The organism is uncultured Rhodoblastus sp. (genome assembly GCF_903903185.1).
Classification (GTDB): Bacteria; Pseudomonadota; Alphaproteobacteria; order Rhizobiales; family Beijerinckiaceae; genus Rhodoblastus.
This window is the reverse complement of record NZ_CAIUXT010000067.1, coordinates 1-45,302: the sequence shown is the minus strand read 5'-3', so window position 1 is coordinate 45,302 and position 45,302 is coordinate 1. Positions and strand designations below refer to the sequence as shown.

Below are 45,302 nucleotides of genomic sequence, written 5' to 3'. Positions count from 1 at the left end.
GCCCAACCGCGTACTCTAAGCCGGCCGGCCATCGTTCTGGATCCGGGCAGCGATATCCCAGCCGCTGTAGAAGCTCTGCGGCAATTTTGGATGCCGATAAGGTTCGCCCCGGGGACGTAGGTTGTTGGGGGCTTGCGCCGAGCGAAGGGTATCCTCGTGCCGCTAACGATCAATCCACGACGCAGGCCCGGCGCCGCCGCCAGCATCGGCGCGACAGCCTGCTCGAAAAGCGCTCTGAGCGGATCGGGGCGACGCCGCCCCCGCGGTTTTTCTTTGTTGATGGAAGGCGAGGGGCGTTGGACGGTGCGCCGGTAACAAAATTGGTTATAATTCCGGTTATAATGTTTTTCGGCCCTGCGTTGAAATCATTGATTTTACTGCGGTAATCTAATGTATGAGCGGTTTCCCTTCACCCGCTCCAATTTGCAACACGTCGTCGATTTTGCTGAAACGCTTGAAACAGCAGGGGTTTCATGCGCATTCCGGCCATGAGGCCGGTTATTTCACTGGTTGGAATCAAGCGGGTTCATGACCTGTCGATCCAAACCGGGACGGATAAAAGTCAGCTTCGGCGTCCGGTCGAAACGCGATCGGGAAATCGTCGTCTCGGCGAGCCGCGTCGAAAATGGGTCGAACCGCGACGGGTTTGCCGGAGACTCCAACTTGCCAATAGGATGGAGCCATCATGAGCCCTGCGACCAATAAATTTTCACCTGAGGTGCGCGCCCGCGCTGTGCGGTTGGTGATGGAACGCGAGGGCGTCCATCTGGCGAAACGCGCGCCGGTTTCCATCTTGGCCCTTCGGTCTGGCGCGCCGCGCCACACCGGCAAAATTCCCCTGGAGCCTTATCCGATCCGATGCGATGGAAACGGATCGGGGCTATAGTTTCTTGTTTTTGCGTGTTTTCTTCACGCGAACCAATATCCACTTCGCTGGAAAACGCTCTAGCCGGGCAAAAAATTGCGTGCGCGTATTTCCCGGGGCGGCAAAGGTCGGTATAAGTCCGATGAGACGAACCTAAACCGGGGCTGAACTGAAATGTCGATGTACAATCTCGCATTCGATAGCGCTATCCGATGACGAAATCCGGCGATTGGTCAAAATTCAGATCTCCCGCGGCGATCGAACGACTGCTTTTTTTCCTGACCTTGCTGGCCGGCGTGGCGACGATCTGGATACCCGCGCGGCTTCCGATGGTTGACCTGCCCCAGCATGCGGCGCTGGTCGCCGAGTGGCGCGAGCTTCTTGAAGGACGCTTCCCCTGGTCGGACCTTGTCCAAACCGATTACAAGATTGCCTATCTTCTCGGCTACGCGTCGCTCCTGCCGCTGACCTATCTGATGAGCGCTTCGGCGGCGATAAAATTATTGCTCACCATCGCCTTTGTCGCTTTCGTTGGCCTGTGCATTCTGCTGCGCCGCGAACTCGGCGCCGATAAAAGGCTGGACTGGCTGTTTTTTTTCGGATTCTTCGGTTTTGCTTGGCATTGGGGCTTTTTTACCTATCTTTGCGCGGCGCCGTTGGTGATTCTTTTTCTTATTCTGGCGCATCGCCAGGCAAACTTAAACAGCGTTAAAAATCAATCGCTCCTCGTGTTTGTCGGATTTTTACTTCTCCTCTCGCACGGATTGCAGTTCCTGTTCGCGGTTGTCATCGGCGGAATTTTTATTTTACTTGATGGCGAGCCTGTTCTCAAAAAAGTAAAATCGTATATTCCTTATTATATTCTTGCGGCCCTGCTGATCGGGTTTTTGTTGATTACCCGGACCGCGGATTCGGCTGTCGAGAAAAAAATCCTGTTTGGCGAATCGCTGTTTTGGCGGCCGATCCATGCGCTGTTCCAGGTCTCGGGCGACCGCAATCGCGAATGGTACCGGATCATTCCCTCGTTCGTCGCTTTCGCCATGCCGCTTGCGCTTCGCCTTCGGCCAGGGTCGGCGCAGGCCTGGGCGCCTTTTGCGGTCTGCCTCGCCATTCTGCTTTTCGTGCCCTATTACATTCTCGACACCTATTATGTTTATCAGCGTTTCGGACTGTTCTTGCTCCCCTTCTGGGCGCTGGCCTTCAAGGCGGAAAGTCCGGAGCGCGCGCCGAACCGATGGTCCCAAGTTCGTTTCGTGGTCCTGGCGATATCGGCGCTTGCGGCCATCGCCCTGCATGGCCAGCGGCAGTGGACCATCAGCCGGCACGCCGCCGGGTTCGAGACCCTTCTTGCGTCGGCGGAGCCGAACCGGCGGGCGCTGTCGCTCGTCTTCCATCAATGGGAAGACTATGCGCCAATGCCGGCGTTGATGCATTACCCGAGTTGGTACGCGGCTGAAAAGGGCGGATTTGTCGATTTCAACTTCGCCTATTTTCAGACGGCGATCGTTAAATATCGCCCGGGTCAGACCCCCGCCTTCAGTAAGTCTTACGGTTACATTCCGCCTATGGAGGAACTGACCGGCTATCTCCCGCTTTACGACTACATATTCATCCGCGGAACATCGGAAGACGTGAAGCTGGTGCTTGAAAACAGCGGCCGGTGCCAGTTCAGGTTGCGCGCCGAGGACGGGCCTTGGCGACTCCTCGAAAAAGTCCACTGCGCCGAATAGGCCTGAAACGGCGAAGCGGACCGGTCGGGGCGTTTCTGCTCGCCTTTCGCGCGGCGAGCACAGGGTCAAGGGCCGGTGCGAAAAATGGTTCCGCTGCTGAAAATGGCTGAAATGCTTGCTTTGGCTTGTCGGCTCGGGCAAAAGGATGCCCTGACGATTAATTTGAGGTCAATCGCATCCTTTTGTGACGGTTCGTCACAAAAATTGGATGAGAGGGAACAGACGGAGAAGCGGAACGATGAAGACAAGGCGGGTCGAAATGGTAGGTGTTTCCTTTTATACAAATCATCTTCCTGGTGAAGATTTTCGTTGTTTTACCTCTATTGGTTTTGCGCCCGGGGCGCCTGCGAAGCGAGAATGCCAATAATGCCTGACGTTCTCGAACAATCGCCTGTGCGCGCGTTTCCCGGTTCAATCGATATTGTGGTTCCTTGCCACAACGAGGCGGAAGCCCTCCCCTTGTCGACTCCGACGGTCATTGACCTGATGCGGTCTTTGATAGCCAGGAACGGGGCGAATGATTGTCGTCTCCGCCTCGTGCTGGTCGATGACGGCAGTCGAGATCGCACCTGGGAGGTGATCAAGGATCAGGCGCGCCAATTCCCCGAGGTGACGGGCATAAAGCTCGCGCGCAATTTCGGCCACCAGAACGCGCTCTTGGGCGGCTTGAGCCGCGCCAACGCCGAGGTGGTGATTTCGCTCGACGCGGATCTGCAGGACGACCCGAAGGCGATGGAGGCGATGATCGAAAAATATCGCCACGGCGCCGAAATCGTGTTTGGCGTCCGCGAGGAGCGCGCGACCGACACTGTGTTCAAACGCTCGACCGCCGTCGGTTTCTATCGGATCATGAATGCGCTCGGCATTAATCTCGTTCATAATCATGCCGACTATCGTTTGATGTCGCGGAAGGCGCTTCGCGTTCTTCTTGAGTATAATGAGGTCAATCTATTTTTGCGCGGTGTTGTCGCCAGCATGGGGTTCAAGACAGCGATCGTAGAATATGCAAGGTCAAGCAGGGTCGCCGGATCGACATCCTATAATATCGCAAAAATGTTAGGATTAGCTCTCACAGGTCTATTGTCGTTCTCCTCGTTACCCTTGCGCATGATTGCGGTTGCTGGCTTTTTCGCAAGCCTTCTGTCGCTTTTTATCGCCTTGTGGGTCTTGTTCTCCGCGTTGTTCGAACGCCAATACATTGTGCCTGGATGGGCGTCGTTGCTGCTTCCGATCAGCCTGTTTGGCAGTCTGCAACTCCTTTCCGCAGGCATCATCGGCGAATATATCGGCCGCATTTACCTGGAAGTGAAGCGGCGGCCACGCTTCATCCTCGACGACGTCGTCGACGGGAGGCGCCTCGATGGGTCGGTCGCCTTCAGGGACGAGGACGTCGTCGCCGACGCGGACTGAAGGTCCGGCAGCCCAGATAAGGTCCTGGTTTCGGCCAAAGAAGCTTACCGTTCGACGTCCTGGCGTTTGACGTGGCGGCCAGATTATTGACGGCTTGCGCCATCGGCCTTTTCAAGGGCCGATGGCGTTGCGCGCCAAAGCACGGCGGTTGGCTCGACCGGGCTGTGCCCGAACCCGGCGTTCTGGCGAGGCATTGTCTCGACCGCCGCATCCCGACCAGGAGAAGTCGATCAGGGAGATCGCCGCTTGGCGAGTCAATCGCCACATGCTTCACGTTAAGGCTACTGGCAATCAAGAACCGACGCCGCGCGGATCAAACTCAAGAGCCTATGCCCGCAGTTCAAGTTACGCACACAGCTATCTGCTTGTTTTTACGAGATTTCATCACGCAAGCCGGGTTCCGCTTCGCTGGAAAACGCTCTGGCGTCATTTTATTGGCGAAATAATTGAGTAAACAGAGCCTTTGGACATGCAGTCCCCAGCCTTTCGTCACTGGACAGCCGCGATTGTTGTGGTAATTTTAGCTTGACGGTAGCCGATCCGACGAATTTCCCGTCGGGCGCTCGTCGGGTCCCCTTCGATACGAAAGGAACAAATCACAACGACAGCCGATGTCCGGTCGCCGCTCACCCCCATGAGGCTCGGTGGCCAAACGATTTTTGATTGGCCGGTTTAGAAAAAGGGCCCAACGGTCTGGCCGTGGAAAGGGGACCATTTTGGAAAAATTATTTAATCAAGATAATGATTTAAAGGGTTTCGTCGGGCCGTCGTCCTTGATTTGCGCGACGGCTGAGCGCACCCATGGTTCCGCCCCCGGGCAGGAGCCTTTGCCATACGCCGAGCATTTGCGCGAGCAGAGCGACTATTGGCGCGGCGCCCTCGCCGACGCGCCCGCGGTCCTGGATCTTCCCACCGATCGTCCCCGTCCCGCCCACCAGAGCCTTGCCGGGGCTTTTGTTGCGCTGGAGCTCGACGAGGGTCTCACGGCGAAGCTGGAAACGCTGGGGCGACGTCATGGGGCATGCCTGTTCATGATCTTGCTGGCGGGATGGGGCGCGCTGCTGGCGCGGTTGTCGGGGCAGGACGCGGTGGTCATCGGGACGCGCGCGGCTTGCATCGGTCGGCGCGAGGTTGAGCCTGCGCCGAGCGCTTTCTTCAACAGTCTGGCGTTGCGGCTCGACCTGTCGGGCGGACAGACGATTGGAGCGCTGATCGAGCGGGTCAAGGCCCGGGTGCTTGAGGCCGAATATCATCGGGATCTGCCGTTCGAAAAAATGGCGGAGGCGCTGGGTGTTCCGCGCAGCCTGGCCCATACGCCGGTATTTCAGGCGATGTTCGACTGGCGCCCCTTCAACGAGGCTGGTCTCGGGTTCGATATGCCGGTTCGGCCGCGCGCCGACGGATCGCCCTGCATCGCAAAATTCGATGTGACGCTCAGCCTGGCCGAGTGCGGGGCGCGCGTCGTCGGGGGGCTGGAATACGCCACGGCGCTGTTCGACCGCGAGACCATGGAGCGTCACGCCGGCTATCTGCGCCGGTTGCTTGAGGCGATGACCGAGGGCGACGATCAAGTCATCGACAGGCTGCCGCTGCTAGGGGAGGCCGAGCGTCATCGGCAGCTGGTGGAGTGGAACGCCACCGGGGAGGAATATCCGTCCGACAAATGCATGCATGAACTGTTCGAGGCGCAGGCGGCCAGAATGCCGGAGGCGGTCGCGCTCGTGTTCCAGGACGAGCAGCTGACCTATGGCGCGTTGAACGCCAGCGCCAATCGCCTCGCGCGTCACCTGCAAACCCTGGGAGTCGGGCCCGGCGACCTCGTGGCGCTCTGCCTTGAGCGCGGCCTGGACATGGTGATGGGGCTGCTGGCCATCCACAAGGCTGGCGGCGCCTATGTGCCGCTCGATCCGAGCTTTCCGGCCGAGCGGCTGGCCCTCATGCTGGAAGACGCGGCGCCGAAGGCGGCGCTGACCCATGGGCCGGCGCGCGCGGCGCTGCGGGAGGCCCTGGCCGGTCTGACGATAAAGCCTTCGATCCTCGACATCGAGGCGGAGGCGTTTTTATGGGCCGGCGCCCCGGACAGCGACGTCGATCCGGCCAGCATCGGCCTCACCGTCCGCCACCTGGCCTATGTCATCTTCACCTCCGGTTCGACCGGCCGGCCCAAAGGCGTGATGGTCGAACATCGGGGATTGGTGAATTGCCTGTGCTCAATGCGCAGGCTGACGGGATTCCGGTCCAGCGACCGTATGCTGGCCTTGACCACGATCGGGTTCGACATCGCCGCCCTGGAGCTGTTCATGCCGCTCATCGGCGGCGCTCCGGCAATCGTCGCGGATCGCGCCACCGCATCGGACCCCGGTCTGATGGAGGAACTCATCAGGCGCCAGAAGCTCACGCTCATGCAGGCCACGCCATCGACATGGCGCATGCTGGTCGAGGCGGGTTGGACCGGCGCGGCGGGTTTGAAGGCCCTGTGCGGCGGCGAACCGCTGCCTGCCGCCCTCGCGGCCGACGTCGCCGCGCGCGCCGGTTCGCTGATGAATGTTTACGGACCGACCGAAACCACGATCTGGTCGGTCGTGTCGCCCGTCGGCGGCTCGCCTTCCGCGCAAGTTTCCGTCCCGATCGGCCGGCCCATGGCGAACACCCGAATCTATTTGCTCGACGCGCATCTGCAGCCGGTTCCTACAGGGAGTTCGGGGGAGATTTACATCGGCGGCGACGGGGTGGCGCGGGGTTACCTGAACCGTCCGGACTTGACCGGGGAACGGTTCCTGCCCAGTCCTTTCGTTGAGGGAGACCGGCTTTACAGGACAGGCGACCTCGCCCGGTACAGGTGCGACGGGAATATCGAGTTTCTGGGCCGCAACGACTTCCAGGTCAAGATTCGCGGCTTCCGTATCGAACTTGGGGAGATCGAGGCGCGGCTGGCGGAACACGAGGGCATTCGCGAGGCGGCGGTGCTGGCGCGGGAGATCCTTCCCGGAGAAAAGCGTCTGGTCGCCTATTACACGGCCGCGCGGGAGGACTTCGAAGCGGGGCGCCTGCGCGATTATCTGAGCGCCCGTCTGCCCGAATACATGGTTCCGTCGGCCTATGTCCATCTCGACGCCATGCCGCTGACGCCAAACGGCAAGCTCGACCGCAAGGCGCTGCCGGAGCCCGACGCCGAGGCCTATATCGCCCGCGGCTATGAGTCGCCGGAAGGAGCGACCGAAGAGATGCTGGCGCGGATTTGGGCCAGGGCGCTGGGGATCGCGCGCGTCGGTCGCCATGACAATTTCTTCGAACTCGGCGGCCACTCTTTGCTGGCCATCAAGGTGGTGACGCAGATCAAGAAGGCTTCCGGCGAGCAAGTTGCGTTGAGGACCCTGTTCTTCGCGCCGACCGTCGCCGAACTGGCGCGCGAAATCCAGAAGGGCGATCGGACACGCCGATCCAATTCCTTGCTGCCGCTTTTCGTCAACGGCTCGGAGGCGCCCCTTTTCATGGTCCACTGGGTAGAGCGCGAACTGGCGCGCCATCTTGGCCGCCGGCGCCCAATCTATGGCCTCTCGTACGGTCTGGCCGGGGTCCATGGCGAGGACGACGACACGGCGCCGGAAGGGGTCGAGGCGGTCGCTTCGCATTACATAGAAGAGATGCGTTCCGTCCAACCTCAGGGCCCCTACCGGATCGTCGGCCATTCCGCCGGCGGTCTGATCGCCTATGAAATGGCGCAACAACTCCATCGCGCGGGGGAATCGGTCGTTTTTCTCGGCCTTCTTGGCACTTATGCGCCGATCTGGCGGCAACGACGGCATTTATTGCCGTTGCCCCGCATGCTGCTCAATCTTGTCAAGACGCCTCCCAATCTGCTGCTGTACTTTTATACGACCCGGATAGAGCGATCGTTAAGGACATTCCTGTTCCGCCGTCCGGCGACCAGAAAGTTCATGTCGGCGCCCTCCGTTCAGAAACTCAAGCTGCATCATATCATTGCCCCCCCTTACGAGCCGGAACCTTATCCGGGACTGGTACATTTGTTTGTCGAGACGACGCCGCCCATGACGGTCGGCCGGGCGGCCCCGCCGCCTCCCGAAACGGGATGGAAAGATCTGGCTTTGGGCGGTCTCGAAATTCACTACCTGCCCGGCGATCACATGGATATGGTCAAGGATCCCCTCGCGGGCGTCGCGGCCGAAGCCATCGAGAGGGCGTTGCTGGCCGCGGGGGATCCCGTCGTTGCGCCGACGAACAAGGTTTGAGGACGAAAAAGCATTTCGATGTCGTCGGCGCTTCGACGGCAGGGCTCGGCGTCTCGTTGCCGGGCGAGGCTCGCTGGAAGCCGATAGCTTCCGATACTTCGGGAAATGGCGACGTATGAACAGCCATGAATTATGCCGGTTGTTCAGCGCGCCAGTCCAGGCGGCGGTGGCCACGCCTTCGATGTATGACGATCCCCTGACAGGCTCGGAGTCGATGGGTGTGGCGGACTGGGCCCCGAACCGCCGGCGCGAATTTGCCGCCGGACGGGCGGCGGCGCGCCTTGCGCTGTCGTCGCTCGGCGGACCCGTCGCCTCACTTCCACGAGGACCCGACAGAACTCCGGTCTGGCCGCCCGGGATTGTCGGCAGCATCAGCCATTGCGAGGGATTTTGCGCCGCTGTGGCGGCGCGCGACGTCGACGTCCTGTCGCTCGGCTTCGACGTCGAAACGACCGAGCCCCTGCCGGACGACCTCCATCTTTTGGCCTTCAGCCCTGATGAATGGTCCGAAATCGTGGTGCGGTCCGGGCAAGCGCGGGTCGATTTCGCGAAGGTCGGTTTCAGCGCCAAGGAGGCGTTCTACAAATGCTACTATCCGCTGGAGAAAAGGTTTCTCGACTTTCAGGACGTCGTCATCCGCTTCGTCGGGCCTGTTGGGGACGACCCGTCCGGGGGAGCGTTTTCGTTCGCGTTCGTCGATGAAGCCTTCCCCGGCGCCCATCTGGCCGGGAAGGTGGTAGGCCGCTGGCTCACCGACGGGAAGTTTATCTGCGCCGGCGTGACTTTGGCGCGGTCTGCCGGCGATCGGCCGGCACAGCCATGAAAAAACCGAAACTTCGCCCTAAAGCATTTTTCGATCCGATGGCACGGAAAAGGGGCTCTCGTTTCCTGGTTTTGATACCATCGGCCCTTTTCAAGGGCCGATGGTGTTATTGGCTCCGTAAAGGCTGGGTCGGCTGGCGTCTCCCAGGAATTGGTGCAGCAATGAACAGGTTTTTTGCAAGAAATCTGCGCGCGATGGTCCTGATTTTGGCCCCGCTTTTTCTGCAATTCCCGGCAATGGGGTCGGAGACGATCGTTCCGGCGGGCTGCGACGCCCCGCCTTCTTCGAGCGACGGTCGAAGCTTCTACATCGACCCCGTTCACGGGAGCATGGCCAATGACGGCTCCGCGCAAAGGCCTTGGAGCCGTTTTGCCGACGTTGTCGCCCAGTCCAGCCATCTGATCTCGAGCCGGGCCTATTCGAAAAATCCGGCGGGCGCGCTTGACCTGCTGCCGGTGAATCCGGAAGGTCCGGTCAAGCCGGGCGATACGCTGGTGTTGATGAGCGGCGATCATGGCGAGGTCGATCTCAGCCAATATCAGAACGAAAAATTCATCTTCGTCGTCGCGGGGGAGAACCAGACGCCCATCATCCGGGCCATGCGGGTGTTGTCATCGACGCACTGGGTTTTCAAGGGGATCAAGTTCCAGGACGCACGTCGTGAGAACTCCCCGTTCGGCTTGACGGTGCTGCTTTCGGCAAAGGAGGCGTTCCTTGGACCCGGCGGCAATATCGTCTTCCAGTCCAATTCCTTTTCGACGCAGGACAACGCATCGAACTGGACCAGCGCCGACTGGGTCAACAAGCCTTATGCGCTTACGTTCCAGACCAATATTCGCTGCACAACCCTGGTCGGAAATCATTTCTACAATGTTCGCAATGCCGTCCAGATGGGCGGCAACGACGGCCTCGCCATGGATAATCTGCTGGAGGACTTTGGCAACGACGCCTTCGATATCACGGCGAGCAACCTGACCATCCGCCATAACACCATCAGATCCGGCCATCATGGTTCGGACGAGCCTCTCCATGCGGACGGCATCCAGGGATGGACTTATAAGAATGTAACCAACAGGAATGTGGTCATTGACTCGAATGTCGTGATCAACCTAAACCGGGCGAACGACAATTACATGCAAGGAATATCAATTTTCGATGGTTCATGGGATGGCGTATATATAACAAATAATGTCGTTATTACAAATACGTGGCATGGTATTACCCTCTATGGCGTCAAGAATGCGAAAATCATCAATAACACCGTTCTGCCCGCCAGGCCGCAAAATGCCATGACATGGATCAATGTCCATGCCGGCAAAGACAATACTCCGGCAACCAATGTCGTGGTCCGCAATAATATCGCGGGCGGAATCATGGCCGCCGGCTCCAATATCACCGTCGATCATAATATCGCTTTGGGAGGAATTTCGATTTCCAAGTCGCCGAGAGGCGATTCGCCCTTCGATGGCGTTGCGGCGTCACTCAACCTCGACAAGGTTCCGCCGAATGCGCTTTTCAAGGATTTCGACATGTCCGTGCCGTCTTTTGACCTGCGCCTCTCGCCGAACAGTCTTGCGCGAAAGACCGGCTCGGAAGAGGATGCTCCGGCCATCGACGTGGAAGGGCGGCCTCGAATTCCGCCGATGGACATTGGCGCCTATGCGCGCTGACAAAGTTCGCAACCATACGCGGCGTTCCCGACTCGCGCGGAGCTTCATCGGGTCGCAAAACTGTGCGAAACCATTCTCTCCGGGCGAACGTCGACCGATCCGACATCCCCTGGGCGGGCCTCCGGTTTTGCCTGCCTGGAGTTTGCTTGGGCGACGACTTGCCGCTCAGCCGGATTCGTCCTTGCGTCTGTTTCCGAAGCCGTCTAAAACATTGATTAACAAATAGAGATCGTCAAGGGTGCGCTCCAAGGCAACGCGTCATCGCCACCGGGGAAACGCCGCCAACCATCCATGTGACGGGCCACCGCGCGTGAAATAACGGAGCGCCGAAATTGGATCAAGAAATTTCGAATGACCGCCCCTTGGAGCATGAATCGACCTTAAAGGAATTACCATCGACGACGCGCCAGGCTCAAACCTTATCCTCACGCTGGCTCGACCTGAAGGGACATCCTTCGGGATTTGACTATATTCGGGTTATTTTGGCCGCGTCCGTGCTTTTTTGGCATTCCTATCAAATTTCTTATGGAAAACCTGCGGCGTTGGCGTTTTGGAAAACCCCGCCGGGGTTCCTGGTCGAAGCAATCCTGCCGATGTTTTTCTGCCTGAGCGGGTTTCTGGTATCGGGAAGTCTGGAAAGAAGTGGAAATTTACGCAAATTTCTTACGTTGCGTATTATCAGGATCTACCCAGCTTTGTGTGTCGAAGTATTCATGTCTGCGTTGATCCTGGGGCCTATCGTCACCTCAGTTACTTTGCATGAATATTTCACGTCAAAAGAATTTTTTAAATACATGCTAAACACAATTGGCTGGATACATTATTTTCTTCCTGGCGTATTCCTTGAAAACCCCTTTCCCGGCGTCGTCAACGCATCGCTGTGGACTGTGCCTTTTGAATTGGAGTGCTATATCGTTCTCCCGTTTTTGGTCCTGATCGGCTTCATGCGTTCGCGCCTGATCTCGGTGTCGATGTTCGCCGCCTACACGCTCGCGGTTTTCGGGCTGCTTTATTTCCTTGGCGAGGAGGGGACGCCCGCCGGGGGGCTTAACGGTCGGGTGCTTGTGCTCTGCTTTGTGGCGGGGACGGTGATTTTCCGGCTGCGCGCCTTGCTTCCTTACAGCGGCAAGCTGGCGCTGGTTGCGGGCGTTCTCGCGCTCTTCATGCTAAGGTACAACGCCACCGTATGTTTTGCCCCGCTTCTCGTCGCATACACGACGGTCTATCTCGGGATGCTGGATCCAAAGCGGACGATGGTCATAAAAAATGGCGATTATTCCTATGGATTATATTTGTATGCCGGTCCGATCCAGCAAACGGTGGCCTATATGTTCGGTTCGGCAAATGGCTGGGCTCTGAATGTTGCGGTAGCGCTTCCCGTTACCATAATGTTTGCCTTGTTTTCGTGGCATTACGTCGAGAAGCCGTTCCTGGCCGTCAAGCGCTATGTCTTGAGTTGAAGCCTGACCAAAAGCCGGCTCCTGTCGGCTGGTTCTTTGCCCGACAAACAGGCCCGTTGGCGCATCGTTCTGACGTTCCGTTTCGGCAAGCCTTTGACAGGCTGCTGAAAACTCCCTCGATCGCCCACGTCCTTCCAGACGCACCTGACGGCGCTCCTCAGATGAGGGCTACTCCATTGATTTCATTGATCCCCTGATGCTGAGGAGCGCTGCGAAGCAGCGCGTCTCGAAGCACGAGGGGATCAATGCGCGGCTTTTTCAGCGGCTTGTTAAATCCTTTCGTATCTGGAAGATTCCACGACGCCATCAAAAAGGGCCCCGGGCTTGACGGTTCCAGCGCGCTTAGAGCTTTCCCCGCTTCACTTGAAGCGGGGAAAGCTATAGATTTCTTTGAAAACGCGTATCCTTTTCGCAAAACCGGCGTCCACTATTGCGGGATATGCTCCAGGTCATGGGTTCGAGTCCCATTGCGCTCGCGATGGCGCCATCCGAGGCCATTCCCGCAGTTCCAATGACCCGCGCCGCCAGATCGTTGCGGCATGGCGGCCCGAAGAAAACCTGCGCGGAGGGTCGCGCAGGCGGACAGGTCGGATCGGCGCCAAAATTCAGGCGGCGTCGACGAGAACGATCTCGCTGTCGGCCAGCGCCGTCACCTTGAGCCATTCGACGTCGCTTATGGCCGCGCCGTCGCGGGCGCCGACGCGCAATCCGTCGATTTCGACTTCGCCGGTCGCGGGAACGAGATAGCCGAATCGATCCTTGCCCAGTCGGTAATCGGCGCTTTCGCCGGCTTTCAGCGTCGCGGCGACGACCCGCGCGTCGGCGCGGATCGGCAAGGCGTCGTCATCATTGGGCCGACCCGACGCAAGGGTGACGAACACGCCGGCCCGCTCGCCCTTGGGAAAGGGCCGCGCGCCCCAGGAAGGCTCGCCCCCGGCCTGCGTCGGCTGGATCCAGATCTGGAAGATCCGGGTCGCCTCCGCCTCCAGATTATATTCGGAATGGGTAATGCCGGCGCCCGCCGACATCACCTGAACGTCGCCGGCCTCGGTGCGGCCCTTGTTGCCGAGGCTGTCCTGATGGGTGATCGCGCCTGTGCGCACATAGGTCACGATTTCCATATTGCGGTGCGGATGCGCGGGGAAGCCGGTTTTCGGCTGGATCGTGTCGTCGTTCCATACCCGCAGCGATCCCCAGTTCATGCGGGCGGGGTCGTGGTAATTGGCGAAGGAAAAATGATGCTTGGCGTCGAGCCAGCCGTGATTCTCGCCGCCAAGGCTGTCGAAGGACCGCAGTTCGATCATCGTTGGTCTCCTTTGGACGCCGGCGCCGCAGAATCGCGGCTCGGCCTCGTCTCATGACGCCAATATAGGGATGGTGGTCTTTTCGGATTAGCGGGATAAAATCGAAAGCTTCATTCGATGGACTTGAAATGTCAGATCCCGGCGTCCCGACTTTCGATCAGCTGAAAATCTTTCTCGCGGTGGTCGAAAGCGGCAGTTTCGCCGGCGCCGGCCGCAAGCTCAACCGCGCCGTCTCGGTCATCAGCTATGGCGTCGCCAATCTCGAGGCGCAGCTCGGCATTGAACTGTTCGACCGCGAGACCACGCGGCGCCCGCGCCTGACAGAAGCGGGACATGCGGTGCTGGCCGAAGCACGGACCGTGGCGCAGGGGGTCGATGGATTGCGCGCCAGGGTCAAGGGCATGCGCGACGGGCTGGAGGCCGAAGTCCATCTGGCCGTGGACGTGATGCTTCCCGCGGCAAGGCTGGGCGAGGTGTTGCGAAGCTTCAGCGAGCAGTTCCCGACCGTCTCGTTGCGGCTGTCGGTCGAGGGGCTCGGCGCGGTGATGGGGCTGGTGATGGATCGTCGCGCCGCGCTCGGAATCAGCGGACCGCTTCCGGCCGAAAAAGAGGAAATAGAGCGCATTGCGGCCGGGGCCGTGACGATGATCCCGGTGGCGGCGCCCGGCCACCCGCTCGCCCGCTCGGGGGATCTGGCGCCCGGCGCCGGCCGCGACCATGTCCAACTGGTGCTGACCGACCGCTCCGAACTGACGCAAGGCCGTGATTTCGGCGTCGTCGGGCGGCGAACCTGGCGCCTCGCCGATCTCGGCGCCAAACACGCCCTGCTGCGCGAGGGCATCGGCTGGGGCAATATGCCGCTCTGCATGGTGGAGGCCGACCTTGCATCGGGCGCCCTCGTTCGCCTCGTCATGCCGGATCGGCCCGCCATCGCCTATCGCCTGTGGGCGATATATCGCCGCGACCGGCCGCCCGGCCCGGCGGCGTCCTGGCTGCTGCGGCAATTCGTCGAGCGCGGCGCGGGAGATGCGGCGGTCGCAGGATCGACCGACATTTGACGCGATTCCTGTCCCCCTCTTTTCACGCAACCCGGTTTCGGACTGGCGATGGATCGCCTTCCCGGAGCTTTGGCGGAAACGCATCTCAGCGAAGGATGCCGTTCCGATCAAAGACCATGTTTAAGTCGATTCGTCCGGCGTGAACGCGCCGCATCGCCGGTTTCCGACATGGAACGAACCGTAAGAGGCAGACCCGGCGGTGGGCGCCGGGTCTGCTGGCGGGGCGCGGGAGGGACGCCTCTTTCGCCGGCCTGGCCCCCCAAAACGCGCAGGGCCAGGCCGGTTAGCCTATCGCACGCAGATTTCTCCGGTGACGCTGTCGAGCCTGTCGTCCGGGCCGGCGAAACCGCCCATGATCTGGGCGCCATTGGCTGGAACGCAACGTTCCGGGACTTGCGACGCCGACATGGCGCGGAATTCGCGCGGCGAGACGGTTTTGTGATCCGATTTCGCCATGGCCGGAAGGCCGGAGGCCGCGAGCAGGATCGCGGCGGTCAGGGAACGCGTGGCGTCGCGGAAACGACGGGCGCTATTGGCAGACGGAAGTTTCGACATGGTATGTTCCTTGGGTCTCGATATTCGGTTGCAGGGGACGCCGCGCATCCGTTGCGGCGCCAGTCGCGGAAAAAGGAGCTTGCCGCCCCATCTCCTCGGCCATGACCTAACCATGCCTCAACTGGACTTTGTCTCAAATGTCATATATACATCGTTTTAGGACATAGCGCGGAGGGTGGCATGCGACGCATCGGTCTGGTGGTTTATCCCGGTTTTCAGGTGATGACCTTGTCCATTGCGACGGTTTTCGAAATGGCCAATCGCATGGCCGGCGCCAGATGTTACGAGGTCGTGGTCGCGTCCGAACATGGCGGCCCGGTCGCCGCGTCGATCGGCGTTTCCGTCGCAACTTCGCCGCTGGGCGAGGTCGATTACGATACGATCATCGTCAGCGGGATGGCGGACATCGGCCCATCTTCGCAAGCGCTGACCGATTTTCTGCGCAAGGCGGAACGCGGCGCGGCGCGGCGGGTGGTGGCGGCGTGCACCGGGGCTTACGTCCTCGCCGAGGCGGGGCTTCTCGATGGCCGGCGCGCGACGACCCATTGGTATTATGCGCGCGAATTGCAGCGGCGCTATCCGAAGGTCAAAGTCGAGGAGGACCGGATTTTCATCGAGGACCGAAACGTCTGGACCTCGGCCGGCATGACGGCAGCCATCGATCTGGCGCTTGCTTTGGTAGAAAGCGATCTCGGCGACGAGGTCGCGCGATCGGTCGCCAAGGCCATGGTGGTATACCACCGCCGCGCCGGCGGCCAGTCGCAGCATTCGTCGCTGCTGGAGCTGGAGCCGAAATCGGACCGCATCCAGTCGGTGTTAACCTACGCCAAACGCCATCTCGATTCGCCTCTGACGGTCGAACAACTGGCCGAGGTCGCCCATTTGAGCGCCCGGCAGTTCAGTCGCGCCTTTTGCGCCGAGACCGGCCAGTCTCCGGCCAAGGCGATCGAAAATCTCCGGGTTGAGGCGGCCAGGCTGGCGATCGAAGCGGGGCGCCACAGCCTTGATGAAGTCGCGCGGATGACCGGGTTTGGCGACCGGGAGCGCATGCGGCGCGCCTTTTTGCGCACGGTCGGCCAGCCGCCGCAAGTCTTGAGGCGCCATGTGCACCTCGCCAGGGCGCCGGTCCCGGAGCGACGCCGTGCCTGAAACCGACGCGCCCTCCCGGCCGGCCGCGCGCCGCGCCGGCGAAAAAATCGCGGCCTCGACCCGCGACGGCGCCGGTTTTGCGTCAACGACGGATGATCAATCCGCGCTGGCGATATGGCGAAGCTCGCCTTAGAGTCGGTTTCCTCCCGCGCTCCGCGCATCTGACGATTCGGCATCAGGACGCATGAAACCGGAAAGCGCATCAGGCCCCGCGCACACGCGCGCGTTTATCGTGTTTCTTGCCGCTGCATTGGCGGTCGCGACCGGCCTCTGGTCGCTGCTGGCGCCGACGGCCGATCTGCGCGTCGAGGCATTGCGGGTGGACGATATCCCGGTCACAATTTTTCGTCCTTCGAGCGCGCCTCCCGGCCCGGTGATCGTCATCGCCCATGGTTTCGCCGGTTCGCAGCAATTGATGCAGCCGGCCGCCGTGACGCTCGCCCATTCCGGCTACACCGCCGTCACCTTCGACTTCGCCGGCCATGGCCGAAATGCGCGGCCGCTTGCCGGCGGCGTCAAGGATCACGAGGAGAGCGCGCGCGTCCTCGGTTCGGAAATCGACCGGATGATCCGGTTCGCCTCGACCTTGCCCGGCGCGGGGCTGGAAAAGCCGAGGCTCGGCCTGGTCGGTCATTCGATGGCGGCGATCCTGATCGTCAACGGCGCGATCCACAATGACGCGGTCGCCGGCGTGGTGGCCTTTTCCAATTTCGGCAGCGGGGCGACGGCGAGCGAACCGAACAACCTGCTGGTGATCGACGGCGCATGGGAGGCCTCCGCGCTGAAAAACGACGGCTTGCGGATCGTCGGTCTGGCGTCGGGCGAGCCGCCTCGGGAACGGTTCACCTATGGCGAAATGGCGCGCGGGACCGCGCGCCGGCTGGTTTACGCCGAAGGCGCCGAACATATCGGCGTCATCTACAGCCGTGAGGGCCTCACAGAAATGCGCGACTGGATGAACGCCGTTTTCGAGCGGACGGAAAGCGGCGCCATCGACGCGCGGGGGAAGGCGCTCGGCCTGCTGTTTCTCGGCGTTCTCGGGCTAGCGCCGCCGCTGTCGCGTCTGCTGCCGAGAGTGTCGCCGGTTCCCTCGGGCGCCGGGCTGGGCTGGAGGCGGCAATGGCCGATCGCCGTGGCGCCGGCCCTGCTGACCCCGTTGATGCTCTGGAAGGCGCCGACGGATTTCCTGCCGATTCTGCTTGGCGACTATCTCGCCGTCCACTTCGCCCTTTATGGCGCGCTGACCTTTTTTTGCCTGTGGCTGTCGAATTTTTCTGGCAAATCGGGCCAGCGCCCGTCGGCGGATTGGCGGGGGACCCCTTGGCGCGGGCTCCTCCTGGCGGCCTTGCCGGTCGTCGCCTATTACGGCCTGGGGTTTGGGCTGCCGATCGATGCGTTCGTGACGTCGATCGCGCCGTCCTCGCTGCGCTGGCTGTTGATCCCCGCGATGTTTTGCAGCGTCGTCGTCTATTTCCTGGCCGACGAATGGCTGACCCGCGGACCGGCGGCGGCGACGGGCGGATACGTCTTTTCGAAACTCTGCGTCGTCGTTTCGCTGGCCATCGCCGTCGCTCTCAATCCGCCAAAACTGTTTTTCCTCGTCATCATCGTTCCGGTCATCTGCCTGTTCTTCATGGTGTTCGGCTGGATCAGCCGCTGGACCTACGGACGAACCGGCGATCCGCGCGTCGCCGCGCTGGCCAATGCCGCCGCGCTGGCGTGGTCGATCTGCGCGACCTTCCCGGTGGTCTCGTGAAACACGCGTTTTTGATCGGTGCGGCCGATCTCGCCAGCCTTCCAGCGGCGCCACGGGCGAAGCGAGAGATCGAGCAGGGTGGCGGCTCATCGTCAGCGCATTTACCGGTGACATTGCTTACGGGTCGTCGAAATTGCTCGTCCGCCGGGATGGGCGTGCAGCGAAGTCCCGCCGACGCCCGCTGGGCTAAATCGCCGGCGAGGACTCAGCGGTTTTGGCCGAAGGAAGGCGTTTACTTTCGGGCCGCTTGCAGCGAAAGCAGTTGATGGAAGGATTCCGCGAAAAGCAGGTTCTTGTATCGCGCTTCCTGCAGAGCCTTCGGGTATGCGACGGCAAGTTTCGAGGCGCGCTTCCAGTCATAAACATCGCACAGAGGGATTTGCCATTTGAAATCGTAGAATTTCGAGGAATTCGGTATGGCGACGACCGGCCTGTTCGCAAGTATGGCCCAATAGGCGCCGTGATAGGAGTTGGTGACGACGAGTTCGCTTTCCTTGATGAACTGGATAATCTGCTCAATGGGCTGGTAATTGTCGATCGTCGGGAATTCCGCAAAGAAATTTTCGACTGCCCGGTTTTCCCTTGACTCCCCGCCATGAAGGACAATGCCGACGGGGCGCGTCGGCGTCACGTCGCTGTCGAAGGCTCGATGAAGGCAACTTACGCAGGGCAGCCAGCGATAGGCGGCCTGATCGTCGCGCACGCCCAACAGCGCAAAACGATTGGCGTTGAGCCGCAGAGGTTGTTTGATCTTGCTCCAAAGCTTGAGCTCAGGATTATTATGCCCGGCGCCCCACAGAACGATATTACTTTCATTGGATGATAATATATAGTCAAGCGCCGGGGCAAAATCTTCGTTTTCCAGAAGCCCGCCGCCGCCCAGCACGATGGTCGATTGGGCCAGTTCCATATTGAACTGCCGGCGAATTTCGGCGTCCCGCTGGTTATGAGGATGCCAGTCATACATGTCATATTTTGGCGTCGCCTGTAAAAATGGAATATGCCTCATCGGAGCGCACATTTGATCGCCGGTGTTTTTTGTATTCGAGCAAAAAACACTGATGATTTTTTGCCCTTCCACTTCCTGTAATGTGTGCAGCCTTTCAAAAATCAGCTCACTGGAAATCTCGATATCGACAAATGTCTCTTCGCGCAAGAACGCGGGATCGACCGCGAAGTTGAAAAGGATGGCCTCGTTGCCAAAAGACGCGGCGTTTTTGTTCAGAATTGTCAGGGACCAAGTGTGCCGCCCCTTGCCGAGGCCGGATACGACAAAAAACTCTTTGGTGACCGATCGGCCGGATGGCTGGAAAAGGTCGATCTCGCAATCCTGGTCGTCAATTTGCAGCAATAGGATGCCGCTATAATTGTGAAGCACCGGATTGAAACCGAAGACAGCGCCGTCGAACACGCCCGAGATGCGCGATGCGGGTATGGTGGCGCGAATGCCGATCTGAGAACTGACGGTGTCGAAATACGGATCCCAATGTTCGTCGAATTCGACAATAACTGGAAGGTGGGAGGGATTGGCTCCGCTTTCCGTCCAGTTGCGAATCGCGGCGACCGCGAACAGTGCCGGGTCTGCGTCGGCAGTCATGCGGGCGATTTTCAACGGCACTCCGAAATCACGAATTTTTGAATCTCAAGACGGCGATACAAGGTTTGATAAGCGTTTCAAAACAAACTGTCTATCCCGATTTGAAGAGCCTCGACTCCAGAATATTGCCCTATCCTTCAGCGCAGAGCTTCAACTATGCGCTCCAAATCCTCGCGCAGGGACTCGACTTCAGGTTGGGCTGCAAGATTACTAATAACTGACGGCGGAAACTGCCTGAGCAAGTCAGATTTAGTTTTAAACAGACGCGTAAAAATAGCTGCGGCGTGAAGTCGATGTGGCCTTTGTGGAAAATTTGCCATCGAAGTTATCCATTCGATACGCTCCGTAGGTAGAAGATCACGTATCTCCCATTGGATATCTTGTAGTAGAGCGACTTTTTCTTTCGGAACAGCCAAAAAATCAGAAACATGACCTTCTTGAATTGCAGTTAGGTCATTCCTCGGCGCCAGTATGTTGTTTCCAATCAAAAACAGTTCATAATCCAATTTCAAAAGAAACTCTTTACACATCCTTGCTCCACCGGGACGCCCCTCGATCTCAATCGATTCAAAAACAACAGGAGGGCGATATTTCGCCAAGAGCCCGACCGCCCCCTCAAACACCGCGAATTCGTGCCCCTCAACGTCAATTTTGATCGCCAGAGGGCTCTTGATGAAATCTTCAAGCTCCAGGGAATAGATTATCGTATCCAATTTAAAACAAACGGCGGTTGCGTTTCCAGGCGCGTCCTCAACGTGACCCCATGCCTCGCTTCCAGTATATTTTATCATTCCATCGTATTTGCTTGCGGCGGCCCCGATCACTCGCATATTGGTGAATTTGTTTGCCAACACTAAATGATGAAGGCGCAAACAATTTTCTGGCACCATCTCGATAGCTATCACCTTGCTGCCCGTGCGCGCGACCGGAGCGGAGATAGTTCCTATATTTGCGCCAATATCCACCAACGTGCCCTCGCCGCGCAGCAAATCAATAAGAAGTAACGCCAGTAAATCCGATTGGCCGACGTGTTTAATCCATTTTTCATAGTGGCCTAAATCCTTGGAAAACACCAGCGAGTAACCGTCGCCACCCCTCGGGTCGCGCATATGAATCAACTCCAAATTACTCGGAAGCGCCGGGATCTCCAGTTGATTTTCCATTCAATGCTCCACAAACACGTAACTATCTAATATTCTATCGTATATTTAGCCAATTGTCGCGCATGGCCACGAGTCCCACAAATACATAAGCTGGCTGGCCGTTTCATGCAAGCTCGACTCATGCTTCCGCCAGCTCCCGCACCGCAGCGGCGAGTCATCGTCTTTCGATGGTTCACTCTCTTTGTGTCGACTCCGATCCCGCCCGATTTCATCGGCAAGCGGCAAGGTCTCCCGTCAGGCCGAGAACCGATTGGCCCGGATGTTCGGGCGGGTCCGCAATTTCCGCCCCGCGCTTTTGCGCGACGAGGTCGCGCACGACGCCATAAAACTCCGCGACCGCTGTTTTCGGCAGGAAGGGCGCGACATAGGCTTCGGCGGCGGCGTAATATTCCGCTTCGCTCAGCACCCGGGCGCCAACGCGATATTTCGCCTCGCCCTGGCGCGGGCGCAAATCCGACAGCACCCGGATCAGCAATTTGGCCAGCGCGCGACGATCGCCGCATGGGTAGATATTGCCGAATTCGCCGGCCACCTCGGGAAGGGCGCCGGCGTCGGAACAGACCACCACACAGCCGCTCGCCAATCCCTCGATCACCGGAACGCCAAAACCTTCGTGATGGGAGGGCGCCGCCAGCACATGGGCTTGCGCGAAGGCCCGCCTGATTTCGGTCTCGTCGAGTTCGCCGAGGAAATGGACGCAGTCCTGCAGACCGGCGTCTTCGATTTCCCGCCGCAGCAAACGGACATAGGCGGGATCCGAGAATTTCATCGCGCCGACGACATGGAGCCTCCAGGCCGGAAGCTCGACATGAGACAGAATCTCGAGCGCCTTCACCAGATCGAGAATGCCCTTCTGCGCCACCAGACGACCGACACAGAGCAGGACAACCGGACCGTCCGGGTCCTTTTCGACGCGCCATCCTCCGGTTGCCGGAACGGACGGCGCGATCACCCGGGTGCGCGATAAATCGACGCCATAGGCTTTGGCCTGTTCGAGGGTGAAACGGCTGTTGCAGACGACAAAATCGGCGAAGGCCAGATTCCAGCCCTGCGCTTCCGACCTTTCGCATAATTGGCGCTTGTCGCCCGGCTCGAACAGCCAGGAAGAGGTGACATTGTGATAGCTGACCAGCTTCGCCGCGCGCGTCTCGCAGAGCACGACGTCGAACAGATCGTGGTAAATGCCGAATTCCACCACGACGATGTCGGCGTTGCGGAAATCGGGCGATTGGATGATGTCGCCGGCGTTTCGAACAATCTCGACGTTGAGCGTGGGATAGTCGCTCGCATAGCAAAACACCTTGTAGTCGAACAGATCCCGATGGGCGGCGGCGAACTGGACGCGATCGTGCAAGGTGTTGGAAATGGCGTCGCGGCGCAAGAAAATGCTGTTGACGAAAGCGATGGAAATTTTGCCGGTCGGCGTCTTTGGTTGCTCCGTCACGTCACGTCCTGCCTGCAATTGCCCGGGCGCGGTTCGTCCGTCGCCGGTTTCGCCCGCCGCCCGGCTCAAGGATTGAAAACGTCGACAAAAGCGCCGAACAACGGCTGCTCGCCAAGGCCGAGGCCGGTATTCTTGCCGATCGCGATGTCGCAGGATTCGCCGACGATCAGGCCCTTGCAGCGTTCAAGGGAGAACAGGTCGACGGCGTTGAGCAGCGGGCCGCGGCGTAGAACCACCAGCCCCGCCCAATCGTGACAGACGACTTCCACCGCCGCGCGCTGCGGGTTGGAGAAGACGCAAATTCCGCGATTGATCAGCACGTCGCCATTGTCGCCGCGCTCGATGTCGGCCTCGGGCAGATGGAAGCGACGGACGGCTTCGTTCTGCACGCGGACGCGCGGATAATCCGTGTAGACGCCGCTGATCACGCATTGCGTGCCGCGCGAACGGCCATTCTTCTCGCCGATCACGTGAATCTCCAGCGGCGCCCAGATCTGGCGGAGGTCGCAGGTCTCGAGCGGATCGAGCCGCAACGCGACATAGCCCGGCGACGGGCGGTAAAGATCGACCGTTATGCTGCGCCCCAGCAGACTGCACTCGACCAGGCCCGAAGCCGGTCCGGCTTCGAACATTAAGACCGCCGAAACGATGGCGTCCCGACAGACGTCGCGCTGGAAGCTCATCACGTCGCCGTTGCTGAACGGGCTGAAGGACGCGTTGGCGTCAGGGCCGAATTCTGCTTGCAGATCGAACGCCCGCGTCAGACAACGAAAAGCCCCGTGCGCATCGACGAGGGCGCAAAGCCGGAGGCGCGCCTCGCCGCCCGGCGGCGCCGCCCTGGGGGACAGGACGAGCATGCCGCTCGCCGGCGCGGCGGCGGAAACAGGCGATTGTGTCGCATTCAATGGGTTTTCCAAACGATCGTCGCCCTCTTCGCCTGACGCGTTCCGGTTCTCGCGGGTTTCCATCGCTCATCCCCATTTCTGCGCGGCGGCGGAGGATAAGGCCGCGCCGGGGTCAACGCGCGGCGGCCCGAAACGCTGGCTCGGCGAAACCGCGCGGGTGGCCACGATGGAATGGAGCGAAGCCGCCGGGATTTCGTTGGCCGGGGCGTCGCGTTCGAGTTCCTTGACGACGAAACCGCGCTTGGCCAGAAACCGGATACGAGCTTGCGCCGGAACGCCGTTGACCAGACAGGCGAGCACGCCCGTGGGACGCACCAGTCGCGCCAGTTCCGCCAGCGCCGCGCTTTGCAGATATTCGTGGTCTGGCAGCGGTTTGAAGACGATCACCAGATCGAAATCCTCGTCGCGCAACCCGATCATGTCGAGCGCGCGCTTGGGGATGCTGGAATCGGCCCAGCCGCCGCGATTGGGGAGATCCGCGCGCGCGACGTGAACCGCGCCGGGGAACAGACTGGCGACCAGATCGAAAGGCTCGGATGAGCCGATGGCGAGGACTCTCCGCTCGCCCTCGACGCCATTGCGAAACAGCGCCTCGCGGGCGAGCAGGCCGATCCAGATCGGCGCCGCAGGAAAAAACCATTCGTCGCGGGCCCAGCTCCTCAGCGGGCTGCGGAACCAGAAATCCGCCAGCTCCCATGGACGCGACAGCGGGAACCCGTTCGGCGTCGGGGTCCGCTTGTCTTGCAGACGACCGTGCTGTTTCGCGGCCAAAATCCTGCGATACAGGGCGACCGATTGCTCGGCCATGATGGCTGCGGTGAATTTCTCCTCATATCGCGCCCGGCCATTGGCTCCGAGCCGGCGGCGCCATTGCGCGTCTGAGCCGAGCGTGATGACCGCATCGGCGAAAGCGTCCGCGTCGCCGGGCGGCGTCAGCAGGCCGGTCTCGCCATCGGCGACGACTTCCTTCATGCCGCCGGCGCGCGCGGCGATCACCGGCAGGCCGTGCATCATCGCTTCGAGCAGCACGAGACCGAAGGATTCATAGCGCGACGGCATCACCACCAGATCGCACTGGCTGTAAAATTCGTCGAGGAATTCCTTCTCGGTCCTGCCGAAGAAGTTTACCCGGTCGAGCCAGGGCTGTGCGGCGTTCTTGCGCCGGAAGCCGTCGATCGTCGATTCGCCGTCGATGGTTTCGGTATGGTCCTGGCCGACAAACCAGAATTCGGTTTCCGGCAGGCTGGCGAAAATCCTGGGCATGGCCGCGAGCACAACGTCGATGCCTTTGCGGGTTTCGAGGCGGCCGACGAACAGGATGCGCAACCGGTCCCCCGGCGCCTCCGCCCGGAAAACCGGCTTGCCGCCGCCCCCCGCATTGGACAGGCGGTCGCGAAGACCATGGGGCACGACGCCGAGCGTGTCGAATGTGATGTTGTAATGCGACTGGATCGTCGAAACGACGTCGAGGCTGTTGGCGTAAATGGCGTCGGAAAACAGGAAGAGTTCGCGCTCCAGCCGCATGATCGGCAGGATGACGCTCGCCATTCGCTCATGATCGACCAGCCAGTTCGGATGGTTGACGGCGGCGACGAGCATGGGCGTGTGCAGCGAGGTGACGATCGCCGCCTCGGTCGCCAGATGCCGGAGCAAAGCGATGCCTTCGGCGTCCCAGCCCGGCGCCTGGATGACATCGACCGACGCGGTTTCCTGGATCAGCCCGACCTCGGCGGCGGCCGCGGCCGCTTTCGACCATATTTCGCCGGGTATGTCGGCGTCGCGTCCATCATGGCCGAGCGGGACGATCCGGTGGACCCAGACCCCTTCCTCGAGATCGACGCGATTTTCGTCGGCGCCCGAGGTCACGACGTGGACTTCATGACCAAGCTGCGCCAGTCCGGACGCCAGTTCCGCGGTGAAACGGCCGACGCCATCGACGTAACCGGGCGGATAGACCTGGCTCAGCAATACAATCGTCAGCGCATCGCCTTTGACGCCCTCGATGGGAAAGGGCAGGAAAGGCGCGGGTTCGGCGAAAAAGGCGGCCGGGCGGTGCGACGGCTTGCCGCTCAGGGCGCGCGTCAGGCCATCGCGAATCCCCTGTTCGGCTTCTTCTTCGAAACTTTGGCGCGTTTCGGCTTTCAGCAGTCCGGCGCCAATGCACCATTCGACGTCGTCGCGATGCCAGGTGACAAATTTTTGCGTCTCGGCGAGCGCCTTGGCGTAGCCCTCGGCCGGCGCCCCGTGCAGGAAAGAAAAATAGCACTGGTTCTTGATGATCTGATAGCGATTATGGAGCACCTTGCGCGTGTTGCGCATGTGGCTCGATGCGAATTTATGGAGGACGCGGGCGTCTTCGACGAAGATGATGCGGTAACCGCGATCGACCACACGCAGGCACACATCGGTTTCATCGAGGTAATAGGCGAACTCTTCGTCGAAACCGCCCATTTCCACGAGCAGATCGCGGCGAAAGCTGGAATTGGTGCCTAGCAGCGAGCAATATTCGACCGCGCCCGGACAATTATTGTAGGGCGTGGGGTTCATCGTCAGGTCGATTCGCGAGGCGGCGAACCGATTGCTGACAATATATCTGGTTTGATAGGCGTGGCCTGTGGCGTCGTGGACCCATCCGCCGACGCCGCCGACGTCGGCGGCGGTGTATCCCTTGACGATATTCTCAAGCCATATCGGCTCCGGGATCGCGTCGTCGTCGATAAAGGCGACGATATCGCCCGCCGCGGCGGCGATGCCGATATTTCGCGACATCGACAGATTCGACTTGGGGCACCAGGCCGCCTTGATGTGCCCCTTCCAGGCGTCGATCACTTCCGAAGTGCGGTCGAGGGAAGGGCCGTTGACGACGACGATTTCAAAATCGCGGTAACGCTGAAGGGCGAAGCTCTCCAAAGTGCGCTGCAGGTCGTCGGCGCGGTTCAATGTGCAGATGACGACGGAGACTTTCATTGACTGTCATCCCGCCCGGCGCCTGCATGATCGGGATTGGACAGCCTTACGGCGTTGCGGATGGCGGAATGGGCCGAAGCAATGGCGCCGAGGACGGTTGAATCGATATCTCGACGTTCGGCGCAGAGCGTTTCAACCTGCTTCAACCGCTGCTCAAGCGCCGCCACCAGGGTTTCAAGGGACTCCAGCCGACGAATAATGCTGTCTTCGCTCAATACCTATCTCCACCCTTTTTTCTTGCAACGGCGCCGCAGGTCTCGCATGCGGATCAACTGGATATTTGCCTGCGGATCGCGCCGATGGCCAGTTCGAGCAGATCGTCGAGATCTTCGGCCGCCGTCGATAAAGCTTCCGGGCTGATCGCCCGCTGAATATGCTCGGGACTCCATTGCAACGGCTTGCTTTCCTTGGCAAGCGCCAGGATGAGCGCGCGCAGGATGCGTCGGACGTAAAAAAACTCGGCGGTCCGCGCGATCGTCTTCTCGTCGGCGAAACCCAGATCCGCGATCGAGCAGGCTTTGCGCAACGCGGTTGTGAAGGAGTCGACGGAGTCGTAAAGCATGTTGATGAAGATCTGCCCGGTTTCCGGATAATAGACGGCGGCGCGTCCCTCAAGCCAGCGGTCGCGGACATCGACCGCCTCGAACAGCAGCACCGGTTGAATGCCGCAGACATCGACGACGGCGCGCGCGAAGCTCCCCGGACGCGCGGCGTCTTCGCCATCGTCGGCAAGCGGGCGCGCGGCTTTTGGCGGGACGAATTCGGCGCGGCGCACGAGCCCTGTGAGTTCGAAAGTCAACATCTGCGCCTCGTTGTCGAACTCATGTTCGCGCTCCTGTTGCGCGAGTTCGCGCACCCATTGCGGTCGGTTCGCCATGACGAGGCGGGCGAAGTCGCTGGCGCGCACATTGGCCTGGGTACTGGAGCGGTATTTGAGGAATTGCCGGTACATTTCCGGGAGAACATCGAAATTCAACGGCAATTCGACGATGACGGTGAGGTGACGCGATCCAAAGGTCACGCCGTAACGCGGGGCTTCGTAAAACCAGGCCGAGCCGCGCTGCACGTCGTAAAGTTCTCCCTTCCAGCTGAGCGCGACCAGCGCGGTGGTCGGATGGATGGCGCCGTCGCTCGATTTGTTCTCCCAGGACCTTTCGGGATGGGCCGGGTCGTGGATGAAATGGATCTTTATGCCGCGTTCCGCCGCGACGGCCTCATGCCGGGCGTAAGCGTCCAGGCGGCCGGCGAGGGGACGGAACTCCGCAATGTCGCCAAACCACTGGAGACCCGGTTCGATCAAGGTTCTGACATCGTCGGGCGTGCGGAAATAGCGCAGGAACAGCGAATCCGGAACCCAGAATTTGTCGACTTTCGGCTCGCCATCGTATGGATTTTCGCACGTATCCTGATCGGGTCTCATCCCGAGCAGGACGACCTCGGTCCAATCGAATTCAAGCTTTTCTCCGGCAGCGACCGCTTGCGAGGAAACGTCCATGACTTCCACTTTGCGGCCGATCGCCGAAACGTCATGGCCTTTGTCGGCGTCGCGCCGAATCCGGCCATAGACGCCATCGCGATTGCCGAGGGTGACTTCAAAGGCGCGCCCCTGCGTGCAGGACCGGAAGCGAACGCCAAGATGATTGGAGGGCAGCGAGGCGACTTTGGCGCCAATGCCAAAATTCCGGTCGAGACCCTTCAACTTGCCGATCGACGACGAAAGGTCGCACATCGCGTAAAGGGAGCCCGGATCCATGCCGGGGCCGGTATTCCAGATACGAAGCTTGCGGACGCCATCGACCTCGACCGCGCCGATCCGAACGACCTTGTCGCCCTCGGCGATCGCCGCCGCGTCTATGGCGTTCTGGTAGATTTCGCGGAGCATCATGACCTTCGGGCAGCGATCGATAATGCTCGCGACCAGAAACTCCTCGTCATCGACCACCAGCTTCGATACGCCCGACATCGGCCCACACCCCAACAGCGATCGTCCCGACATTTTGCTGTCGGGAACGACTCGTTATGCCGTCGGCCTCTGCTTCCGACGCGTCGGAAGCCATAGTCCGGCAGCAAGGACAGGCGTCCATCGACGCCCTGACGGCGCCCGCCGGCGCCGCTCCATTCGCAGACAATACCACCGGTCCTTTTCAAGGGCCGACAGTATTATCTCCCAAAAGCGAAATTTGAAAATCCGATCGTCACCCTAACGTGAAAACGCAACAGAATCAAGAAAGTCGAGCCTGCTTCCCGATGAGTTCCGCAGGATAATCCCGCGCCGGTCGAGACCACCGGTCACTGTCCCCTGACGCAGGCCCGCCGAGGCGCCGGTTACCGCGTGCGCCTGACGCAGGGCCGATGACGCGCGACCGCGGCGCCAGAACTCGCGGCGATATTGAACGTTCCCCTATCTGCCGGCGCGAGTGCGCGCAAGTCCAAAAAATGCCGCCATCGGGCGCAACGGCCCAGCGGCGAACTTAAACATAACGGATAAGTCCGAGACGGGTGACAAGCCGTGCCGCCGCAGTGTAGGATCGGTCATGGCGAATGTGGCCTCGTGGAAACGGCGCGGTTTGGAGTAGACAGGTCAACCCTGCGCTGTATCAGATGTTCATTCGCCATCGGGCAACTTGCCGCGCCTGACCGGGATTGCCGACTGATCAAACAAGATCAGCCGCTTGCAAGATCAAGCCGGGGCAGGCGCCACGAGTGGTCTACGAGTCCGACGCGGGGGTTTCGTGTCGTTTTGAAGCGCGATGGCCGACTTTGCTGCTGCGAACTGGCCTGAAGGTTTAACCCGATGATGTTTGCTCCTGCGTCCGCTGCGGCGCCGCGAGCGACAACGGACGAGCGGTGACGGAATGACGCAATTAGTCGAACTGCTTGAAGATATGCGCCGCCGCCGCGAGGAAATCCTGGCGGGAGGCGGAACCGACAAGTTGGAGCAGCGCCACGCCAAGGGATTGATGACGGCGCGCGACCGGCTCGACGCGCTGTTCGAGCAGAACACGTTCCAGGAAATCGGCGCGCATGTCCGCCACTCCGCCCGCCATTTCGGCATGGAAAAAAAGGTTCTCCCCGCCGATGGCGTCGTCGGCGGCACAGGCTATGTCGATGGCCGGCCGGTCGCCGCGTTCAGCCAGGACTTCACGGTCGCCGGCGGCTCGCTCGGCAAGATGCACGCCAAGAAGATCGTGATGGTGATGCAGCAGGCCGGAAAATTCGGCGTGCCGATCGTCGCCTTCAAGGATTCCGCCGGCGCGCGGATTCAGGAAGGCGTCGACGCTCTGTCGGGCTATGGCGACGTGTTCTATCAGAATGTGCTGTTCTCGGGCGTCGTGCCGCAGATCGCTGTGGTGTGCGGTCCCTGCGCGGGCGGCGCGGCTTATTCTCCGGCGCTGATGGACTTCATCGTCATGACGGAGAAGAACGCGCACATGTTCATCACCGGGCCGGAAGTCATCAAGGCGGTGACCGGGAAAGCTGTGACGATGGACGAAGTGGGCGGCGCCCACATGCATGCGGCCGTCTCGGGGAACGTTCATTTTCTCGCCGCGGACGACGCCGCCGCGGTCGATATCGTCAAACAGCTTCTCTCCTACCTGCCGTCCAACAATTCCCAGGATCCGCCCCACCGGCCGGTTACGGAGCTTTCGATCGACGAGGACGAGGGCATAAGGGATCTCGTTCCCGACGATCCGCAAAGCCCGATGGACGTGCGCGGCATCATCGCGCGCATCGTCGATCCGGGCCAGTTCCTTGAGGTGCACCGCTCGTTCGCCGAGAATCTCATCGTCGGTTTCGCGCGGATCGAGGGCTTTGTGGTCGGGCTCATCGCCAACCAGCCGGCGGTCAGGGCCGGCGCGCTGGACATGGACGCTTCCGACAAGGGCGCTCGTTTCATCCGTTTCTGCAACGCCTTCAATATCCCGCTCGTCACGCTGGTGGATGTGCCCGGCTTCATGCCCGGCATCGAACAGGAGCGCGGCGGCATCATCCGCCACGGCGCCAAGCTGTTGTTCGCCTACGCCTCTTCGACCGTGCCGAAAGTGACGGTCATTCTGCGCAAGGCCTATGGCGGATCCTACCTCGCGATGTGCAGCCAGGAACTGGGCGCCGATTTCGTCTATGCCTGGCCCACCGCCGAGATCGCCGTCATGGGCGCCGGGGGCGCGATCAATATTCTTTACACCAAGGAGCTGAAGGAGGCGCCGGACCGCAAGGCCAAGGCGGCCGAACTCACCGCCGCCTATCGCGCGGAATTCGCCTCGCCGTATATTTCGGCCGCCAACGGCTACATCACCGACGTGATCGATCCGGCGGTGACGCGCTCGACCATCGCCCTGTCGCTCGCCAAGGCGCTGTCGAAACGGGAAACGCGGCCGCCGAAGAAGCACGGCAATATTCCGCTTTAGAACTCTTCGTGTCTTGACGCCAACCGCGTTCCACTTCGCTTGAAAAAGCTTTCATCAGACGGCATGGGGAGGACGAGCGATGACCTTCAATACGCTGACGACGATCTTCGCCGTGCTTGCCGGCGGGGCATTGCTGTGGTGGGGCATTCTCAAGCTCGGAAAATTCTTGCAGTGGGTCGAGCGGTCGGAGATCGAACGGCAGGCGGCCGAAGCCGCGGCGAAAAAAAGCAGCAAGGCGCCGGCGCCCAAACTCGCGCTCGCATCGCTCCACGGCGCCATTCCCGCCGCCCACCTCGCGGCCATCGCGGCGGCCGTCGGCGCCATCGGAGGCGTCCACGCCATTGTCCATATATCCCTGGCGGGAACCGCGAACTGGGCGTCCGAGGGACGCCGGTTGCAGCAGACGTCGCATCGACCGCATTGATTTAGATTTCTTCGAACAGGAGCGACCCCGTGCATAGGAAGTTCAGGATCACTGTCGATGGCCATGCCTACGACGTTGTTGTCGAGGAGATCGCTTCCGACGCGCCGCATGGGGCGCCGGTCGCGCACCAACCGGCGGCCGTCGCCGTCGCAGCGGCGGCGCCTTCGGCGCCTGCCGCCGCGCTGCGCCCGGTCGCGGGCGCGGGCGCCGAGGTCGCGCCGCTCGCCGGCGTCGTCATCTCGATCGACGTGGCCGTCGGCCAGACGATCGATGTCGGCGCCAAGATCGCGACGATCGAAGCGATGAAGATGAAGACGGAGGTCTTCGCCAAGGGCGCGGGCCGCGTGGCGTCGATCGCGGTCGGGCCGGGCGATGCGGTGGACACCGGCGGCGTCCTTCTTACCCTCGGCTAAGGCGTGTTCGCGGAACTTCGGTTCACCGCACGCGCGTTAAAAGTTTTTACGCGTCTTTTTCAAGCGAACCGGAATCCGCTTCGCGCGAAAACGCTCCAACGGAGTCGCCAGCATGACGATGCCTGACACAGTCTACGGCGCGGTCCTGATCAGCTTCATCGACTTCTTCCTGTCGATGCTGATCATCTCCGGGATCGGAGTTGTCCTTGCGCTTTTCCCGCTGCTGAACCGGCTGGGCCGGATCGACGACGCCACCTTGCGCAAGAGCCAACACTGAGCTGACGCCGCAGCGGGAGTACGCGCCTTGGACGAAATACTGGCATTTACACGCGCGTTGATGGATCAGACCGGCCTCGCCCATTTCTGGTGGGGCAATCTGGTGATGATCGTGATCGGCTGCGTCGCGATCTATCTGGCGATCTCCAAGCGTTACGAACCGCTGCTGCTGGTCGGAATCGGCTTCTCCTGCATTATCTCCAATGTGCCGGGTTCGGACCTGATTCTGCCGGGCGGCCTGTTTTATTACGCCTATCAGGGCGTCGCCCTGCTCATCGTGCCGCCGCTGATCTTTTTCGGCGTCGGCGCCATGACCGATTTCGCGCCGATGATCGCCAATCCGAAACTGGTCATTCTGGGCGCCGCCGCGCATCTCGGCATTTTCGTCGCGCTGATCGGCGCGAAACTGCTCGGCTTCACCTTGAGCGAGTCCGGCGCGATCGGCATCATCGGCGGCGCCGACGGGCCGATGGCGATTTTCGTGACGATGAAACTCGCGCCCCATCTCCTGCCGCAGGTCTCCGTCGCGGCCTATTCCTACATGGCGCTGATGCCGTTGATCCAGCCGCCGGTGATGAAGCTGCTGACGACGCGCAAGGAGCGGCTGATCCGCATGAAACAGTCCCGCCAGGTGACGCGACTCGAAAAAATCGTGTTTCCGATCGTCATCGGCATCATCGTCAACCTGTTCTTCCCGCCCGTGGCGCCGCTCATCACCATGCTGATGCTCGGCAACCTGTTCCGCGAATCGCTGGTCGTCGATCGTCTCGCCAAGACGGCGGCCAACGACCTGATGAACGTCATCATCATCATCCTGACGGTGGCCATCGGCTCGACCATGTCGGCCGACCGGTTCCTGACCGTCGATACGCTGTTGATCGTCCTGCTCGGCCTCGTCGCCTTTGTCTTCGGCACCGCCTCCGGCGTCGTCGGCGCCAAGGTCATGAACCTGTTCCTGAAAGAGAAGATCAATCCGCTGCTGGGTTCGGCGGGCATCGCTTCGGTGCCGATCGCCGCGCGCGTCAGCCATATCGTGGCGCTCAGCGAGGACAAGGAAAACTATCTGATCTACCACGCCATGGGACCCAATCTCGCCGGCGTGTTCGGCACGGCCATTTCGGGCGGAATCATGCTCGCGCTGATCGGAGTCAAATGAGGCGGAAGATGGCTCGACTCCCCCGTCGGGCTTGATCCGCCTCCAGCTTGCGCGGCGGTAGACGGCGGCCTCGACCAGGCTAGGCGGGGGGCCCGTGATTTTAACGCTCTGGCGCGTTATCTCCGGCTTGAGTCCGACCTTCCGCATTGGCGCGCCGCCGCTTCCGGCAAAACCGATGGCGCCCCGCGCCCCATGCAACCCGACGGCCGCGAAGCGCTTTCGGCGCTGCGGGCGGACCGGGTTGCGTCACGCCGCAAACAAAAAGCGCCTGAGCCAGCGGCGGCGGTTCGGCGCTTGTCGCCCAAACCGAAAAATTTTCTGCGTTTGGCGACGCGAGAGGGATCGTCCCGACGCAAAAATGGTTTACAACTGAATCGTCGAAACGCCGGAGCAGAGCCTGCATCCGGCGATTGCATAATCTTCCGGGGGAAATGCCATGGACCTGCTGATTGTCGTAGGTGCGCTCTGCTTTTTGATGTTCGTCGCCTACCGCGGCTTTTCGGTCATTCTGTTCGCGCCCGTCGCGGCGCTGGGCGCCGTGCTCCTCACCGATCCCGCCGCCGTGCCGGCCGCCTTCACCAGCCTGTTCATGGACAAGATGGTCGGCTTCGCCAAGCTCTATTTCCCGGTCTTCCTGCTGGGCGCGGTGTTCGGCAAGGTCATCGAGCTTTCCGGCTTTTCCAAATCCATCGTCGCCGCGGTGATCGGCGTCGTCGGGTCGCAACGGGCCATGCTCGCCATCGTGCTGGTCTGCGCCGTGCTGACCTACGGCGGCGTGTCGCTGTTCGTCGTGGTTTTCGCCGCCTATCCTTTCGCGGCGGAAATGTTTCGCGCCGGCAATATTCCCAAGCGGCTGATTCCCGGCACCATCGCGCTGGGCGCCTTTTCCTTCACCATGGATTCGCTGCCTTTCAGCCCGCAGATCCAGAACATCATCCCGACCACCTATTTCAAGACCACCAATGGCGCCGCGCCGATTCTCGGCGTGCTCGGTTCGATCTTCATCCTCATCATCGGCATGAGCTATCTCGAATGGCGCCGCCGTCAGGCTGCCGTCTCCGGCGAGGGCTATGGCGAAAACCATATCAACGAACCGGCGCCGGTCGACGTCACCCATCTTCCACCCGCCGCCATCGCCTTTCTTCCGCTCATCGTCGTGTTCGTGGTCAACCTGATCCTGGGCGGCTTTCCGGGCCTGTTCACCGGCGTGATCGACGCCTCCTACGGGACCAATTATGATCTGAAACTCGCGATGGATCATGTCATCGCCACGCCGATCACGCCGATCCGCGCGGTCTGGGCGGTCGAAGGCGCGCTGCTGGCCGGCATTCTGACGGTCTTCATCTTCGCCTTCGGCAAATTGAGTTCTACCTTCGCGGAAGGCAGCAAGGCGGCGGTCGGCGGCGCGCTGCTGGCGGCAATGAACACGGCTTCCGAATATGGCTTCGGCGCCGTCATCGCGGCCTTGCCGGGATTTCTCGCCATCAAGGAAGCCTTGCGGGCCATCCCCAATCCGCTGGTCAACGAGGCCATCACCGTCACGACGCTCGCCGGCATCACCGGTTCGGCTTCGGGCGGCATGTCGATCGCGCTGGCCGCGATGTCCGAGCAATTCATCACGGCGGCCAAGGCGGCGGGCATTCCGATGGAAGTGCTGCACCGCGTCGCCTCGATGGCCTCGGGCGGCATGGACACCTTGCCGCACAATGGCGCGGTCATCACCCTGCTGGCGGTGACCGGCCTGACCCACAAGCTTTCCTACCGGGACATTTTCGCGGTGACCATCATCAAGACCACGGCGGTGTTCTTCATCATCGCGGTCTATTACACCACCGGACTGGTGTGAACGAAAACAGCGCGTCGCCGGCCCCGCCCTCGGTTTCGGCCGGCGGCGGGGCCGGCTTTTTTTTGGACCCCGCCGGCGTTCTTCTCAAACCCCGCCGGGGGCCGTTTTCTTCGTTGGCGGAAAGGCCGCCGCCCAGGCGGCGTGGTCGGCCTCGTTCCTCTGCTCATAGGCCTGGGCGAAATCGGCGATCGCCTCGTCGAAGGCGCTGCTGTCGCCCATATAGCCGGAGATCAGCGCCGGATCGCCGGTGCGGGCATGGGCGCGGGCCAATGTCCGTCCGCATAGCCGCGCATAATCGGCCAGGGCATGCGTCCCGGCAATGTCGGCGATTCCGGCGAGCCGTCGGTTTTTCAGGATGCGGACGTAAAATTCGCGGCCGGTTTCGTCGGATTGCGTCCAGCCGAGGAAAATATCGCTCGCCGCCTGTAACATGCGCTGGCCCTCGACCACGCGGCGGCCCTGATGGCCATCAAAGGCGAGCTTTTCGTCGAGCGCCTCCAGCACCGAACGGTTGGCCTCCTTGACTTGCAGGAACATCGGCTCCTCGTCGCCGCTCATGAACAGGCCGACGTAGCAATAAGTGCCGATCGAACCGACGCCGACGGCCTTGAACGCGAAATCCTTGAGCTCATAACGGTCGTAAAGCACGGCGACTTCGGGCGCCATGGTGGCGCGATATCGGGCGAAGCCCTGCTGCACATCGAACCCCCTGGCGGCGTCGGAGCCGGCGGCGAAATGAAAAATGCGCGGCGCCTTGTCATGGATGACGGGAGCGCCGGATTCGGCCAGCCTCGGGAAATTATCGTCCTTGTCGAGCCCCTGGCCGCGCGCCCGCGCCATGATCTCCAACATTTTCTTGCGCATCGCCGCATTGCGGAATTTTTTGGTTTCCTGCTCCAGATCGATCCGGCTGTGCCAGACTTCGAGCGGCGTGAGATAGGTAGCCGCCTCCATCCGCTTGCGATAGGCGCGCACCGTGGCGGCGGCGAGTTCGTGGCGATGCGATTTCGATGCGCCTTGCGCGGCGGCGGCCACCGCGATGCTGGTCGCCAGCCGCTTGACGTCGACGGTGAAGTCGACATTCGCCAGCGTCTCATCGAAATCGTTGATGTTGAAAAGAATATTGTCTTCCGGCGTGACAAAGGCGCCGAAATTCATCAAATGGCAATCGCCGCAGGCCTGGACCCGCGCGCCGACCATCGGCTGCCATTGCAGGTCATGCGCCATCACCGCCGCCGCGCCGCGCAGATAGCCGAACGGGTCCTCGGCCATCGCTTGCCGCCGCGTCTCCAGGAGCGCCGGCAGCCGCGTCGCGTTCTGCGCTTCGACAATGGCGTTGGCGTCGCGATCCATCGGCCCGACCAGATGCCCATGGGCGGCGCGCGGCGACAGTTTGCGCAAGCCCTTGCCCTGTTGCAACCGGTCGGCGCGCGAGGCGAGGAAAGCGGTCATGGCAGGCTCCTGGAGCATATTCCCAAAAAATTGGAGACTTTTTGGACAAGAATATGCGGTGACAAAAATGAGCTGGGCGTCAAGAAACAACGCAAGGATCGTCTTATGCAAGGTCTTGTCTATGCGAACAAGCCGGGGAGGGGACTCAAACCATAATTCGCCGCCAGTTTTTCGCGCAGTATTCGCGCCGTGGTCACGGCGGCGGGGCCGTCGCCGTGGAGGCAGATGCTGTGAATGGGCGTGGGCAGGATTTTGCCGTGGCGCGAGACGATTCCGCCCGCCGCCAGCATGGCTTCGACATGGGCGAGACAGCGCTGCGCGTCATCCAACACGGCTCCGGGAAACGCGCGCGGGGTCAGCGTCGCGTCGTCCTCATAGGTCCGGTCGGCGAAAATTTCCGCCGCGACCGCGAGCCCCGCCGCCGCGCCGGCCTCGGCAAGCAGCGACAAGGCTGGCGCAAGCAGGATCAGTCCTGTGTCAAAGGCTTTGATCGCACCGACAATGGTCGCGGCGAGGGCGCGGTCACGGCAGGCGTCGTTGCTGAGCGCGCCATGCGGCTTGACATGGGAAAGGCGGGCGCCTTGTTCGCGCGCGAAAGCATCGAGCGCGCCGATCTGGTAAAGCACATAGGCGTAAATCTCGTCGGACGAACAGCGCAGCGAGCGGCGCCCGAAACCCTGCAGGTCGGGATAGGCCGGATGGGCCCCGACACTGACGCCGGCGGCGAGCGCCGCCGCGACGGTCTGGCGCATCGTCACCGGATCGCCGGCGTGAAAACCGCAGGCGAGGCTCGCCGATTGCACCAGCGGCAGCAGGCTCGCGTCGTCGCCCATGCGCCAGGCGCCATAGCTCTCGCCGAGATCGGCGTTGAGATTGAGTTTTTTGGCGGAGGAGGTCATGGGCTACCGTTCATGGCTTCGCAAAAACAGCGCCGTCATTGCGAGGAGCGAAGCGACGAAGCAATCCAGTAGCCTCAGGGACTGTAATTGCCTGACGGGCTGAAAAGAACGGCCTCATTTCCCCGAAATCGCGCCGCTGATCAGATTCTCGCTCCATAATTTGCCGCAGTCCCAACTCTCGCCATCCGGCGCGACGGCGGCGCGCCATCGCGCGAAATTTTCGCGCAGATCCTGTCGCGCCTGCGTCGCCTGCCGGTGATCGACCGGCGTGAAACCCATCATTTCGCCGGGGGCGAAATGCGCCAGCCGCCCGAGATCGGCGCCGATGACGCAACCGATCTTGGCATAGCCGCCGGAAGTCTGGCAATCGGCGCGCAACACGATCGGCTGGCCGTCGCCGGGAACCTGAATCGCTCCCGGCGTCGCGCCGTCGGAGACGATATTGGCGCCGGCGGGACCATGGGCGAGGCGCGGCCCTGAAAGCCGCATTCCCATGCGGTCGCTGTCGGCGCCGACGCGCCAGTCCGAAGCTTCGAAAAGCGCCAGCGACCGGAGCGCGAAATTTTGAACCTGCGGGCCGGGGATGAAACGGATTTTTCCTTGCGCGTGGCTGAACGGCGGGGCGGAAAGACCGGCGCCGTCGCCTTGCGCGCAGGCAAGAGCGTCGCCATGTTCGAGCGTGCGGCCGCCCAATCCGCCAAAGCCGCCGCGCAGAAAGGTCGAACGCGCGCCGAGAATTTCCGGAACATCGAGGCCGCCGGAAAAGCCGAGATAGGCGGGGCTGCGCGACAGGCGCAACGCCACCACATCGCCGTCGCGCAAAACCAGACCGCGCCAGCCGGCGATTTTTTCCTCCGCACCGTCGGCGCGCGTCAATACGCCGCTCAGGTCGCCGGCAAGGCCGAGCCGCAGCGGACCCTGCTCGACGCGCAGGGTCGGCGCGGCGAGCAGCAGTTCCAGCCCGGCGGCATTTTCCGGCGCGCCCGCCAGCGCATTGGCGGCGGCGAGGAAGAAAGGATCGAGCGCGCCGCTGAGCGGAACGCCGAGCGCCCGGAAATTCCGGCGTCCGAAATCCTGCACGGCGACGCCGGCGCCGGCGCGTTCGACCCTCAGTCGCGCCATGAGCCAGCCTCGGTCAACAGGCGCGCGTCGAAACCGCCGCCGCTCCATTCGCGTTCAAGCCTTAGGAAAGCAGCGCGGTCGATTTCGCGCCAGCGCACAAGGTCGCCCGCCGCCAGCAGCGCCGGCCGCGCCGTCCGGCCGGGATCGAACAGGGGCGCCGGGGTGCGGCCGATCAGCCGCCAGCCGCCGGGACTGGCGAAAGGATAGGCGGCGCACATCCCGTCGGCCACGGCCAGCGAGCGCGCCGGCACGTTTTTGCGCGGCGTTTCGAGTCGCGGCGCCGATAGCCCTTCGGGCAGGCCGCCGAGATAGGCGAAGCCGGGCTGGAAACCGAGCATGTAGACTTCAAAAACCAGCGTCGAAAATTGCGCCATATAGGCGTCCGGCGTCAGGCCGCGCCATTGCGCCGTCTCCGCGAGATCGGGCGCGAAATCGGCGTCGCGGCAGAACGGAATTTCAAACAGCGCGCCGGGTTTTTCCTCCGGCCGGGACTCGCGCGACAGATTTGCAAGATATTCGGCAAGAGCCGCGAAAGCGATGCGGTCGGGATCGTACCAGACCGTCGCCGAGGCGAAGGCGGGCGCCCATTCCTCGATGGCTTCCGGGCGCGGGCCGGCCTCAAGCGCCGCACAAAAATGTTTTACCCGCGCATGGGTTTGCGCGTCGATCCGGTCGCCGAACACCACGGTCAGCGCGGCGTCGCCGAGCGCCTGAACCTTCACATCGGCGTTGCGGAGGTGCGACATCTGGAAGCGGCCCCGGAAAAAACCATTCTCAAGCGACAAGAATCCACGGCTCACGTCGAGCGATCGCCGGGTATCAAAATCGGCGCCCCGGCCCGACGGCACGGGATCGCCAACGGCCTTGAACAAATAACTTACATTATTTTGCTGTTTTTTTCCGCCAGTCATGGCCCAATGGCGATCCGCGCGCCGGAAACGCATAAACAGGCGAGGCCTGGCCGCCGCGCGTGAAAAAAAACCTGGAGGAAAGAATGAAAGCGCATTTTCTGGCGACGGCCCTGCTTGCCGCCGCGACCCTGACCGCTGCCGCCGCCGGGAAGGAAACGGTGACCGAATCGGTCAAGATCGATGCGCCGCCGGCCAAGGTCTGGGCGCGGATCGGCCATTTCGGCGATCTTTCCTGGCATCCCGCGATCAAGAAATCCGAGGCTTCGAACGGCGAAGCGCAGGATTCGCAGCGCCGCCTCGATCTCGGCGGTCCGGCGCTGTGGGAGGCGCTGATCAGCCACAGCGACGCCGAGCGCAAATATACCTATCGCATCCTCGACAACGCCGAAAACCAGAAACTTCTGCCGGTTTCCCATTATGTCGCGACCATTGAGGTCAAGCCATCCGGACAGGGCAGCGAGGTGGTCTGGGTCGGAACTTTCGAGCCGGCCGCCGGCGCCACCGCCGAAGCCGCGAAAAAGGCCATCGCCGGGGTCTATCGCGGCGGCCTCGACAATCTGGCCAAGGCGCTTGCAACCAACTGATGGATTTCGGCGTCAGCAAACCTGAGCGCCCGAAACCGGCTCACCCGAGCGAAAAATGGGCGGCGACGGCGCGACAGGCTCTGCTTTACGCGCTGCCGCTGGCCTTTGTCGCTCTCATCGCCGGGCAATGGCTTGACGCCGATTTCGTCATGTTGCGCGACAGCGAGCAGCAGCAGTCGGCGCAAATGGCCGATGAACTTGGCGCGACCGGCGCGAGCGCGGTCGCGGAAATCAGCGCGGTCGCCTGGGCGGATATCGCGCGGGCCGAAGCCGACCAGCCGCATTCCGCGTCGCGGCTCTGGCAGGTGGTCTATGGCTACAACCTCAATCTGCTGATCCTGCAACGCAAGGGCGAGCGCACGGTTTTTCCGCCCGAAGACCCTCTCGCCATGCCGAAAATGTGGGAGGAGAAATTGCGCGCCCTGTCGGATGTAGCGGACCTGTTGCGCGACGGCGACCAGTTGAACGGCTGGTTCCCCCATATTTCCGGCGAATATTATTTCGAATGCCGCCGCTCTGGCGCGGGCGCGACGCGCGTTGAAAATTGCATCGCGCTGAGCAGCAAGCAGATTTTCCCGGCGCTTTTCGTCGCCCTCGACGTCAAGGCCAACCGGATGCCGAACGGATCGTTTCGCCTGCGCGATCCATTCGACCGCGTGGTCTGGCGCCACGGCGCATCGACGGCGAGCCACCAGGCGTTCATGCTCAGCGGCGCCTTGCATAATTGGGTGGTGGAAATCGCCGGCGCGCCCGCGCCGCGACGCGGCGCGCTGGGGCGGCTGGCCCTGGCGGCGCCGCTGGCGCTGTTCTGGCTGTTGCTGGTCTTTCAGGCGCGTCGCGCACAAAACGCGCTGCGGGCGGAAATTTCCGCGCGCGCCGACCTCGCCACCCGGCTGTCGCACGATTTGCGCACGCCACTGGCCAACCTGAAGCTTTACGCCGAACTGATTTCGCGCAAGGCGGGCGGGCCGGAAGTCGATCGCTATTGTGCGGTGCTGATGGAAGAAATCGACCGGCTCGACGTGCTCGCCGGCGAGACGATTTTTAAAAACGACGCCTTTTCGCGGCTTGAGCCCAAGAAATCCGCCGCCGATCCGGGCCGCCTCGCCAAAAGCATTCTGGCGCGCTATCAAAACCTGCTGGCGGCCTCCGGTTCGCACTGCGAACTCGAATGCGCCGTCGATAAATCTCTTTGTTTCGACGCCAATGCTTTCGAGCGTATCCTGATCAACCTCATCGACAATGCGCGCAAATATGCGCCCGGACGCATTTGCGTGACGATCGGCTGGGAAGACGGAATGCTGTCGATGGCGGTGCGCGATTTTGGCGGCGGCGCGCCGTCGCCGTCGCAGGGCGGCTCCCATGGTTTGGGACTGGCGATCGTCGGGGAATTGACGCGGGCCAATGGCGGCGGCTTTTCCCTGAGCGGCGCCGATCCCGGCCTTTGCGCGCGGGCGACGATCCGCGCCGAAGCTGAGGGGAAGGGGCGTTGAGGATTCTGATCGCTGAAGACGACGTCAACCTGCGCGCCGGCCTGGTCGATCTGCTGACGCTGGAGGGTTTCGTCTGTATCGTCGCCGAGGACGGCGAGGCGGCGTGGAGCGCCTTTGTCGAACAGGCGCCGGCGCTGTGCCTGCTCGACGTGATGATGCCGCGACTCGACGGGCTCGACCTGTGCCGCCGCATCCGCGCCCGGGATTCGCTCGTTCCCATCCTGCTGCTTTCCGCGCGCGGCGCGGAAATCGAACGCGTCATCGGCCTCGAAATCGGCGCCGACGACTATATCTCCAAGCCGTTTTCCGCGCGGGAACTGGTGGCGCGGATCAAGGCCGGCCTGCGCCGGGCCAAGGCGGCGCAGCCGGCGGAAAAGGCGGGTCCCGCCGAGGAGGCCGGGCGCTTCCGCATGGGCGACCTCGACATCGATCCGGCGGCGTTGCGCGCCCGGCGGTTTGGGCAAAAGGGCGACGGCCAGACCATCGATCTGGCGCCGCGCGAACTCGCCATCCTTCAGGCCTTGCGCGAGCGCAAGGGCAAGGCGGTAACGCGCGACGAATTGTTCGATCTCGCCTGGGGCCGCGATTACATGCCCAACAGCCGCGCGCTCGACCAATATGTCTCGGTGCTGCGGCGCAAGATCGAGATCGACCCGGCGCGTCCGCGCATCGTCACCACCGTCCATGGCGTCGGCTACCGCTATGACGAAGAAAATGGAACCTGACAGAAATCTTGCATAATTCTCGCCTTCGACTGACGCAATTTTTGCCACGGCGACGTAGAACACTTATGGTGGTGGCGAGCGGCGCGGCGGCTTTCGTTGCATCGCCCGCGTCGCCGCGCGAATTAAATTTACCTTACGGGAGATCGAGCATGACCTGGACCGCGCCTGAAGCCTGCGAAGTTTGCGTCGGAATGGAAGTCACGAGCTATATGTCCGCCGAAATCTGAGCCGGCGCGACAAACACCGGGATCGAAGCCGGGCCGCTTTCCTTGCCGAAAGCGGCCCGTTTTTTATTTGGCGAAGCTTTTGAACCCCGGCCCCTCATGGTGAGAAAGACTCCGTCAGGGGTCGCAAGACGCCTGACGGAGGCTGTCTCGAACCATGGGCAGCCTGCGAAATCTTTCGAGCGGCGCGGCTTGAACGCCCGGGTCACGATGCCCTCGCCCTTCGAGACGCCTGCCGAAGCAGGCTCCTCAGGGTGAGGGGAATATTGTTTAATTTAAGAGTGTTATGAAGGTTTTTCGTTACGTGGCGAAGCGGCCTTCACCCTGGGCTGAGCCCATATGCGGGGTCCTTCACCCGCCATATTTTTCGCGCAAGACATTCTTCTGCACCTTGCCCATGGCGTTGCGCGGCAGGTCCTGGACGAAGAAAATGGTCTTCGGCCATTTGAATTTCGCCAGCCGGTCGGTCAATGCGGCGCGGATAGCGGCCTCGTCGATCGCGGCGCCGGTTTCGCGCACGATGATGGCGGCGACCGATTCGCCGAAATCGGCGTCGGGGACGCCAATCACGGCGCTTTCGACGACGCCGTCGATTGCGTCGATCTCGGTCTCGATTTCCTTCGGATAGATGTTGAGGCCGCCGGAAATAATCAGGTCCTTGCCGCGTCCGACGATGCGCACATAGCCATTTTCGTCGATCTGGCCGAGATCGCCGGTGATGAAGAAACCATCGGAGCGAAATTCGCTCGCGGTTTTCTCCGGCATCAGCCAATAGCCCGGAAAGACATTGGGGCCTTTCACCTCGATCATGCCGATGGTTTCCCGCGGCAGCAGGGCGCCGGTTTGCGGGTCGGCGATGCGCAACGCGACGCCGGGCAGGGCGGGGCCGACGGTTCCGGCGATGCGCGCGCCGTCATAGGGGTTCGACGTGTTCATCATCGTCTCGGTCATGCCGTAGCGCTCGAGAATGGCGTGGCCGGTGCGCTCGAACCAGGCGCGATGGGCCTCGGCGAGCAGAGGCGCGGAGCCGGAGACGAACAGCCGCATCGCCGCGCAGGCTTCCCGCGTCAGTCCGGGCTCGGCGAGCAGGCGGCTGTAAAAGGTCGGAACCCCCATCATCACCGTGCCGCGCAGAAAACCGTCGCGCTTTTCCTGCATCGCGGCGAGAACGTCCGCCGCGTCGAATTTGGGCTGGAAGTTCATCGAGGCGCCGGACAGCAGCACGCAATGGGTCGCCACGAACAGGCCATGGGCGTGATAGACCGGCAAGGCGTGGATCAGCACGTCATGCGAAGTGAATTTCCAGCAATCGACCAGCGTGAGCGCATTGGCGGCGAGATTGTCGTGCGACAGCATGGCGCCTTTCGAGCGCCCTGTGGTGCCGGAAGTATAGAGGATGGCGGCCAGATCGTCGGCGCCGCGCGCAAATGTGTCGAAATTTTGCGGGCTGTAGAAGGCGAGTTCGAAAACCTCGCCGCATTCCTGTCCCTCCCGGCCGGCGCCATGGGTCGCGAGGCGGACCCCGGACCCGGCGGCGGCCCCGGAGAGGGCGTCGCGCCGCTCCGGGTCGCAGATCAGGATTTTTGGCCGCGCGTCGGAGAGGAAATAGCCAACCTCATGCGGCGTATAGGCGGTGTTGAGCGGCAGGAACACGGCACCGGCGCGCAGACAGGCGAGGTAGAGCAACACAAAGGCCGGCGATTTCTCCATCTGGACGGCGACCCGGTCGCCCGGTTCGACGCCGAGCGCCGTCAAAGCATGGGCATATCGCGCGCTGGCCGACAGCATCTGCCGATAGCGGATCGACAGGCCTTCCGGCGTCTGGATGAAAATCCTGTCCGGAGCGGCGATTTTCGCCACGATGAGATCGAACAGATGATTCAAACCTGGACCCCGACAAACCCTTCGAGTATCGACAAACCATTCGAGTATAAAGACTTTTCGGCGTCCGACTCCATCTTTCCGCGAGCGGGGAGAGCGAACCGGTCCTGCTGAACCCATGGCCGCGCCGCCTTTAAAATAAATGCACTTTGGCGCCTACTTCCTTGATCCGCGTCAAGGTTTGGACGCGGAATGGGATTAAGCTGCACTCCTTGCGCATGGACAGGCTCTCGAAAACGGAGTGAAGGCGATGCTCGCGTCGGAAATCATGACCCGTGAAGTCAAGACGATCGGCCCCGACGCGACCATCGACGAGGCCATCGCGATTTTGCTGGCGGCGCGTGTTTCCGGCATGCCGGTGGTTGACGCCACGGGGCGGCTGGTCGGCGTGGTCAGCGAGGGCGATTTCCTGCATCGCGCCGAAATCGGCGCCGCCAAGCGCAAGCCGCGCTGGATCGAATTCCTGCTCGGTCCCGGCGAGATCGCCGAATCCTACGTGCTGAGCCATGGCCGCAAGGTGCGGGAAGTGATGACCCGCGACGTGGTGTCGGTCGAGGCGTCGACGCCGCTGACCGAACTCGGCGAGATCATGGAGAAGCGCCGGATCAAGCGCCTGCCGGTGGTCAGCGGCGAACATCTGGTCGGCATCATCACCCGCTCCGATCTGTTGCGCGCGCTGTCGGCGGCCTTCGCCGCCCGGCCGGCCCCGACTTCGGCCGAATGCACCGACGCCGCCATCCTGGGCCGGCTGCTGGCGGAATTGAACACGCAAGGGTTCGCCTCGCCGCGCACGCTCGACGTCACCGTGGACCAGGGCGTGGTCACCTTGAGAGGCGAGATATTCGACGAGCGGCAGCGCCAGGCACTGATCGTCGCCGCCGAAAATATCGGCGGCGTCAGCAAGGTCGTCGATGAACTGGTGTGGATCGAGCCTTTTTCCGGCATGACCATCGGCAAGACCGGTTAGAATAGTTCGAGCCTGTCCGGTTAACGCGGACGCCCCTCGCGATATTTGGGCTTGGGGAAGAGCGAGACAGACACCGCCAGATCGACCGGAATCGGCTCGAACGCGTCATTCAAGCTCTGCTCGCAATGGCCTGTGCAACGTCGTCAGCGGACATTCCCGGCTTCGGTCGAACGCGTATTCATGACCCATTGGAGACCTTCGCCTGCCGTTGAGCGACGCTCTCTGGACGCCACGAAACGGCAACATTCGCCACTTTGGCGGAGACCGTTTTGTCGCCGAATTTCGACCCGAAGGCCGAAGTCTCGTCCTCTAAAGTCGACGCCGCGACCGGACGTCCGCAGCCGCCGCCGCTCAGGCGACCGCCGCCGGGCTCGGTCTTGTCTGGCGGCGGCCAAGAAAGCCGACGCCCGCGAG

34 protein-coding genes are annotated in these 45,302 nt (G+C 61.7%); 19 read left to right on the top strand and 15 right to left on the bottom strand.

The annotated features are described in order from the left end of the window. Positions 1–1,077 precede the first annotated feature (1,077 nt). From QZY01_RS05925 to QZY01_RS05900, 6 genes are all read left to right on the top strand, one after another. The gene (locus QZY01_RS05925) at positions 1,078–2,595 is read left to right on the top strand and encodes a hypothetical protein (protein WP_294534566.1); all 1,518 of its coding nucleotides are present in this window, start codon (positions 1,078–1,080) and stop codon (positions 2,593–2,595) included. 366 nt (positions 2,596–2,961) lie between these two features. After that, a complete protein-coding gene (locus QZY01_RS05920) occupies positions 2,962–4,005 on the top strand; it encodes a glycosyltransferase (RefSeq protein ID WP_294534563.1) in 1,044 nt (347 codons plus the stop codon). Positions 4,006–4,832: 827 nt separating this feature from the next. Further along, on the top strand, positions 4,833–8,255 hold the full coding sequence (locus tag QZY01_RS05915) for a non-ribosomal peptide synthetase (RefSeq protein WP_294534560.1): 3,423 nt from the start codon (positions 4,833–4,835) through the stop codon (positions 8,253–8,255). Positions 8,256–8,370: 115 nt separating this feature from the next. After that, positions 8,371–9,078 (top strand): 4'-phosphopantetheinyl transferase superfamily protein, encoded by a 708-nt coding sequence (locus QZY01_RS05910; protein WP_294534558.1) that lies wholly within the window; start codon positions 8,371–8,373, stop codon positions 9,076–9,078. A 161-nt stretch (positions 9,079–9,239) separates the two neighbouring features. Then, a complete protein-coding gene (locus tag QZY01_RS05905) occupies positions 9,240–10,748 on the top strand; it encodes a right-handed parallel beta-helix repeat-containing protein (protein ID WP_294534555.1) in 1,509 nt (502 codons plus the stop codon). A gap of 332 nt (positions 10,749–11,080) precedes the next feature. Beyond that, a complete protein-coding gene (locus tag QZY01_RS05900) occupies positions 11,081–12,208 on the top strand; it encodes an acyltransferase (RefSeq protein WP_294534552.1) in 1,128 nt (375 codons plus the stop codon). 605 nt (positions 12,209–12,813) lie between these two features. On the opposite strand, the gene QZY01_RS05895 is transcribed toward QZY01_RS05900, so the two are convergent. Beyond that, on the bottom strand, positions 12,814–13,512 hold the full coding sequence (locus QZY01_RS05895; RefSeq protein WP_294534549.1) for a pirin family protein: 699 nt from the start codon (positions 13,510–13,512) through the stop codon (positions 12,814–12,816). Positions 13,513–13,640: 128 nt separating this feature from the next. Here QZY01_RS05895 and QZY01_RS05890 point away from each other — a divergent pair, with 128 nt between their 5' ends. Next, positions 13,641–14,570 carry a LysR family transcriptional regulator gene (locus tag QZY01_RS05890; protein ID WP_294534546.1) on the top strand — a complete coding sequence of 310 codons (930 nt, stop codon included), beginning with the start codon at positions 13,641–13,643 and terminating at the stop codon, positions 14,568–14,570. 288 nt (positions 14,571–14,858) lie between these two features. On the opposite strand, the gene QZY01_RS05885 is transcribed toward QZY01_RS05890, so the two are convergent. Beyond that, positions 14,859–15,125: a hypothetical protein gene (locus QZY01_RS05885; RefSeq protein WP_294534544.1), complete on the bottom strand. Its 267-nt coding sequence runs from the start codon at positions 15,123–15,125 to the stop codon at positions 14,859–14,861. A 180-nt stretch (positions 15,126–15,305) separates the two neighbouring features. Here QZY01_RS05885 and QZY01_RS05880 point away from each other — a divergent pair, with 180 nt between their 5' ends. Further along, positions 15,306–16,274: a GlxA family transcriptional regulator gene (locus tag QZY01_RS05880; RefSeq protein WP_294534541.1), complete on the top strand. Its 969-nt coding sequence runs from the start codon at positions 15,306–15,308 to the stop codon at positions 16,272–16,274. 184 nt (positions 16,275–16,458) lie between these two features. Continuing rightward, positions 16,459–18,030, top strand: coding sequence for an alpha/beta fold hydrolase (locus QZY01_RS05875; RefSeq protein ID WP_294534538.1), 1,572 nt, complete (start codon positions 16,459–16,461; stop codon positions 18,028–18,030). A gap of 232 nt (positions 18,031–18,262) precedes the next feature. On the opposite strand, the gene QZY01_RS05870 is transcribed toward QZY01_RS05875, so the two are convergent. The 7 genes from QZY01_RS05870 to QZY01_RS05840 all read right to left on the bottom strand — a co-directional run bounded on the left by QZY01_RS05870 (position 18,263) and on the right by QZY01_RS05840 (position 28,069). Then, positions 18,263–19,627, bottom strand: a complete 1,365-nt coding sequence (locus QZY01_RS05870) for a polysaccharide pyruvyl transferase family protein (protein ID WP_294534535.1) — start codon at positions 19,625–19,627, stop codon at positions 18,263–18,265. Between the two features lie 137 nt (positions 19,628–19,764). Beyond that, the gene (locus QZY01_RS05865; RefSeq protein WP_294534533.1) at positions 19,765–20,790 is read right to left on the bottom strand and encodes an FkbM family methyltransferase; all 1,026 of its coding nucleotides are present in this window, start codon (positions 20,788–20,790) and stop codon (positions 19,765–19,767) included. A gap of 208 nt (positions 20,791–20,998) precedes the next feature. Beyond that, entirely contained in the window at positions 20,999–22,234 is a 1,236-nt protein-coding gene (locus QZY01_RS05860) for a glycosyltransferase family 4 protein (RefSeq protein WP_294534530.1), read from the bottom strand. A 65-nt stretch (positions 22,235–22,299) separates the two neighbouring features. Beyond that, complete coding sequence (locus QZY01_RS05855) at positions 22,300–23,139, bottom strand: hypothetical protein (protein WP_294534527.1); 840 nt, start codon at positions 23,137–23,139, stop codon at positions 22,300–22,302. Between the two features lie 66 nt (positions 23,140–23,205). Beyond that, positions 23,206–26,106: a glycosyltransferase gene (locus tag QZY01_RS05850; RefSeq protein WP_294534524.1), complete on the bottom strand. Its 2,901-nt coding sequence runs from the start codon at positions 26,104–26,106 to the stop codon at positions 23,206–23,208. After that, on the bottom strand, positions 26,103–26,321 hold the full coding sequence (locus tag QZY01_RS05845) for a hypothetical protein (protein ID WP_294534522.1): 219 nt from the start codon (positions 26,319–26,321) through the stop codon (positions 26,103–26,105). The genes QZY01_RS05850 and QZY01_RS05845 overlap by 4 nt, the downstream gene beginning before the upstream one ends. 53 nt (positions 26,322–26,374) lie before the next feature. Further along, complete coding sequence (locus tag QZY01_RS05840) at positions 26,375–28,069, bottom strand: ATP-binding protein (RefSeq protein ID WP_294534519.1); 1,695 nt, start codon at positions 28,067–28,069, stop codon at positions 26,375–26,377. An 892-nt stretch (positions 28,070–28,961) separates the two neighbouring features. Between QZY01_RS05840 and QZY01_RS05835 the strand changes: the two genes are divergently transcribed. The 6 genes from QZY01_RS05835 to QZY01_RS05810 all read left to right on the top strand — a co-directional run bounded on the left by QZY01_RS05835 (position 28,962) and on the right by QZY01_RS05810 (position 34,630). After that, a complete protein-coding gene (locus tag QZY01_RS05835) occupies positions 28,962–30,515 on the top strand; it encodes a carboxyl transferase domain-containing protein (protein WP_294534517.1) in 1,554 nt (517 codons plus the stop codon). A gap of 79 nt (positions 30,516–30,594) precedes the next feature. Further along, positions 30,595–30,939 carry a hypothetical protein gene (locus QZY01_RS05830; protein ID WP_294534515.1) on the top strand — a complete coding sequence of 115 codons (345 nt, stop codon included), beginning with the start codon at positions 30,595–30,597 and terminating at the stop codon, positions 30,937–30,939. A 29-nt stretch (positions 30,940–30,968) separates the two neighbouring features. Further along, positions 30,969–31,352, top strand: coding sequence for a biotin/lipoyl-containing protein (locus QZY01_RS05825; protein ID WP_294534512.1), 384 nt, complete (start codon positions 30,969–30,971; stop codon positions 31,350–31,352). Positions 31,353–31,464: 112 nt separating this feature from the next. Beyond that, positions 31,465–31,629: a hypothetical protein gene (locus QZY01_RS05820; protein WP_294534510.1), complete on the top strand. Its 165-nt coding sequence runs from the start codon at positions 31,465–31,467 to the stop codon at positions 31,627–31,629. 27 nt (positions 31,630–31,656) lie between these two features. Next, positions 31,657–32,784, top strand: coding sequence for a sodium ion-translocating decarboxylase subunit beta (locus QZY01_RS05815; RefSeq protein WP_294534508.1), 1,128 nt, complete (start codon positions 31,657–31,659; stop codon positions 32,782–32,784). Between the two features lie 436 nt (positions 32,785–33,220). After that, the gene (locus tag QZY01_RS05810; RefSeq protein ID WP_294534505.1) at positions 33,221–34,630 is read left to right on the top strand and encodes a GntP family permease; all 1,410 of its coding nucleotides are present in this window, start codon (positions 33,221–33,223) and stop codon (positions 34,628–34,630) included. A gap of 84 nt (positions 34,631–34,714) precedes the next feature. Here the strand turns inward: QZY01_RS05810 and QZY01_RS05805 are convergent, their stop codons facing one another. From QZY01_RS05805 to pxpB, 4 genes are all read right to left on the bottom strand, one after another. Further along, positions 34,715–36,082: a DUF2252 domain-containing protein gene (locus QZY01_RS05805; RefSeq protein WP_294534503.1), complete on the bottom strand. Its 1,368-nt coding sequence runs from the start codon at positions 36,080–36,082 to the stop codon at positions 34,715–34,717. Positions 36,083–36,201: 119 nt separating this feature from the next. Next, positions 36,202–36,981 (bottom strand): 5-oxoprolinase subunit PxpA, encoded by a 780-nt coding sequence (locus tag QZY01_RS05800; protein ID WP_294534501.1) that lies wholly within the window; start codon positions 36,979–36,981, stop codon positions 36,202–36,204. A gap of 114 nt (positions 36,982–37,095) precedes the next feature. Continuing rightward, complete coding sequence (locus QZY01_RS05795) at positions 37,096–38,103, bottom strand: hypothetical protein (protein WP_294534499.1); 1,008 nt, start codon at positions 38,101–38,103, stop codon at positions 37,096–37,098. Beyond that, positions 38,091–38,849 carry a 5-oxoprolinase subunit PxpB gene (gene pxpB, locus QZY01_RS05790; protein ID WP_294534497.1) on the bottom strand — a complete coding sequence of 253 codons (759 nt, stop codon included), beginning with the start codon at positions 38,847–38,849 and terminating at the stop codon, positions 38,091–38,093. Before pxpB ends, QZY01_RS05795 begins: the two co-directional genes overlap by 13 nt. Before the next feature lie 248 nt (positions 38,850–39,097). Between pxpB and QZY01_RS05785 the strand changes: the two genes are divergently transcribed. From QZY01_RS05785 to QZY01_RS05775, 3 genes are read left to right on the top strand one after another with little or no spacing between them, the layout of a single operon-like run. Beyond that, a complete protein-coding gene (locus QZY01_RS05785; RefSeq protein WP_294534495.1) occupies positions 39,098–39,598 on the top strand; it encodes an SRPBCC family protein in 501 nt (166 codons plus the stop codon). Continuing rightward, the gene (locus tag QZY01_RS05780) at positions 39,598–41,091 is read left to right on the top strand and encodes a HAMP domain-containing sensor histidine kinase (RefSeq protein WP_294534492.1); all 1,494 of its coding nucleotides are present in this window, start codon (positions 39,598–39,600) and stop codon (positions 41,089–41,091) included. The genes QZY01_RS05785 and QZY01_RS05780 overlap by 1 nt, the downstream gene beginning before the upstream one ends. Then, entirely contained in the window at positions 41,088–41,816 is a 729-nt protein-coding gene (locus QZY01_RS05775; protein ID WP_294534490.1) for a response regulator transcription factor, read from the top strand. The genes QZY01_RS05780 and QZY01_RS05775 overlap by 4 nt, the downstream gene beginning before the upstream one ends. Before the next feature lie 575 nt (positions 41,817–42,391). Here the strand turns inward: QZY01_RS05775 and QZY01_RS05770 are convergent. Further along, positions 42,392–43,924 (bottom strand): malonyl-CoA synthase, encoded by a 1,533-nt coding sequence (locus QZY01_RS05770; RefSeq protein WP_294534487.1) that lies wholly within the window; start codon positions 43,922–43,924, stop codon positions 42,392–42,394. A 247-nt stretch (positions 43,925–44,171) separates the two neighbouring features. Here QZY01_RS05770 and QZY01_RS05765 point away from each other — a divergent pair, with 247 nt between their 5' ends. Continuing rightward, the gene (locus tag QZY01_RS05765; protein ID WP_294534485.1) at positions 44,172–44,888 is read left to right on the top strand and encodes a CBS domain-containing protein; all 717 of its coding nucleotides are present in this window, start codon (positions 44,172–44,174) and stop codon (positions 44,886–44,888) included. 178 nt (positions 44,889–45,066) lie between these two features. Here QZY01_RS05765 and QZY01_RS05760 read toward each other — a convergent pair. Then, positions 45,067–45,302: hypothetical protein (locus QZY01_RS05760; protein ID WP_294534483.1), on the bottom strand; the 236-nt coding region annotated here is incomplete at its 5' end.

Excerpts from the sequence above, each read along its gene's own strand:
- QZY01_RS05925 (WP_294534566.1), top strand. The coding sequence starts at position 1,078 with ATGACGAAATCCGGCGATTGGTCAAAATTCAGATCTCCCGCGGCGATC.
- QZY01_RS05920 (WP_294534563.1), top strand. The coding sequence starts at position 2,962 with ATGCCTGACGTTCTCGAACAATCGCCTGTGCGCGCGTTTCCCGGTTCA.
- QZY01_RS05910 (WP_294534558.1), top strand. The coding sequence starts at position 8,371 with ATGAACAGCCATGAATTATGCCGGTTGTTCAGCGCGCCAGTCCAGGCG.
- QZY01_RS05905 (WP_294534555.1), top strand. The coding sequence starts at position 9,240 with ATGAACAGGTTTTTTGCAAGAAATCTGCGCGCGATGGTCCTGATTTTG.
- QZY01_RS05895 (WP_294534549.1), bottom strand. The coding sequence starts at position 13,512 with ATGATCGAACTGCGGTCCTTCGACAGCCTTGGCGGCGAGAATCACGGC.
- QZY01_RS05890 (WP_294534546.1), top strand. The coding sequence starts at position 13,641 with ATGTCAGATCCCGGCGTCCCGACTTTCGATCAGCTGAAAATCTTTCTC.
- QZY01_RS05885 (WP_294534544.1), bottom strand. The coding sequence starts at position 15,125 with ATGTCGAAACTTCCGTCTGCCAATAGCGCCCGTCGTTTCCGCGACGCC.
- QZY01_RS05880 (WP_294534541.1), top strand. The coding sequence starts at position 15,306 with ATGCGACGCATCGGTCTGGTGGTTTATCCCGGTTTTCAGGTGATGACC.
- QZY01_RS05875 (WP_294534538.1), top strand. The coding sequence starts at position 16,459 with ATGAAACCGGAAAGCGCATCAGGCCCCGCGCACACGCGCGCGTTTATC.
- QZY01_RS05870 (WP_294534535.1), bottom strand. The coding sequence starts at position 19,627 with ATGACTGCCGACGCAGACCCGGCACTGTTCGCGGTCGCCGCGATTCGC.
- QZY01_RS05865 (WP_294534533.1), bottom strand. The coding sequence starts at position 20,790 with ATGGAAAATCAACTGGAGATCCCGGCGCTTCCGAGTAATTTGGAGTTG.
- QZY01_RS05850 (WP_294534524.1), bottom strand. The coding sequence starts at position 26,106 with ATGAAAGTCTCCGTCGTCATCTGCACATTGAACCGCGCCGACGACCTG.
- QZY01_RS05840 (WP_294534519.1), bottom strand. The coding sequence starts at position 28,069 with ATGTCGGGCGTATCGAAGCTGGTGGTCGATGACGAGGAGTTTCTGGTC.
- QZY01_RS05835 (WP_294534517.1), top strand. The coding sequence starts at position 28,962 with ATGACGCAATTAGTCGAACTGCTTGAAGATATGCGCCGCCGCCGCGAG.
- QZY01_RS05830 (WP_294534515.1), top strand. The coding sequence starts at position 30,595 with ATGACCTTCAATACGCTGACGACGATCTTCGCCGTGCTTGCCGGCGGG.
- QZY01_RS05820 (WP_294534510.1), top strand. The coding sequence starts at position 31,465 with ATGACGATGCCTGACACAGTCTACGGCGCGGTCCTGATCAGCTTCATC.
- QZY01_RS05810 (WP_294534505.1), top strand. The coding sequence starts at position 33,221 with ATGGACCTGCTGATTGTCGTAGGTGCGCTCTGCTTTTTGATGTTCGTC.
- QZY01_RS05805 (WP_294534503.1), bottom strand. The coding sequence starts at position 36,082 with ATGACCGCTTTCCTCGCCTCGCGCGCCGACCGGTTGCAACAGGGCAAG.
- QZY01_RS05800 (WP_294534501.1), bottom strand. The coding sequence starts at position 36,981 with ATGACCTCCTCCGCCAAAAAACTCAATCTCAACGCCGATCTCGGCGAG.
- QZY01_RS05795 (WP_294534499.1), bottom strand. The coding sequence starts at position 38,103 with ATGGCGCGACTGAGGGTCGAACGCGCCGGCGCCGGCGTCGCCGTGCAG.
- pxpB (WP_294534497.1), bottom strand. The coding sequence starts at position 38,849 with ATGTCGCACCTCCGCAACGCCGATGTGAAGGTTCAGGCGCTCGGCGAC.
- QZY01_RS05785 (WP_294534495.1), top strand. The coding sequence starts at position 39,098 with ATGAAAGCGCATTTTCTGGCGACGGCCCTGCTTGCCGCCGCGACCCTG.
- QZY01_RS05780 (WP_294534492.1), top strand. The coding sequence starts at position 39,598 with ATGGATTTCGGCGTCAGCAAACCTGAGCGCCCGAAACCGGCTCACCCG.
- QZY01_RS05765 (WP_294534485.1), top strand. The coding sequence starts at position 44,172 with ATGCTCGCGTCGGAAATCATGACCCGTGAAGTCAAGACGATCGGCCCC.